The 55,898-nt window shown below is 68.9% G+C and carries 55 protein-coding genes (1 of these 55 running past the window's edge); 42 read left to right on the top strand and 13 right to left on the bottom strand.

The annotated features are described in order from the left end of the window. The 14 genes from ABD104_RS15205 to ABD104_RS15140 form a co-directional block, all read left to right on the top strand. Positions 1–288, top strand: partial view of a PIG-L deacetylase family protein gene (locus tag ABD104_RS15205; protein ID WP_165963021.1) — the final stretch only. The gene continues 390 nt to the left of window position 1, outside the view; only the last 288 of its 678 coding nucleotides appear in the window; its start codon lies off the left edge, out of view; its stop codon occupies positions 286–288. Further along, positions 275–1,204, top strand: coding sequence for a glycosyltransferase family 2 protein (locus ABD104_RS15200; protein WP_343927763.1), 930 nt, complete (start codon positions 275–277; stop codon positions 1,202–1,204). Before ABD104_RS15205 ends, ABD104_RS15200 begins: the two co-directional genes overlap by 14 nt. A gap of 81 nt (positions 1,205–1,285) precedes the next feature. Continuing rightward, a complete protein-coding gene (locus tag ABD104_RS15195; protein ID WP_279819613.1) occupies positions 1,286–4,006 on the top strand; it encodes an ATP-binding cassette domain-containing protein in 2,721 nt (906 codons plus the stop codon). Between the two features lie 36 nt (positions 4,007–4,042). Continuing rightward, the gene (locus tag ABD104_RS15190; RefSeq protein WP_087837554.1) at positions 4,043–4,561 is read left to right on the top strand and encodes a hypothetical protein; all 519 of its coding nucleotides are present in this window, start codon (positions 4,043–4,045) and stop codon (positions 4,559–4,561) included. 146 nt (positions 4,562–4,707) lie between these two features. Further along, complete coding sequence (locus ABD104_RS15185) at positions 4,708–6,000, top strand: glycosyltransferase (RefSeq protein ID WP_087837660.1); 1,293 nt, start codon at positions 4,708–4,710, stop codon at positions 5,998–6,000. A gap of 16 nt (positions 6,001–6,016) precedes the next feature. Continuing rightward, a complete protein-coding gene (locus ABD104_RS15180) occupies positions 6,017–6,748 on the top strand; it encodes an SDR family oxidoreductase (protein ID WP_087837553.1) in 732 nt (243 codons plus the stop codon). Continuing rightward, positions 6,739–7,320, top strand: a complete 582-nt coding sequence (locus ABD104_RS15175) for a D-glycero-alpha-D-manno-heptose-1,7-bisphosphate 7-phosphatase (protein ID WP_087837552.1) — start codon at positions 6,739–6,741, stop codon at positions 7,318–7,320. Before ABD104_RS15180 ends, ABD104_RS15175 begins: the two co-directional genes overlap by 10 nt. Further along, positions 7,317–8,462 carry a glycosyltransferase family 9 protein gene (locus ABD104_RS15170; protein ID WP_087837551.1) on the top strand — a complete coding sequence of 382 codons (1,146 nt, stop codon included), beginning with the start codon at positions 7,317–7,319 and terminating at the stop codon, positions 8,460–8,462. Before ABD104_RS15175 ends, ABD104_RS15170 begins: the two co-directional genes overlap by 4 nt. A gap of 22 nt (positions 8,463–8,484) precedes the next feature. Beyond that, positions 8,485–10,224: a carbamoyltransferase family protein gene (locus tag ABD104_RS15165; protein WP_343927762.1), complete on the top strand. Its 1,740-nt coding sequence runs from the start codon at positions 8,485–8,487 to the stop codon at positions 10,222–10,224. Next, complete coding sequence (locus ABD104_RS15160; RefSeq protein ID WP_254914556.1) at positions 10,221–11,210, top strand: glycosyltransferase family 2 protein; 990 nt, start codon at positions 10,221–10,223, stop codon at positions 11,208–11,210. The genes ABD104_RS15165 and ABD104_RS15160 overlap by 4 nt, the downstream gene beginning before the upstream one ends. After that, complete coding sequence (locus ABD104_RS15155) at positions 11,207–12,292, top strand: glycosyltransferase family 9 protein (RefSeq protein WP_338617521.1); 1,086 nt, start codon at positions 11,207–11,209, stop codon at positions 12,290–12,292. The genes ABD104_RS15160 and ABD104_RS15155 overlap by 4 nt, the downstream gene beginning before the upstream one ends. Continuing rightward, on the top strand, positions 12,285–13,286 hold the full coding sequence (locus ABD104_RS15150) for a glycosyltransferase family 4 protein (RefSeq protein ID WP_343927761.1): 1,002 nt from the start codon (positions 12,285–12,287) through the stop codon (positions 13,284–13,286). The genes ABD104_RS15155 and ABD104_RS15150 overlap by 8 nt, the downstream gene beginning before the upstream one ends. Next, positions 13,283–14,299 carry a UDP-glucuronic acid decarboxylase family protein gene (locus ABD104_RS15145; protein WP_343927760.1) on the top strand — a complete coding sequence of 339 codons (1,017 nt, stop codon included), beginning with the start codon at positions 13,283–13,285 and terminating at the stop codon, positions 14,297–14,299. The genes ABD104_RS15150 and ABD104_RS15145 overlap by 4 nt, the downstream gene beginning before the upstream one ends. 82 nt (positions 14,300–14,381) lie before the next feature. Then, entirely contained in the window at positions 14,382–15,491 is a 1,110-nt protein-coding gene (locus ABD104_RS15140; protein WP_176400663.1) for a sensor histidine kinase, read from the top strand. 11 nt (positions 15,492–15,502) lie between these two features. On the opposite strand, the gene ABD104_RS15135 is transcribed toward ABD104_RS15140, so the two are convergent. The 5 genes from ABD104_RS15135 to ABD104_RS15115 form a co-directional block, all read right to left on the bottom strand. Further along, the gene (locus ABD104_RS15135; protein ID WP_087837544.1) at positions 15,503–15,847 is read right to left on the bottom strand and encodes a hypothetical protein; all 345 of its coding nucleotides are present in this window, start codon (positions 15,845–15,847) and stop codon (positions 15,503–15,505) included. 67 nt (positions 15,848–15,914) lie between these two features. Next, positions 15,915–17,006 carry a glycosyltransferase gene (locus tag ABD104_RS15130; protein ID WP_338617514.1) on the bottom strand — a complete coding sequence of 364 codons (1,092 nt, stop codon included), beginning with the start codon at positions 17,004–17,006 and terminating at the stop codon, positions 15,915–15,917. A 105-nt stretch (positions 17,007–17,111) separates the two neighbouring features. Next, positions 17,112–18,317, bottom strand: coding sequence for an MFS transporter (locus ABD104_RS15125; RefSeq protein WP_087837542.1), 1,206 nt, complete (start codon positions 18,315–18,317; stop codon positions 17,112–17,114). A 43-nt stretch (positions 18,318–18,360) separates the two neighbouring features. Further along, entirely contained in the window at positions 18,361–19,386 is a 1,026-nt protein-coding gene (locus tag ABD104_RS15120; protein WP_343927759.1) for an NAD(P)H-dependent flavin oxidoreductase, read from the bottom strand. After that, positions 19,383–20,168 (bottom strand): IclR family transcriptional regulator, encoded by a 786-nt coding sequence (locus tag ABD104_RS15115; protein WP_087837540.1) that lies wholly within the window; start codon positions 20,166–20,168, stop codon positions 19,383–19,385. Before ABD104_RS15115 ends, ABD104_RS15120 begins: the two co-directional genes overlap by 4 nt. Before the next feature lie 95 nt (positions 20,169–20,263). Between ABD104_RS15115 and ABD104_RS15110 the strand changes: the two genes are divergently transcribed. From ABD104_RS15110 to ABD104_RS15080, 7 genes are read left to right on the top strand one after another with little or no spacing between them, the layout of a single operon-like run. Further along, a complete protein-coding gene (locus ABD104_RS15110) occupies positions 20,264–21,520 on the top strand; it encodes an iron-containing alcohol dehydrogenase (protein ID WP_343927758.1) in 1,257 nt (418 codons plus the stop codon). 4 nt (positions 21,521–21,524) lie between these two features. After that, on the top strand, positions 21,525–22,991 hold the full coding sequence (locus ABD104_RS15105; RefSeq protein ID WP_343927757.1) for an aldehyde dehydrogenase family protein: 1,467 nt from the start codon (positions 21,525–21,527) through the stop codon (positions 22,989–22,991). A gap of 49 nt (positions 22,992–23,040) precedes the next feature. Further along, positions 23,041–24,003: a Bug family tripartite tricarboxylate transporter substrate binding protein gene (locus tag ABD104_RS15100; protein ID WP_279819583.1), complete on the top strand. Its 963-nt coding sequence runs from the start codon at positions 23,041–23,043 to the stop codon at positions 24,001–24,003. Between the two features lie 43 nt (positions 24,004–24,046). After that, positions 24,047–24,793 carry a 3-oxoacyl-ACP reductase FabG gene (gene fabG / locus ABD104_RS15095; protein ID WP_087837536.1) on the top strand — a complete coding sequence of 249 codons (747 nt, stop codon included), beginning with the start codon at positions 24,047–24,049 and terminating at the stop codon, positions 24,791–24,793. 7 nt (positions 24,794–24,800) lie between these two features. Further along, positions 24,801–25,286 (top strand): MaoC family dehydratase, encoded by a 486-nt coding sequence (locus ABD104_RS15090; RefSeq protein WP_338617509.1) that lies wholly within the window; start codon positions 24,801–24,803, stop codon positions 25,284–25,286. Beyond that, entirely contained in the window at positions 25,283–27,400 is a 2,118-nt protein-coding gene (locus ABD104_RS15085; protein WP_279819579.1) for an acetate--CoA ligase family protein, read from the top strand. The genes ABD104_RS15090 and ABD104_RS15085 overlap by 4 nt, the downstream gene beginning before the upstream one ends. A 14-nt stretch (positions 27,401–27,414) precedes the next feature. Then, positions 27,415–28,170: a citryl-CoA lyase gene (locus tag ABD104_RS15080; protein ID WP_338617505.1), complete on the top strand. Its 756-nt coding sequence runs from the start codon at positions 27,415–27,417 to the stop codon at positions 28,168–28,170. Positions 28,171–28,176: 6 nt separating this feature from the next. Here the strand turns inward: ABD104_RS15080 and ABD104_RS15075 are convergent, their stop codons facing one another. Together ABD104_RS15075 and ABD104_RS15070 are read right to left on the bottom strand one after the other, a co-directional pair. Continuing rightward, complete coding sequence (locus ABD104_RS15075) at positions 28,177–29,751, bottom strand: EAL domain-containing protein (RefSeq protein WP_343927756.1); 1,575 nt, start codon at positions 29,749–29,751, stop codon at positions 28,177–28,179. Between the two features lie 60 nt (positions 29,752–29,811). After that, positions 29,812–31,299, bottom strand: a complete 1,488-nt coding sequence (locus tag ABD104_RS15070; RefSeq protein ID WP_087837531.1) for an AMP nucleosidase — start codon at positions 31,297–31,299, stop codon at positions 29,812–29,814. Positions 31,300–31,399: 100 nt separating this feature from the next. On the opposite strand from ABD104_RS15070, the gene crcB reads away from it, so the two are divergent. Then, positions 31,400–31,783: a fluoride efflux transporter CrcB gene (crcB, locus tag ABD104_RS15065; protein WP_132979078.1), complete on the top strand. Its 384-nt coding sequence runs from the start codon at positions 31,400–31,402 to the stop codon at positions 31,781–31,783. A gap of 19 nt (positions 31,784–31,802) precedes the next feature. Continuing rightward, entirely contained in the window at positions 31,803–32,015 is a 213-nt protein-coding gene (locus ABD104_RS15060) for a putative PII-like signaling protein (RefSeq protein ID WP_087837529.1), read from the top strand. Positions 32,016–32,071: 56 nt separating this feature from the next. Here ABD104_RS15060 and ABD104_RS15055 read toward each other — a convergent pair whose 3' ends face one another. The 3 genes from ABD104_RS15055 to ABD104_RS15045 all read right to left on the bottom strand — a co-directional run bounded on the left by ABD104_RS15055 (position 32,072) and on the right by ABD104_RS15045 (position 34,377). Further along, complete coding sequence (locus ABD104_RS15055; RefSeq protein WP_087837528.1) at positions 32,072–32,470, bottom strand: VOC family protein; 399 nt, start codon at positions 32,468–32,470, stop codon at positions 32,072–32,074. Between the two features lie 19 nt (positions 32,471–32,489). After that, positions 32,490–33,002, bottom strand: coding sequence for a single-stranded DNA-binding protein (gene ssb, locus ABD104_RS15050; RefSeq protein ID WP_343927755.1), 513 nt, complete (start codon positions 33,000–33,002; stop codon positions 32,490–32,492). A gap of 160 nt (positions 33,003–33,162) precedes the next feature. Then, positions 33,163–34,377: an MFS transporter gene (locus tag ABD104_RS15045; protein ID WP_243724382.1), complete on the bottom strand. Its 1,215-nt coding sequence runs from the start codon at positions 34,375–34,377 to the stop codon at positions 33,163–33,165. A 385-nt stretch (positions 34,378–34,762) separates the two neighbouring features. On the opposite strand from ABD104_RS15045, the gene uvrA reads away from it, so the two are divergent. After that, positions 34,763–37,669, top strand: coding sequence for an excinuclease ABC subunit UvrA (gene uvrA, locus ABD104_RS15040; RefSeq protein ID WP_343927754.1), 2,907 nt, complete (start codon positions 34,763–34,765; stop codon positions 37,667–37,669). 37 nt (positions 37,670–37,706) lie between these two features. On the opposite strand, the gene ABD104_RS15035 is transcribed toward uvrA, so the two are convergent. Further along, positions 37,707–38,246 carry an adenine phosphoribosyltransferase gene (locus ABD104_RS15035; protein WP_343927753.1) on the bottom strand — a complete coding sequence of 180 codons (540 nt, stop codon included), beginning with the start codon at positions 38,244–38,246 and terminating at the stop codon, positions 37,707–37,709. 211 nt (positions 38,247–38,457) lie between these two features. On the opposite strand from ABD104_RS15035, the gene ABD104_RS15030 reads away from it, so the two are divergent. The 11 genes from ABD104_RS15030 to ABD104_RS14980 all read left to right on the top strand — a co-directional run bounded on the left by ABD104_RS15030 (position 38,458) and on the right by ABD104_RS14980 (position 48,461). Next, positions 38,458–39,474, top strand: coding sequence for a KpsF/GutQ family sugar-phosphate isomerase (locus tag ABD104_RS15030; protein WP_087837524.1), 1,017 nt, complete (start codon positions 38,458–38,460; stop codon positions 39,472–39,474). Positions 39,475–39,479: 5 nt separating this feature from the next. Continuing rightward, positions 39,480–40,088 (top strand): KdsC family phosphatase, encoded by a 609-nt coding sequence (locus ABD104_RS15025; RefSeq protein ID WP_087837523.1) that lies wholly within the window; start codon positions 39,480–39,482, stop codon positions 40,086–40,088. Then, entirely contained in the window at positions 40,085–40,702 is a 618-nt protein-coding gene (gene lptC, locus ABD104_RS15020; protein ID WP_087837522.1) for an LPS export ABC transporter periplasmic protein LptC, read from the top strand. Before ABD104_RS15025 ends, lptC begins: the two co-directional genes overlap by 4 nt. Before the next feature lie 7 nt (positions 40,703–40,709). Next, positions 40,710–41,318, top strand: coding sequence for a lipopolysaccharide transport periplasmic protein LptA (gene lptA, locus ABD104_RS15015; RefSeq protein WP_132979081.1), 609 nt, complete (start codon positions 40,710–40,712; stop codon positions 41,316–41,318). Continuing rightward, on the top strand, positions 41,315–42,124 hold the full coding sequence (gene lptB, locus ABD104_RS15010; protein ID WP_087837520.1) for an LPS export ABC transporter ATP-binding protein: 810 nt from the start codon (positions 41,315–41,317) through the stop codon (positions 42,122–42,124). Before lptA ends, lptB begins: the two co-directional genes overlap by 4 nt. A gap of 9 nt (positions 42,125–42,133) precedes the next feature. Beyond that, positions 42,134–43,609: an RNA polymerase factor sigma-54 gene (locus tag ABD104_RS15005; RefSeq protein ID WP_343927752.1), complete on the top strand. Its 1,476-nt coding sequence runs from the start codon at positions 42,134–42,136 to the stop codon at positions 43,607–43,609. Between the two features lie 275 nt (positions 43,610–43,884). After that, positions 43,885–44,214 carry a ribosome hibernation-promoting factor, HPF/YfiA family gene (gene hpf, locus ABD104_RS15000; RefSeq protein WP_132979082.1) on the top strand — a complete coding sequence of 110 codons (330 nt, stop codon included), beginning with the start codon at positions 43,885–43,887 and terminating at the stop codon, positions 44,212–44,214. A 421-nt stretch (positions 44,215–44,635) separates the two neighbouring features. After that, positions 44,636–45,112 (top strand): PTS IIA-like nitrogen regulatory protein PtsN, encoded by a 477-nt coding sequence (ptsN, locus tag ABD104_RS14995; protein WP_087837517.1) that lies wholly within the window; start codon positions 44,636–44,638, stop codon positions 45,110–45,112. Between the two features lie 38 nt (positions 45,113–45,150). Next, the gene (gene hprK / locus ABD104_RS14990) at positions 45,151–46,083 is read left to right on the top strand and encodes an HPr(Ser) kinase/phosphatase (protein WP_087837516.1); all 933 of its coding nucleotides are present in this window, start codon (positions 45,151–45,153) and stop codon (positions 46,081–46,083) included. 347 nt (positions 46,084–46,430) lie between these two features. Beyond that, on the top strand, positions 46,431–47,348 hold the full coding sequence (rapZ, locus tag ABD104_RS14985) for an RNase adapter RapZ (RefSeq protein ID WP_087837515.1): 918 nt from the start codon (positions 46,431–46,433) through the stop codon (positions 47,346–47,348). 126 nt (positions 47,349–47,474) lie between these two features. Further along, the gene (locus tag ABD104_RS14980) at positions 47,475–48,461 is read left to right on the top strand and encodes a septal ring lytic transglycosylase RlpA family protein (protein WP_132979162.1); all 987 of its coding nucleotides are present in this window, start codon (positions 47,475–47,477) and stop codon (positions 48,459–48,461) included. A gap of 15 nt (positions 48,462–48,476) precedes the next feature. On the opposite strand, the gene ABD104_RS14975 is transcribed toward ABD104_RS14980, so the two are convergent. Beyond that, positions 48,477–49,733, bottom strand: a complete 1,257-nt coding sequence (locus tag ABD104_RS14975; RefSeq protein WP_132979085.1) for an MFS transporter — start codon at positions 49,731–49,733, stop codon at positions 48,477–48,479. 173 nt (positions 49,734–49,906) lie between these two features. Here ABD104_RS14975 and ABD104_RS14970 point away from each other — a divergent pair, with 173 nt between their 5' ends. Together ABD104_RS14970 and ABD104_RS14965 are read left to right on the top strand one after the other, a co-directional pair. Beyond that, entirely contained in the window at positions 49,907–50,575 is a 669-nt protein-coding gene (locus tag ABD104_RS14970; protein WP_343927751.1) for a cupin domain-containing protein, read from the top strand. An 80-nt stretch (positions 50,576–50,655) separates the two neighbouring features. Beyond that, positions 50,656–51,534, top strand: coding sequence for an IclR family transcriptional regulator (locus tag ABD104_RS14965; RefSeq protein WP_165963024.1), 879 nt, complete (start codon positions 50,656–50,658; stop codon positions 51,532–51,534). A gap of 127 nt (positions 51,535–51,661) precedes the next feature. Here ABD104_RS14965 and rsmI read toward each other — a convergent pair whose 3' ends face one another. After that, positions 51,662–52,591: a 16S rRNA (cytidine(1402)-2'-O)-methyltransferase gene (gene rsmI, locus ABD104_RS14960; RefSeq protein WP_087837512.1), complete on the bottom strand. Its 930-nt coding sequence runs from the start codon at positions 52,589–52,591 to the stop codon at positions 51,662–51,664. Between the two features lie 26 nt (positions 52,592–52,617). Here rsmI and ABD104_RS14955 point away from each other — a divergent pair, with 26 nt between their 5' ends. The 5 genes from ABD104_RS14955 to ABD104_RS14935 all read left to right on the top strand — a co-directional run. Continuing rightward, positions 52,618–53,103, top strand: a complete 486-nt coding sequence (locus ABD104_RS14955) for a YraN family protein (protein WP_343927750.1) — start codon at positions 52,618–52,620, stop codon at positions 53,101–53,103. 163 nt (positions 53,104–53,266) lie between these two features. Then, the gene (locus ABD104_RS14950) at positions 53,267–53,857 is read left to right on the top strand and encodes a phosphoheptose isomerase (RefSeq protein WP_087836818.1); all 591 of its coding nucleotides are present in this window, start codon (positions 53,267–53,269) and stop codon (positions 53,855–53,857) included. Further along, positions 53,857–54,531 (top strand): BON domain-containing protein, encoded by a 675-nt coding sequence (locus ABD104_RS14945; RefSeq protein ID WP_087836817.1) that lies wholly within the window; start codon positions 53,857–53,859, stop codon positions 54,529–54,531. The genes ABD104_RS14950 and ABD104_RS14945 overlap by 1 nt, the downstream gene beginning before the upstream one ends. A gap of 113 nt (positions 54,532–54,644) precedes the next feature. Beyond that, positions 54,645–55,184: a TlpA disulfide reductase family protein gene (locus tag ABD104_RS14940; protein WP_087836816.1), complete on the top strand. Its 540-nt coding sequence runs from the start codon at positions 54,645–54,647 to the stop codon at positions 55,182–55,184. A gap of 4 nt (positions 55,185–55,188) precedes the next feature. After that, positions 55,189–55,898 (top strand): Kdo hydroxylase family protein (locus ABD104_RS14935; RefSeq protein ID WP_343927749.1); only part of this gene is annotated, 710 nt, incomplete at its 3' end.

Raw genomic sequence — 55,898 nt, 5'->3', positions numbered from 1 at the left:
CATGAGGCGTGCCTGCGCCTGCATGCGGGGCATCCGGAACTCGAGTGGCTGTGCTACGAGGACGCCTTGTACCGCCGACTGCCGGGCCTGCTGCAGGACCGCCTGGCCTCGCTGCTGCGATCGGGATGGCGGCTCACGCCGGTCATCGCGCCAACCTCCGCGTCAGGCGCCAAGGCGCGCGCCGTAAGGGCCTATGCGAGCCAGTTGCGCGCCTTCGGCGAAGGCGGCTACGAGGATACGGACCTGCCTGAACGACTCTGGAGGCTGGAGCGCCATGACATCGGCTGAACCCCGCGTCACCGTCGTGGTACTGACTCATGACAGGTGCGACGAAGTGCTGCGCACGGTCGGCGGACTGAGCGCACTGCCCGACAGGGTACGGCGGTGCGTGGTGGACAACGGCAGCCGGGACGGAAGCGCGGACGCGCTGCGCGCGGCCTTTCCCGGCGTGCACGTCATCGAGGCCGGCGGCAACCTGGGCGCCGCCGGGCGCAACCTGGGCGTACGGCGGGCCCGCACGCCCTACGTCGCGTTCTGCGACGACGACACCTGCTGGCAGCCTCATTCGCTGGACCTGGCCGCCGACATCCTGGACCGCCATCCGGACATCGCCGTGCTTTGCGCACAGGTACAGGTGGGTGACGACGGACGGCCCGATCCCGCATGCGAGCGCATGGCGCGCAGTCCGCTGCCGTCGCGCGGGATGCCGGGCAAGGCCCTGCTCGGCTTCCTGGCCGGTGCCGCCGTCATGCGGACCTGCGCCTTCCTCGAGACCGGGGGCTATCATCCCGCCTTCTTCATCGGGGCCGAGGAAGCGTTGATGGCCCTGGACTTCGCGGCGGCAGGCTGGCGCATGGTCTATTGCCCGCGCATCTTCACACGCCACTACCCATCTGCCCGGCGCGACGCTCCGCTGCGGCGGCAACTGCTGGCCCGCAACGAGATCTGGACGGCGTGGCTGCGCCTGCCCCTGGCCGAGGCAGGCCGTGAAACCCTGCGTATCCTGCGCGGCCTGCGGGGAACCGCCCGCCTTGGCGTTGCCTGGTCGGCGTTGCGGGGACTGCTGTGGATTCCCGGCCAGCGCCGGGTCGTTCCGCCGCAAGTCCTGGCCATGCGGCGGACGCTGGCGCACGATGCGCAGGCCGGCGCGGGCCCCGTGCCGCTGCCGGGCCGGCGCTCGGCCCCATCCTCGCGCGAACGCTGACGCTACCCGGATTCCCCGGGTATGCATATTGCTGTGGGCCGCGTTCCGGCGCGACCGCGCCGCCACGGGAGTCCGTCGTCCATGGCCCAGGACCCGAGCGCCAAGCCCCTCGTTCAACAACTCGCCCGCACGCTGGGGCCGCCCATATGGGCGGCGCGACGGCGGGTGCTCACGGCGCTTGCCCTGCTCATCCTGGCCAAGCTGGTCATGGTCGCGGTTCCCATGGTGCTCAAGAGCGTCGTGGACGAATTGAGCCAGCCCACCCATCCCCTGGTGCTGCCCGTCTTCCTGCTGCTGGCCTATGCGCTGCTGCGCTTCCTGGGCACCCTGTTCAACGAACTGCGAGACGTGGTGTTTTCGCCGGTGCTGCACCAGGTGGTGGCCGAGTTCAACGAGCGCACGTTCGCGCATCTGCACCGCCTGGGGCCGCGCTTCCACATCGCACGCCAGACAGGATCGCTGGCGCGCGACGTGGACCGCGGCTCGGCGGGAATCACGTTCCTGCTCGGCACCACGCTGTTCACCGTCGTGCCGACCCTGTTCGAGATCGGCGTGGTCGCGGTCGTCCTGTCCATCGGCTACGACATCTGGTTCACCGTCATCGTGGTGCTGGCGTTGCTGGGCTACGGCATCTTCACCTTCGCGCTGACCGAACGCCGGGCCGCGCTGCAGCGGGAGATGAACGTTGCGGATTCGGCCACCAGCGGACGCCTGGTCGATACCCTGCTGAACTACGAAACCGTCAAGTTCTACACCAACGAACGCTACGAGCTGGTGCGTTTTCGCAAGCTGCTGGAACGATGGCGCCAGGCGGGCGTGGCCAACCAGCACGCCCTGTCCGTGCTGCACGTCGGCCAGAGCGCCATCATCGCGATGGGCGTGGCCTCGGTCATGCTGCTGGCCGGCCGCGAGGTGGTCCTGGACCACATGACCGTGGGCAGCCTGGTTCTGGTGAATGCCTACATCATCCAGATCAGCCTGCCGCTCAATACGCTGGGCATGGTGTTCCGCCAGTCCAAGGACGCCATCATCAACGCGGAACGCCTGTTCGCGCTGCTGGACACGCCGCCCGAAGCGGACGAGGCGCGCCAGTTGCCGCCGCTGGATTTCAAGCGGGGCGAGGTACGGTTCGAATCGGTCGATTTCAGCTACGAGCCCGGCCGGCAGATACTCTGGAACGTGGACTTCCGGATCCCGCCCGGCGCGACGGTGGCCGTGGTGGGCGGCAGCGGCTCGGGGAAATCGACGCTGGCGCGACTGCTGTTCCGCTTCTACGAACCCGACACCGGCCGGATCACCATCGACGATCAGGACCTGGCCGGCGTCGACCAGAAGAGCCTGCGCGCCCATATCGGCATGGTGCCGCAGGACACCGCGCTGTTCAACGAGACCGTGGCCTACAACATCGCCTACGGACGGCCCGGCGCCTCGATGGCGGAAATCATCGAGGCGGCGCGGGCCGCGCGCATCCACGAGTTCATCAATGCCCTGCCCGCCCAGTACGACACGATGGTGGGCGAACGCGGCGTGAAGCTGTCCGGCGGCGAGCGCCAGCGCATCGCGATCGCCCGCGCGATCCTAAAGAATCCTCCCATTCTCATCTTCGACGAGGCGACCTCGGCGCTGGACACCATGGCCGAACGCGCCATCCAGACCGAGCTCGCGCAGCTCTCGCGCGACCGGACCACGCTCATCATCGCCCACCGGCTGTCCACCGTGGTCGATGCCGACGAGATCCTGGTGCTGGACCAGGGCCGCATCGTCGAGCGGGGTACGCACGAAGCCTTGCTGGCCGGCCAGGGCATGTATGCCCAGATGTGGAACCTGCAACTCAAACAGAGCGAGCTGGAACGCACCAGCCGCCAGCTCAGCAGGCAGCCCGTCAACATGGTGGCGCTGGTCGCCAGCGTGCTGGACGGCCTGCGTCCGCTGATCGAGGAACGCGCCATCGAGCTCTACACCTTCATGGGATCCCATCCCTATCGGGTCACCGGCGACCCCAGCACCTTGCAGCAAGTCGTGTCCGAGCTTTGCATGAACGCCATCGCCGTCAGCCCCCCTGGCGGCCGCATGGAACTGCGGCTGGATACGACGGACGGCAACGCGCAGTTGTCCATCACCGACGGGCGCGATGACGAGGCCATCGTCGCACTGGAGCACGGCGCCGCGCCGCCGCCCTTGCCGCCGGACGGCTCGGCGGTCTTCGACCCCATGCACATCCGGGCGGTGGTCGAGGGCCAGGGCGGCAAGCTCACGACGCACGCCGTCCGCACCGGCCGGGGCGAGACGCGGGTGCTCAGCCTGCCCCTGCGCGCAGTCGCCGAGGAAACGCCCCCCGCGCACGGCAAGGCGGGCGAGGTCTTGCTGGACGGCATCACAGTGATGGCGGTCGATGACCAGGCCGAGGTGCTGGAGCAGATCGGCGCCGTGCTGGAGACCTACCGCGCGAAGGTCCTGCCCATGGACTCCGGCCGCGCCGCCCTGTCGTACCTGGAACGCACCCCTTCGGAACAATGGCCGGACGTACTGTTGTGCGACCTGTCGCTGGGCGACGAGGACGGCCACCAGGTCCTGCAGGAGATCCGGGCCCTCGAATCCCGGCGCTCGATCTCGCTGCCGGACCTCATGCCGGCCGTCGCGCTGACCGGGCGCACCCAGCCCATGGACCGCATGCGCGCGCTGCTGGCGGGATTCCAGGTTCACCTGGCCAAGCCCGTGAACCCCGACGAACTGGCCGCCACGGTCGCCACGCTGGCGCGCGACCACGCCCGGCCCGCTCCCCCGCCCGGCCCGGCCGCCTGAGCTTGTCCGACATTCCCACGACAGAGGAGTATCCCCATGAACGGCAATCCCTTCCTGGCCTCGGCCCCCACGGTGTCCGCGCCGAGCTTCTACGCGGACAGGCAGGCCGCGGCGCAGGCCGTCCGCATGGCGATGCCGATGATCGAAGCCGCGATGCGCGATCCCCACGTCGGCGACAGCGGCTTTCTTTATCTCGTCATCATGGACCCGGCCAGTTGTCCCGATCGCGACCAGTTCGAAGAAGCCATCCTCTACGAGCACGCGGTGGGCGACCCGGAGCAGTGGGACGCCGACTATGCCGCCTTCGCGCGCGGCAAGGCCCGGATCAGCTGGCGCACGGGACTCGAAAGCCATCTCGTGCAGACCGCCTATCCGCACCTGTTGCAGAAGAACGACTCCACGCTGTGGGGCACCGCGTGCCTGGACGGCTACGTGGTCGCGTCCAGCGGCGTCAACCCTTGGTACGACGAAGCCTTCGCGATGACGGTCGCGGCCTGCCTGCGGGCGATCGTCAAGGGCCGCGCGCTGTCGGAGTCCCGAGGACTGGTCCTGTAGGCAAACCCGGCAAGAAGTTCACGCTTGTGTAGACCTTACTGGTGAAGCCGGGAGCCCCATGGGCACTGGAGCCGCTTCTCGGGCCGGGAACGGAAGATGCCATGGCTGCCCCTGTAGTTGTGCTGATCAACGAAAGGGACATCACCATGCGCACCATCGCCCTCGTCAGTGAACATGCTTCCCCGCTGGCTCCTCCCGGCAGCGTGGACAGCGGCGGCCAGAACATCTATGTCGCCCACCTGGCGCGCGAACTCGCGGCCCAGGGCAACCGGGTCGACGTATTCACCCGCCAGGACGATCCCTCGCTCCCCCGCACGCTGGCCTGGCAGCCCGGCGTGCGGGTCATCCATGTTCCCGCCGGACCGGCGCGCCCGATCCCCAAGGAAGCGCTGCTGCCATACATGGGGCACTTCTCGGAGTTCCTGCTTCACTACTTCCGCAACAACTGGCCAATCTACGACGTCGTCCACGCCAATTTCTTCATGTCCGGGCTGGCGGCCCTGCCGGTCACGCGGGAATTCGGCGTGCCGCTGGTCATGACCTTCCATGCGCTGGACCGCGTGCGCCGCAAGCATCAGGGCAGTGCCGACCAGTTTCCCGCGGAACGCTATGCCATCGAGCTCGAGCTCGTGCGCCGGGCCGAGAAGCTGATCGCCGAATGCCCGCAGGACCTGGAAGACCTGGTCGAGCACTATGCCGCCGACCCGGCGAAGATAGACATCATTCCCTGCGGCTTCGACGCCACCGAGCTCGCCCCCATGGACCGGACCGCCGCGCGCATGGCCCTGGGATGGGAGCCGGGACGGTTCACGCTGCTCCAGCTCGGCCGCATGGTGCCGCGCAAGGGCGTGGACAACGTCATCCGCGCACTTGCCATCCTGCGCCGCCGCCATGGCGTGGACGCCGTCCTGCGCGTGGTGGGAGGCGACGCGGTGCGGCCCGACGACCTGGCCACGCCCGAACTGGGACGGCTGCGCGGCATCGCGGACGAGGAAGGCGTGAGCGAGGCGGTGCACTTCTGCGGAAGGTGCGACCGCGACCGCCTGTCGATGTTCTACGGAGCCTGCGACGTGTTCGTCACCACGCCCTGGTACGAGCCCTTCGGCATCACGCCGGTCGAGGCCATGGCCTGCGCGCGGCCGGTGGTGGGCGCCGCGGTGGGCGGCATACGGTCGACCGTCATCGATGGCAAGACCGGCTATCTCGTCCCGCCCCGCGACCCCGAGGCGCTGGCCGAACGCCTGGCCTTTCTGGCGCGGCACGAACAGACCGCCAGGCGATTGGGGCGCAATGGCCTGCGGCGCGCACAGAAGATGTTCACCTGGACCTTCGTTGCCCGCGACATGCTGCGCGCCTACGCCGGCCTGACCCAGGCGCCGACCGCGTCCCGCCGCATGCGGCGGGAACCCATGGCCGAGCCCGCGCTGGCCGCCAAATGACTTCAAGGAGAAATGCATGACATCCCGGACACCTACGAACATGGCGGGCAGGACGGTACTGGTGACAGGCGGCGGCCAGGGGCTGGGCGCGGCGATATGCCAGGAACTCGCCGCCGACGGAGCCCATGTGCTGATCGGCGACATCGACGAGGGCAAGGCCCATGCGATGGCCCGGCGCATCGGCGCGCACACCGACGCGATCGGTTTCGACGTGGGCAACGAAAGCGACGTGCGGGCGGCCATCGATCGCGCGATTTCGCGCTTCGGCCACCTGGATGCCGTGGTCAACAATGCCGCGATCGACCTGACCGTCCCCATAGACGAGCTGGGATTGGCGGACTGGGAGCGCATCCTGCGCACCAACCTGACCGGCCCCTTCCTGGTGTCCCGGCACGCGTGCGCCCACATGAAGGAACGCGGGCATGGCCATATCGTCAATATCGCCTCGACGGCGTCCAAGCGCGCCTGGCCCAACGCCGCCGTGTACCACGCCACCAAATGGGGCCTGCTGGGCCTGTCGCATGCGCTGCACGCCGAGCTTCGCCCCCAGGGCATCAAGGTCTCGGCGGTGGTCGCCGGCGGCATGCGCACGCCTTTCCTGCTGGACCGCTTTCCCGACATCGACGCGGGCACGCTCCAGGATCCGGCCAACGTGGCGCGCACCGTGCGCTTCGTCCTGCTGCAACCCGATGAAACCGTCATACCGGAGGTGATGGTACTGCCGATGCGAGAAACGTCATGGCCTTGAAACCGGCGGTATTCCTGGACAAGGACGGCACGCTGCTGGTGAACGACGCCTACAACGTCGATCCCGCGCGGATGCGGCTGGATGAAGGCGTGGAAGCGGGGCTGCGCCGCCTGGGTAGCACGGGCGCCCCGATGGTCGTCATCACGAACCAGCCGGGCGTCGCGCTGGGACTGTTCGAGGAAGAGGCGCTGATCGGCGTGCATCTCCAGCTCGCCCGCATGTTCGAGAACGCCCATGCGAGGCTGCACGGATTCTATTACTGCCCCCACCTGGCACGCGGGGTGCGCCGCCCCTACGCCCTGCCCTGCACCTGCCGCAAGCCCCAGCCCGGACTGCTGCGCCAGGCCGCGCGCGACCTGGACCTGGACCTGGAACGCTCCTGGTTCATCGGCGACATCCTGGACGACGTGGAGGCCGGCCGGCGCGCCGGCTGCCGCACCGTGTTGCTGAACAACGGCCACGAGACCGAATGGGTGCGCGGCCCGTTCCGCGAGCCCGACTACATCGTGGACGGATTCGAACAGGCCGCGGCCATCGTGGCGGTGGCGCTGCGCGCCAGGGAGGTGGCATGAACGCGGCCATTCATGGCGACGACGTCGCGCAGCGCCTGGACGAGGACACGGCCCGCGCGGATTGGGACCGGGCGGCGAACGTCCTGTGTGTCCGGCTGGACAACCTGGGCGACGTGCTGATGACCACACCGGCGGTACGTGCCCTGAAGGGCGCCACGGCCGGCCGGCGTATCACGCTGCTGTGCTCGCCGGCGGGCGCGCGCCTGGCCCCCTACCTGCCCAGCGTGGATGCGGCGATCGCCTACGACGCGCCCTGGGTGAAGAACCTGCGCACCGCCAACCCCGCCCCCGACCTGGCGATGATCGAACGATTGCGCGCCGGGAACTTCGATGCGGCGGTGATCTTCACGGTCTATAGCCAGAGCGCGCTGCCCGCGGCCCTGATGTGCAGGCTGGCCGGCATCCCTCGCATCCTGGCCCACGCGCGCGAGAACCCCTACCGGCTGGTCACGCAGTGGGTCAAGGACGACGCCCCCATGGACGGCGGGCGCCATGAAACCCGCCGGCAACTCGATCTGGTGGCATCGATCGGCGTGCGCCCGGCCGCCGAAGGACTGGAGTTCGCCGTGCGGCCGGCCGACCGCGAGACCATGCGGGGAAAGCTTGCCGCGCGCGGCATCGCCGACGTGGCCTCGTGCATCGTGGTCCATCCGGGCGCCAGCGCGCCCTCGCGGCGCTATCCGCCCGAGTTGTTCGCGCAGGTCGTCCGCGAATTGTCCGCCGCCGCTCCCGTCGTCTTGACCGGGGATGCCGGCGAACGGCCGCTGGCCGGGCACGTCAACGTCCTGGCGGGCGGACGCGCGACCGACATGTCGGGCGAGCTGGGCCTGGGGGAACTGGGCGCGCTATTGGCCGACGCGGCGGTACTGGTATCGAACAACAGCGGACCCGTGCACCTGGCCGCGGCCGTCGGCACGCCGGTGGCCGACCTGTATGCGCTGACCAATCCCCAGCACGCGCCCTGGGGGGTCGAGCATCGGCTGCTGAATCGCGACGTGCCGTGCAAGTACTGCTACCGCAGCGTCTGCCCGGAAGGCCATCACGCCTGCCTGACGGGCGTCGACCCCGCGGCCGTCGTCCAGGCAGCGCACGAACTGCTGGCGTGGCGGCGTCACTCCCCCGCCGCCACACAGGCCGCCTGAACACCTTTCAAGGAGTCCGTCCATGTACACACTGGGAATCAACGCGGTCTACCACGACTGTTCCGCCACGCTGGTCCGCGACGGCGTGGTGCTGGCGGCGGCGGAAGAGGAGCGGTTCTCCCGCGTCAAGCATGGCAAGCGCCCGCTGCCGTTCACGACATGGCAACTGCCCTTCCACGCCATCGACTACTGCCTGGCGCAGGCGGGCATCGACATCCACCAGGTCGACCACTTCGCCTACTCGTACGACCCGTCCCTGCTGCTGCAGGAGCAGGCCGCGGACGGCCACATCACCCTGCCGCTGGAGCCCTCGCGCAGCGGCAGCCCCACGGCCACGAGTTCTCCTTGGGACCCCCTGTTCCTGTCCTACGTGGTCAACGCGCCGCGGCAACTGGCCGACGGCGCCCCGCATCACCTGCAGGAACGCTTTCGCGGAGCCACGTCCGGCGACATCCAGCGCCGCTGGCACTTCGTCGAGCACCACCTGGCGCACGAGGCCAGCGCCTTCCTGGCCGCTCCCTTCGACGATACCGCGGTCCTGACGATGGACGGCCGGGGCGAGCGCGCAACCACCAGCTACGGGCACTACGTCGACGGCAGCTACCGCCGGATCAAGCAGATCGATCTTCCCCACTCGCTGGGCCTGCTCTACGAGGAAGTCACCCGCCATCTCGGATTCCTGCATTCTTCCGACGAATACAAGGTGATGGCGCTGGCTTCCTTCGGCCAACCGCGCCATGCGGATTTCTTCGAGGAGGTCATGCGCGTGGGCGACGATGGCGGCTATACGGTATCGCCGCTGTCGCTGGCGCAGCGCTTCGGTCCGGCGCGACTGCGCGGCGGCCCCCTGGAGCAGCACCACTACGATCTGGCCCGGTCGCTGCAGTTCGCGCTGGAACAGACGGTCGAGCGCATGGCACGGTGGCTGCATCGCGAGACGGGCTCGCCCAATCTCTGCATGGCCGGCGGCGTGGCGCTGAACTGCGTCATGAACGCGCGCCTGCGCGAACGCGGCCCCTTTCGCGAGGTCTGGGTGCAACCCGCCGCGGGTGATTCCGGCACGTCCCTGGGCGCCGCGCTATGGGTGGACAGCCAGCAGCGCCCGGGACAAGGCCGCAGCTGGACCATGGATCATGCCTTCCTCGGGCCGGCGTTCGACGATGACGAGATCGAGGCGTTCCTGCAACGCTCGAAGCTGCGCTACCGCAAGCCGGCGGACATCGCCGAGGCCACCGCGGAGCTGCTGGCCCAGGACAAGATCATAGGGTGGTTCCAGGGCCGCATGGAATTCGGTCCCCGGGCCCTGGGCGCCCGGTCCATCCTGGCCTCGCCCATCTCCCCGGACATGCAATCCCGGCTCAACGAGATCAAGGACCGCGAGGATTTCCGCCCGGTGGCGCCGGTCGTCATGGAAGAACGCGCGCGAGAATGGTTCGCCACGTCCCGCCCGGGCCCCATCGTCGCGCCCTTCATGCTGTTCGTCTTCGACGTGCTGGCGGACAAGGCCGACCGCATCCCGGCCGTGCGCCACACCGACGGAACCGCCCGGGTGCAGACGGTGCGGCGCGAACAGCATCCCGCGTACTACGACCTGATCGCGGCGTTCGAGCGGCGCACGGGGGTGCCCGTGCTGGTGAACACCTCCTTCAATACCCGCGGGGAACCGGTCGTGTGCTCGCCGCGCGATGCGATCGAATGCTTCTGGACTTCCCCGCTCGATGCCCTGGCCATCGGCTCCTTCCTGCTGGAGAAAACGGCATGAACGGCATTTCGGACTTGTTGGTGTCGGTGGTCGTGCCGACATATCGCCGGCCCGACATGCTGCAACGCTGCCTGCGGGCGCTGACGTGGCAGGACATCGATCCCCGCCGCTTCGAGATACTGGTGGTCGACGATGGGCCCGATCGCCACACCCGGCGCGTGGTGGAGACGCTCGCGCGGGAACACGCCCCACGTGGACTGACCGTGCGCTATCTCGAGGCGGAAGGCACGCAGGGGCCGTCGGGGGCGCGCAACCGGGGCTGGGAACAGGCGCGCGCGGCGGTCGTCGCCTTCACCGACGACGACACGATTCCCACCCCGTCCTGGCTGCGCCATGGCCTGGACGCGATGACGGACGGGGTCGATGCCGTGGTGGGCCGGATACGCGTACCGCTGCCGGACAGGCCGCGCGATCACGAACGGGATACGGGAGGACTGGAACGGGCGGAATTCGCCACGGCCAACTGCCTGGTGCGCAAGCGCGCGCTCGTCGCCGTCGGCGGCTTCGACGAACGGTTCACGCTGGCCTGGCGGGAGGACTCCGACCTGCAATTCATGTTGCTGGCGCGCGGGCATCGCATCGCCAGGGCCGAGGACGCCATCGTCCTGCATCCCGTCAGGCCCGCTCCCATCGGCATCAGCGTGGGCCAGCAGCGCAAGGTGTTCTTCGATGCCCTTCTCTACAAGAAACATCCGTCGCTCTACCGCTCCCGCATACGTCGCCGGCCGCCCTGGAATTACTTCGCCATCGTCGCCGGCGCACTGGCCACCGTCACGGGCGCGGCGGCCGGTCTCGCCTGGCTCGCGTGGGGCGGACTGGCGATCTGGTCGGCCCTGACGCTGCATTTCTGCATCGCGCGGCTGCGCGGCGCGTCGCTCGCGCCGTCGCACGTGATCGAGATGCTGGTCACGTCGGTGCTCATTCCCCCGCTTTCGCTATTCTGGAGATTGCGCGGGGCCTGGCATTTCAAGGCGAGGTTCCTATGACGGGCGTACCCGGCTCCCATCCGCTGTGGCAGCCCGAACCCGGCCGCATCGCCGTGTTCCGCGCGCTGCAACTGGGCGACATGCTGTGCACCGTGCCGGCGTTGCGGGCCTTGCGCGCGCGCTTTCCCCGGGCCCGCATCACCCTGATCGGCCTGGCCGGCGCAAAGGCGTTCCAGCAACGCTTCGCCAACTATGTCGATGAACTGGCCCCCTTTCCGGGAATGGAAGGAATGCCGGAACAGCCGTTCCGCGAGGAGGCGTTGCCTGCCTTCTTCGACTGGGCCCGGGCGCAGCGCTTCGACGTCGCCCTGCAATTGCACGGCAGCGGCCGCCTGACCAACGACATCGTTCGCCGCCTGGGAGCGGCGCGCATCGCCGGCTTCCAGCCCGGACAGGCGCGCGATTCCGAACGCGACGCCTGGTGGCTGGCCTGGCCCGACCACCTGCCCGAAGTCGAACGCTATCTGGCGCTGATGCGGTTCCTGGACATTCCCTGCCCCGACGCCACGCTGGAGTTCCCGTTGACGGACGAAGACCGCGATTCGGCCGCCATGCTGGCCGGGCAGGAAGGACTCAGGCCGGGCCGCACGGTGCTCGTCCACCCCGGCGCCCGCCTGTCGTCGCGCCGTTGGCCGGCCGAACGCTATGCCGCCGTGGCCTCCGCGATCGCCCGGACAGGCTTCGACGTGGCGTTGACGGGAACCGACGAAGAACGCCCCCTGACGCGCCAGGTGGCCCGGCTGGCCAGCGAGCCGTTGCGCGACCTGACCGGCCGCACGGGCCTGGGCACGCTGGCGGCGATGCTCGAACGCAGCCGCCTGCTGGTCTGCAACGATACCGGCGTCTCCCATGTGGCGGCGGCGATGCGCACCCCCAGCGTGGTGATCGCCAGCGGCAGCGACGTACATCGCTGGGCGCCGGCCGACCGCTCGCGGCACGTGGTGCTCTGGCACCACGTCGCCTGCCGGCCCTGCGCCTTCCCCGACTGTCCGATCGGCCACCCGTGCGCGCTCGGAGTCAAGGCCTCGGACGTGATCCTCCAGGCCGAACGCATGCTTTGCAAGGAGCCCACTCATGCCTGAAACCCTCGCGCGGCCACTGCGCATCCTGACCTGGCACGTACACGGCAACTATCTTTACTACCTGACACAGGTGCCGCACGAATTCCATGTCGTCATCCGCCCCGAGGGCGGCCCCGGCTACGCGCCGCTGGGCCCCGGACTGCCCTGGGGCCGCAACGTCCACGAGATTTCCGCGGACAAGGTGCGCGACATGCGCTTCGACTGCGTGCTCTACCAGTCCAAGCAGGCCTACCTGGAGGACAGGGAGCAACTGCTGTCGGCCGCGCAGCGCCAGTTGCCCCAGATCTATCTGGAGCACGACCCGCCGCAGCTGCATCCGACCAACACGGTGCACTGGTTCCAGGAGCCGCGCGGAACCCTGGTGCACGTCACGCCGTTCAATGCCCTGATGTGGGATAGCGGCTGCACTCCCATGCGGGTGGTCGAGCATGGCGTGCGGCTTCCGCCCGACGTCGAGTACCAGGGCACGACGCCGCGCGGGATCGTCGTCGTGAACCACCTGAAACGGCGCGGCCGTCGCCTGGGGGCCGATGTCTTCGATGCCCTGCGTGCGCGCGTTCCGCTGGACCTGGCCGGCATGGATGCGCAGTCGCTGGGCGGCCTGGGCGAAGTGCCCAACCTGGAGCTGCCGGCGCTCATGGCCCGCTATCGGTTCTTCTTCAATCCCATACGCTATACCAGCCTGGGCCTGGCGGTGGTGGAAGCCATGATGGCCGGCGTTCCCGTCGTCGGCCTGGCCACCACGGAGATGAGCACGGTGATCGAGAACGGCGTCAACGGCTACGTGGACACGCGCCTGGACTGCCTGGCCGATGTCATGCACGAGCTGCTGGCCGATCCCGAACTGGCGCGCGCCTGGGGCCAGGAGGCGCGCCTGCGCGCCTTGCAGCGCTTCGGCATCGACCGCTTCGTGCGCGACTGGATGGACGTCTTCGCACAAGCGACCCACACGGCCGCCGAGCACGTCGACCAACCCGAGGAGATGTCATCATGAACCCGCGCCTGCCACGCCGCGTCGTCGTCACCGGAGGCGCCGGCTTCCTGGGATCGCACCTGTGCACCCGCCTGATCGAGGCCGGGCACGAAGTCCTGTGCGTCGACAATTTCTATACCGGCACCAAGGCCAACATCGCGCACCTGATCGGCCACCCCTCGTTCGAGCTGCTGCGCCACGACATCACCTTCCCGCTCTACATCGAGGCCGACGAGATCTACAACCTCGCCTGCCCGGCCTCGCCGGTGCACTACCAGCACGACCCCGTGCAGACCACCAAGACTTGCGTGCACGGCTCCATCAACATGCTGGGCCTGGCCCGGAGGCTGAACGCCCGTATCCTGCAGGCGTCGACCAGCGAGGTGTACGGCGACCCCGACCGCCATCCCCAGCGCGAGGACTATTGGGGCCACGTCAACCCCAACGGGATACGCGCCTGCTACGACGAAGGCAAGCGATGCGCGGAGACACTGTTCGCCGATTACCAGCGCCAGTATGGACTGCAGGTCAAGATCGCCCGCATCTTCAATACCTACGGTCCCCGCATGCGGCCCGACGATGGACGCGTGGTATCCAATCTCATCATGCAGGCGCTTGCAGGCGAGCCCATGACCGTCTATGGCGACGGCGGGCAGACACGGTCATTCTGCTACGTGGACGACCTGATCGACGGCCTGGTGCGCCTGATGAACAGCCCCGATGATTTCCACGGGCCGGTCAATCTGGGCAACACCCACGAAACCACGGTGCTCGATATCGCGCGCACGATCCGCGGCCTGGCCGGCTCGGCTTCGGACATCGAACTGCGGCCGCTGCCCCAGGACGATCCGGTCAGGCGCTGCCCCGACATCGATCTCGCCCGCCGCATGCTGGGATGGGAGCCGGCTACGCCCCTGGAAGAAGGACTGCGCCGCACCCTGGCCTATTTCCGGGAGCATTTCTTCCAGCACGGCGCCATTCCCGCCGCCGACGTTGTAACCAGCCTTGCTCATGCAGCCGCCAGCCCGCCCTAGGATTTACAATCCGCCGGCAGGCATGCCGGCGCCCTGCCGTGCAGTGCCATCCCACGCGTGGCCATATATGCCGGGAGGGGCTATGAGACTGGCCGACTTCATCGACGCGAACCTGGACCTGCTTCTAAGCGACTGGCGCGCGTTCGCCCGGCAACTGGACCTGCGGCGAACGGCCGTATCCGAGCACGCCTTGCAGACCTCGGCCCGGTCGCTGCTGCGGCAGCTTGCCGCGGACCTGCGGGCCCAGCCCCACGAGCCCTCCGCCGGACACCGGCCGTCCGGCGCCACCCGCCTGGCGCACGTCCATGCCCGCAACCGGCTGCGGGCCGGCTTTACCCTGACCGAGATGGTGTCGGAGTTCTGCGCGTTGCGTGCCAACATCCTGGAACGATGGGCGCGCGAAAACGGTGAAATGGACGCCCAAGCCCACGACGACCTGGTTCGCTTCAACCAGGCGCTGGACCAGGCGCTGAAGGAATCGATCTCCCGCTATTCAGCGGGCCTCGAGCGGGCGCGCGATCTGTTCGTCGGCATTCTCGCCCACGACTTGCGGACGCCGCTGGGCGCCATCGCCATGTCCGCGCAGGCGCTCATGCTCGCCGACGAACTGCCCGGCCGGTGCCGGGAAGCCGCCACGCGCATCGGACACAGCGGCTCGCGCATGCAGCGCATGATCGACGACCTGCTGGACTTTACCCGTACCCGCCTGGGCAGTCCGCTGCCGCTGGCGCTCTCGAACGCCAACCTGGAAGACATCTGCACGCGCGCCCTGGACGAGATCCGGGCCATCCATCCCGAGCAGACTTTTCTGCTGGAATGCCACGGACGGCTTGCCGGCCGCTGGGACGCCAATCGCCTCGCCCAGCTGCTGGCCAACCTGCTGGGCAACGCGGTCCAGCATGGCTACGCCGGCCGCCCGGTCGCGCTGCGGGTGCGCCGCGACGAGGGCTGCGTGATCGCCGAAGTCCATAACGAGGGAGCGCCGATCCCGCCTCACATGCGGCACCAGATCTTCGACCCGCTGATGCGAGGACAGCGTCCCGGCACCGAGCGACGCCGTACGGGGCTGGGGCTCGGCCTGTACATCGCCCGGCAGATCGCGGTGGCACACCGGGGCACGCTGACCGTCGCCTCGTCCGAATCGGGCACCACCTTCACCTTATGGCTGCCCGACGATCCGTCCCCGGACTGACACGGCGTTGCTCAGCTCCGGTTGTCCGTCTCCGGGGCGTCTGGCGTCTGGTTTCCCGGGTCGGCGGCGGTCTCCCGATCGACGCCCACCGGCAGTCCGATGCGCGAGGGCATGCTGTTCGGATCCACGGGATGATTGCCGATGGTGCGTTCGCGCCCGGCTTGCCCATCCCGCTCGCGCGGCGGGGTGCCGGCCTGTTCCTGCTGTTCGTGATCCGGCAGTTCGGTCAATTCGGCACCCGGATCTTCATTGCCGGTCTCGTCCACCGCGGCTTCGGGCAGGTTGGCGGGGGCGGAGGGGCCGCCGGGGCGATGCGCGGACGATGGGGGCTGGCCGCGCCTGGAGTCGATGGGCATGGTGGTCTCCTTGGAATCACTGCATCGATCAGCAATGCGCGTGCCCGCCGCCCGGACGCCCGCTGCGTCAGGCGGCTTGCCCCAGTATCTCGCCGTAGCATGCGGCATGTCGCGCAACCATCGCCTCGTCGGTGAACCGCTCCACGTAGCGCCGGCGGGCGGCGCCGCCCCAGGCCCGGACCTGCCCGGGCTCCAGCCAGAATCGATCCAGCGCGGCTCCCAGTGCACGGGCATCGCCAGGAGGGACGACCAGGCCGGTTTCCTCGTTCAGGTTGATGTAGCTCGTGCCCGTTCCGACTTCGCAGGAGATCATGGGCAACCCATGGACAGATGCCTCGACCAGCGCCAGCCCGTAGGCTTCGTCGCGGCGACAGGACGGCAGGACGAAGCCGTATGCCGCGGCCAGCAGATCGTGCTTGTCCTCGTCGTCCAGCGGTCCCAGGAAACGTATGTTGCGCAGCCCTGCCGCCCGGGCATGGGCGTCGAGCGAGGACCGCTCGGGCCCGTCTCCGGCGACGGCCAGGGGGTAATCGCGCCCTTCCATGGCGTCCAGCAGGTGATGCAGGCCCTTGTAGTCGCGCAAGCCCCCCAGGAACACGAAGAAGCGCTGGCCGATGCGTTGCCGCCAGCGCCACACGGCCTCGGGATCGCGCGCAGGAACATCCTCGACGCCCGTGGGCACCACTTCCGTCCGCTGCTGCAGCCCGCGCAGGACCGCACTGCCCGCCAGGTAATTCGGCGAAGTCACGATGATGCGCCGCATGCGGTGCAGGAAACCGTCTCGCGCGGACCGGGCCAGGAATCCGCCGCCCGCCGCATCGGCATGGACCGTCGCCAGGGCCGGCACCGCCACGCGGCCCAGCAGGTAGGCCCATTGGGCGCATGGCCATGGAAAGTGGAAGTGCAGCAGGTCGGCCCACGCAGCCTCGCCGCGGAACCTGGCGATGAAAGAGGGAGAAACGCCACTGCGCCATGCGGGATAGCGCTTGATGCGATATCCGGACAGATCGGCCTCGTCGCAGCCCCCACGCGCCGACACGGTCAACACGCGGCTGTCGATCCCGTGGGCGCCGCCCTTGGAAGCGATGCCGTGGACGGAACGCTCGGCAACGCCGCATCCATCGGGAAAATAGACTCTGCAAATATGGAGCACGCGCATGGAGAAAAACGAACCTTGCTCGAAGCGCAGTCCATTCTACCGGCCATGGCGGGCGGGAGTCGATGCTCCAGCGTGCGAATCCTCCCTCTGATCGGCGCTTTCCCTTCAGGTCTTGCGCCAGTACAGCAGCGTCAAGAAACCGATGCACGCAGCCAGTACCACGGCCATGGTGCCGAACGCCCCGGTCACCGTGAAGGCCTCCGAGAACGACCCCACGAGCAGATAGCCGAAAGGCATGGTGCCGTTGTAGGCCATGCCGTAGAGGCCGACCAGGGCGCCGCGGACGGACTCCGGGCAGCGCCGCTGGATGGTCGCGTTGGTGGAGGTGGCCGAGAAGCTCAGGCAGAAGCCCAGCAGCACGAAGGCGGCTCCACTGACGACGCTGCTCCAGCTCGTGGACAACAGGGCCAGCGCCGCGCACGCGATCCAGGGGGCGAACCGCAGCAGACTGGCGGTGCGCGACGCGATGGACGAGGACAGGACGACCGCGGCGGCCAGCGCCCCCATGCCCGCGCAGGCGAAGAACACGCCGGTGTAGCGGGCGGCGTCGTGGAAGACCCGGTCCGCCAGCAGCGGCACGAGCGTCTGGTAGCTGCCTGCCAGCAGGCCCATGCAGGCCAGGATGGACAGGTACTTGGCGGTGAAGCGGTCGTCCAGCACGTAGACCAGTGCATTGCGCAGCCCTCCCCGGTCGTGCGAGGGCGATGCCGCCGCCGTCGCGCGGCGCGGCATCGATCGCACGCACCAGGCCATGAACACCAGCGCGGCGGCATAGGTCAGGAAGGCCGCCGCCTGGCCGAACGTGGGATAGATGATGGCGGCCATGCTCGGCCCGACCATGCGCCCCACGTTGTAGACCATGGTGTTCATGGCGATGGCGTTGGGCAGCAGCGCCGGATCCTCCAGGCCGGTCAGCAGCAGGACCTGGCGCGATGGGGTCTCGATCGCGTTCAGCACGCCGGCGCACAGTGCCAGGGCCAGGATGATGGGCAAGGTCAGCCAGTGCAGCATCGACAGCACCGCGAGGACGCAGGCGACGGTCATCGAGGAATAGAGCACGCTCAGCGTAGACCGGCGCGCGTTGCCCGCGTTGACCCGCGCCCCCGCCAGCGGCGCGATCACCAGCTGCGGTCCGTACAGCAGGAAATTGAGCAGGGCGAGCACGGCGGCCGAGCCCGACAGATGGTAGACGACCAGGTTGAGCGTCACGTTCTGGGTCCAGCTGCCCAGCACCGACACCCCCTGCCCCATCAGGTAGCGCCGCATCGTGGGTTCGGACAATGCGGGAAATACGCGTTCGAGCTGCAGCATGGGAGGGGCGGCGTGAGTGGGCGGGACGTCCCAGGATGTTAGCTCACGGCGCTTCGCCCCCGCCCGCCAGCCTGCCGGCGCCCAGCAGGGCTTCCCGGCACTGCAGCATGAGCGCCTGCAGCGTCTGCGCGAAGGGCTCGACCGCCCGCGAGAAGCCGGCGGCCGGCCCCAGCGACAGCATGCCTTCCTCGTGCAGGCCCTGGGCATAGGCGTAGTCACGTGCGCGATGGCCGCGTATCCATTCGCCGAAGGCTTCGTAGCTGCGGGCCCCTTCGTTTTCCAACCGCGCCACGCGGCGCGCGTTTTCGTTGTCCAGGACGCGCCAGGTATCGCCCAACGTGGACAGCACGGTGCGCGAGCAGTGTTCGTCCGCCTCGACCACGCGCTGCTTGTAGGCCGGATGCGCCGGTGTCTCTGCCGCCGTGGTGAAGCGGCTGCCCATGACCACGCCCGCCGCCCCCATGGCCAGCGCGGCGGCGATCTGCCTGCCGTGGCCGATGCCTCCTCCCAGCGCGAGCGGGATCGACAGGCGGTCCAGCGCGAAGGCGCCGTTGACGAAGGTCGGCAACGGGTTGGAGCCGGGATGCCCGCCTTCTTCCATGCCAACCAGGGTGACCGCGTCGACCCCCATGCGTTCGGCCGCGACGGCGTGGCGGATGTGGGCGCATTTGTGCACGACCACGGCGCCCGCCTCGCGCAGCGCGGGCAGCAGCGGGGAAGGCGGCAGGCCGGCGGTCTCGAAATGGCGCACGCCTTCGTCCAGGGCGACGCGCAGCATGTCGGACACGATGTCGTTGGCGCCCTGGCGCCGCGACAGCGTGAGATTCACGCCATAGGCCTTGCCCGCCGTCAGCGCGCGGCATTTCTGGAGTTGTTCCCGGAAGGCGCCGACGTCGGCCGAGGAGCGGGACGTGATGAAGCCCATGGCTCCCGCATTGACGGCCGCGGCCACCAGCGAGGCGTCCGACAGCCACATCATCCCGCCCAGCAGCACGGGATAGCGGATGCCGAAGAGGCGAGTGATGGGCGTATCGATGGCCGGAGCCTGGGCAGCGGATGCGGAGTTCATGCGTAGCGCCTGCCGAGCAGGAAGATGGGTTGCAGTTCGGCCGCGAGCTTGACCAGCGCGGGCCCGATTTCGTCCAGGATGGCTTCCACCGGCAGGGCCGACGCCGGGCCGCCGCAACTGATGGCATAGCGGTCGTTGCCCTGTACCACGATGGCGGTGGCGACGGTGTTGACGTGATGCTGCGGCCGGCAATGGATGACGAAACCGCGCTCGTCGTACAGGTCCACGGCGTCCTGGAACGCCTGCAGGGCCTCGGGCCCGGGCGCGCCCGCCTCGGCCAGCGCCAGGTCTCGTTCGCCGCCGGCTCCCGAGGCCAGGTAGGCCCAGCCGATCGCGCTGCGGTACAGGGGGATGCGCGACCCCACCCGCAGGTTCATCAGCAGCGGCGAGTCGCCCTGGCAGCGCGCCAGGTACACGATGCTGTCGCCGTCCCGCCGCCCCAGCGCGACGGCCGCCTGGTAGCGATCGGCCAATTCCTGCATGCGCGGCCGCGCGATGTCCAGCGACTCCTGGCCTGCCAGCGCGGCGCCCCCCAGCGCCACGGCCGCGGGCCCCAGGCGCAGCTTGTCCGCGCCGGACTCCATGACCAGGTAGCCGAGTTTCTGCAAGGTATGGGCGAGCCGCCACACCGTGGGTTGGGGCAACCCGGTGCGGGCGGCGATCTCGGTCGTGCCGAGCTGGCGGTGTTCCGCGTCGAAGCAGCGCAGGATCTCCAGCCCGCGTGCCAGCGCCACGACGAACTGGCGGTCTTCGGGTTCGGAGCGAGCGGGAGCGTCGGCCATGCAGCCTCCAGGGATTGACGGACGGAAAGCTTGGACGTTAATCTGAATCCGTTTAGCGAATTACTAATTCGCTGTGCAAATTATAAAGGAGACGCATGTCAAACGCAAGTGCGCCCGCCATTGGCGATGCCGCCGTGCTTGCCGATCTGGAGCGAGTCGTCCTGTGGCCCGGGCATTGCGGCCATGGCCAGGCGGCGTGGCCCTTCGCGGCCCAGGTCCTGCGCCGCGCGCGGCGCGTGGCGGTCATCGCCGACCCGCGGGTCTGGCCGCTGGCATCACCGGCGCTGCAACGCGCGGCGGACCGGGCCGGCTGCCGCATCGCCGCCGTGTACGACGGCGTGCGCCCCAATCCGTCGCTGGACGAGGTCCGCGCCGCGGCGGCCGCGATCCGCGCGGACCGGTGCGACGCGCTGGTAGCGATCGGCGGCGGCAGCGCGATCGACACCGCCAAGGTGGCCTACGCCACCGTGTTCGGCGGCCAGGCCGACCCCGCCGACCTGCTGGCCCCCGGCAATGCCTGGATGGCTGGCGCCCCGCAGGCCGACGACCCGCTCTTCCTGGCCGTGCCCACCACCGCCGGCACCGGCAGCGAAAGCAGCACCGCCGCGCTCGTCAAGGACGAGCGCGGCCGCAAACTGATGTTCCGCAGCGCGCGCAGCCGTCCGGGAGCCGTGGTCCTGGCCCCGGAACTGACGCTGGGGCTGCCGCGCGCGGCCACGGCCGCCGGCGGCTTCGACGCGCTGCTGCATGCCATGGGGGCCCTGGTCAACGACTGCGACGCTCCGGTGGGCGCGGCCCTGGCCGCCGAATCCCTGGTCCGGGCGCTTCATGCCTATCCGCGCGTCCTGGCCACGCCCGACGATGCCGACGCGCGTGCCGCCATGCTGATGGCCAGCTACCTGGCCGGCGTCGCGATAGGAATGAAGCGCGTGGATGCCGTGCATGGATTGTGCACGCCGCTCGAAGGCCGGGTGGACATGGCCCATGCCGAAGTCCTGGCCGCCATCTTCGATCCCATCGCGGACCACACCGCCCGGAAAGCCGCCGCCAGCTACGCCCGTGCGGCGCGCCGTTGCGGCCTGGCCGGCCCCGATGAAGACGACGCGCAGGCCGCCGGCCGCCTGCTGGACGCGATACGCCGCATGCGCGCCCTGGGCGGGCTGCCCGACCGCCTGCCGCCGCTGGCGCTGACACGCGACGACGCCCTGGCGCTGGCCGACCAGGCCCTGCTCAGCCCATCGACCCGGCTCAACCCGCGCGCCCTCGACCGCGACGACATCGCCGGCCTCTACCTGGACATCGCCGCGCGCAGCCAAGCCGCCCCATCCACCGTCATCCTTCCCGCCCCGTAGCGACATGAACCCCATCGACGACCAACCCTATCGCATGCTGATCGACGGCCGCTGGCAGGCCGGCGGCGAAGGCGCCCTGTTCCCCACCTACGATCCCGCCACGGGCGACGTCCTGGCACAGGTCCACGCCGCCACCGCGCGCGACGTGGACACGGCGGTCCGCGCGGCACGCCGCGCCTACGACGAACACTGGCGCGATACGACGCCGCGCGAACGGGCCCGGCTGCTGCGCCGGCTCGCGGCGCTGTTCGAGCGCGAAGTGGAGAAGCTCGCCTGGATCGAGACTCGCAACGTCGGCAAGCCCATCACCCATTCGCGCGAATCGCTGTCCGCCATGCCGGCCTCGCTGGACTATTTCGCCGGCATCATCCCGGCGGTACGAGGCGACACCATTCCCATGCTCAACCACGCCAGCGTGTTGAATTTCACGCTGCGCGAGCCGCTGGGCGTGTGCGCGCTGGTCATGCCATGGAACTACCCCATGACGCTGACGCTGCACAAGCTGGCGCCGGCGCTGGCGGCGGGCAACACGGTGGTGATCAAGCCCTCGGAGATCACGCCGCTCTCCACCCTGGCGCTGGCGGCGCTGTTCGCCGAGGCAGGCTTTCCGGATGGCGTGGTGAACGTCGTCAACGGCTCCGGCGCCAGCGTGGGCGAAGCGCTGGTGCGGCATCCGGGCGTCGCGCGCGTCTCGTTCACCGGAGGCACCGCCACCGGCGCCGCGATCCAGGCCGCGGCCGCCGCCGACGTCAAGCGCGTCACGCTGGAGCTGGGCGGCAAGTCGCCGCTGATCGTGTTCGACGACGCCGCGCTGGATGCGGCGGTGGACGTGGCGGTGGGCGACATCGTCAAGAATTCGGGCCAGGTCTGCATCGCCTGCACGCGGCTGCTGGTGCAGGACGGCATCCGCGAAGCCTTTCAGGCAAGACTGGAAACCCGCCTGGCCGCGATCCGGATGGGCGATCCGTCCGACCCGCAGACCCAGATGGGGCCGCTGGTCAGCCGCGCCCAGGCCGAACGCGTGCGTGCCTACCTCGACATCGCCCGGCAGGAAGGCGCCACGCCACGGTCCTACCCGGATCCGGCCAGCCGCCCGGAGACGGCGCGCGGCTTCTACGTCCCGCCCACGCTGCTGACCACGGCCGACAACGGCATGAGAACGTCGCAGGAAGAGATCTTCGGTCCCGTCCAGTCGCTGATCGGCTTCAAGGACGAGGCGCAGGCGCTGCGCATCGCCAACGACACGCGCTATGGACTGGCCGCGGTCGTGTTCACCCGCGACGGTGGGCGCGCCCTGCGCATGGCCCGGCGCCTGGAATCCGGCAGCGTGGCCGTCAATACCGGCGTGAGGACGTCGGTGGACGCGCCCTTCGGCGGCTACAAGCACTCGGGCATCGGCAAGGAGCGGGGGCTGGAGGCCATCCTGGAGAACACCCAGCTCAAGAACGTGAAATACGACACCTCGCTATGAGGGCTGCCCGCGGCGCCCCACCCTTTCACCCCAGTACAAGGAGACAGGCATGACCACTTTCCACCGGACCCTGCTGCTCGGCGCCGCACTGGCCGCCGCCGCGCCCGCCATGGCCGACTATCCCGCCAAGCCCGTGCGGGTCGTGATCGGCTTCGCCCCCGGCGGCGCCTCGGACATCGCGTTCCGCATGGTGCAGGACGAACTGTCCAAGCGGCTCGGCCAGCCCGTGGTGCCGGAATACAAGCCCGGCGCGAACGGCAATATCGCCAACGACACGGTGGCCGCCGCCGCGCCCGACGGCTACACCGTGCTGTGGGCCAACGTCGGCCCGCTGGCGGTCAACCAGTACCTGTACGCCGGCAACAAGCTCGATCCGGCCAAGGCCTTCGCGCCGGTAACTCAGCTGACCGATTCGCCGCTGGTGGTGGTGGTTCCCAAGGACTCGCCCTACAAGACCATGGGCGACCTGATCGCCGCGGCCAGGAAAGGAACGCCGCTGGCCTACGGGTCCGCGGGCAACGGCAGCTCCATGCACATCGCCGGCGCCTCGCTCGCCCTCGCGCTGGGCGGATCCATGACTCACGTACCTTACAAGGGCAGCGGCCCCGCCATCCAGGACCTGTTGGCCGGCCGGCTGGATTTCATGGCCGACAGTCGCTCGACCACCAATCCGCACATCAAGAGCGGCACGCTGCGCGCGCTTGCCCTGACCGGTCCCAAGCGCGTGGAAGACCTGCCGGACGTGCCCACCGTGGCCGAGGCCGGCGTGCCGGGCTTCTCCGTCACCACCTGGCAGGCGGTGGTCGTTCCGGCCGGAACGCCGCGCCCCGTCATCGACAAGCTGGCCTCCGCCTTGCGCGACACGCTCAAGGACCCGGTCGTGCGCGAACGCTTCGCCTCCATCAATACGCCGCTGGTCGGCAGCACTCCCGACGAGTTCGCCGTGTTCCTGGACAAGGAACGCAAGGCCGCCAAGGAATTGATCGAACGGGCCAGGATCCGTATCGACTGAACCTGCCCGACCCCGACTCTTTACAACACTTGCGACAGGAATCATGGATCTAGGAATCAAGGACCGCACCGCATTCATCACCGGCGGCGCCGGCACGCTGGGGCTGGCGGTGGCTCAGCGCCTCGCCCGGGAACAGGCCCGGATCGTCATCTGCGACGCCAACGAAGAAGCCATTGCCCGTGCCGTGGGCATCCTGGAGGGCGAAGGCGCCCATGTGCTGGGGTGCCGTGCCGATGTCACCTCGCGCGACGAGGTCGGCGCGGCCGTGGCCCGGGCGCAGGAACGCTTCGGCGGCGTGGACATCCTGGTCAACAACGCCGGCTTCGCCCGCGATGCCTACCTGACCCGGATGAAGGAAGAAGACTGGCAGGCCGTGCTGGACGTCACGCTGCAAGGCGCCTTCCACTGTTCGCGCGCCGTGCTGCCCGGCATGATGCAGAACAGGTTCGGGCGCATCGTCAACATCGCCTCCCGCGCGCATCGCGGCAACCCGGGCCAGACCAATTACTCGGCGGCCAAGGCCGGCCTGATCGGCTTCACCCGTTCTCTGGCCCTGGAGTCGGGCAAGTTCGGGATCACGGCCAACGCCGTGGCCCCCGGCGTGATCTCCACGCCCCGGATGCGCCAGCGCGCCGACTACGAGACGCTGACCGAACGGGCCAGGCAGAACACGCCGGTCGCGCGCCTGGGCGACCCGGAGGACGTGGCGGCCACCGTCGCCTTCCTGGCCTCGACGCTGGCGGGCTTCATCACCGGCGAGACGGTGCACGTCACCGGCGGCCGTTCCTGAGGCCGGCATGGACATCGAACGCTACCTGCAAGAGGCGCTCTACTACGACGACCTCGAACCCGGCGCGCAATGGCTCAGCCCGCGCCGCACGGTCACCGAGGCGGACGTGGTCAATTTCGCCGGCCTGTCCGGCGACTACAACGCGCTGCACACCGACGCCGTCCACGCGGCGCAGCACCCCTTCGGCCAACGTGCCGCGCACGGCCTGCTGACGCTGGCGATTGCCTCGGGCCTGACGACACGCATGCCGGTCTACCGGCTGATGGACCCATCGCGGCTGGCGCTGACCGAACTGTCGTGCCGCTGGCGCAAGCCGGTGTTCATCGGCGACACGATCCAGGTCGCCCTGTCGGTGGGCGAGAAGCGGTTGTCCGGCAGGCGTCCCGGCACGGGCAAGGTCACGCTCGAGCGCACCGTGCTGAACCAGCATGGGGAGGTCGTCATGGAAAGCGCCTGGATCACCCTGATGAAACTTCGCGAGGCGCAGGCATGACGGCATCCGCAACGACGACGGCCGGCATTTCCTTCGCCGACCTCGACCGGCTCATGAAGCCGCGCTCGATCATGATCGTCGGCGCCTCGTCCACGCCCGGTTCCCTGGGCCACACGACGGTGGAGAATGTGCTGGAGCACTCCGACTTCCAGGGCGACGTCCATCTGGTCAACCCCCGCGGCGGCGAGCTCAAGGGACATGTGCTCCATCCCGACATCGACAGCGTCCCCGCCGGCCCCATCGACGTGGCGCTGCTGCTGGTGCCCGCCGAGGCCGTCCTGGACGCGCTGCGCCGCTGCGCCGCGCGCGGCGTGGGCACGGCCGTGGTCTTTACCGGCGGCTTCGGCGAGGTCGGCGACGACGGCAAGGCGGCCGAACGGGCCATGCGCGACCTGGCGCGCGACACGGGCATGCGCATCTACGGCCCCAACTGCGCGGGTCTGACCTCGCTGGCACCGCGCCTGGGCCTGACGTTCTCGACCGAGTTCCGCAACGACGGCCACGGCGGCCCGCTGGCGCTGGTCACGCAGGGCGGCGGGCTGGGACGATCGCTGATGCAGGGCAGCGACCGCGGCGTGCGCTTCGGCCGCTGGTTCTCCACCGGCAACGAAGTGGACCTGGACAGCGCCGACTTCATCGCGTGGCTGGCGCGGCAGGACGACGTGCGGGCGATCTGCGTGGTCATGGAGGGCATCAAGGACGGCGTCCGCTTCCTGGCCGCCATCCAGGCCGCCCACCGGGCGGGCAAGCCGGTCGCGGTGCTCAAGGTCGGCCGGTCGAGCTTCGGCGCCCAGGCCGCGCAATCGCACACGGCGTCACTGGCGGGCGAGGACGCGGTCAACGAGGCCGTGTTCGCCCAGTACGGCGTCATCCGCGTCGACGACCTGGATGAGATGCTGGACGTCGCCAGCCTGCTGGCACGAGCGGGCGGGCGCCCGTTCCGGCGCATCTGCGTGTACTCGTCGTCGGGCGGCGCGGGCGTGCTGGCGGCCGACATGATCAGCGCCGCGGGCCTGGAGATGGCGGAACTGTCTGCCGCCACGATCCAGGAGATGGCGCGCCATGCTCCGTCCTATGCCGCGCTGGCCAATCCCGTCGACCTGACCACCAAGGCCCTGACCGATACCGCGCTGGCCCGCCGCTGCCTGGTGCCGTTGTTCGCCGATCCCGGCATCGACGCGGTCATCTATCCGATCACGTCCAACTACGCCGCCACCACCGAAACCTCGGTGCGCAACCTGATGGACATCGCCCGCGAAGCGCCCATCCCGTTCGTCCCGGTCTGGATGAGCAGCCGGCGCGGCCCGGCCCACGACCTGCTCATCGAACAAGGTTTCGCGCCGCTCTACAGCCTGCGCAACGCCACGCGGGCCATGGCCCGATGCGACGCCTACGTGCGCGCGCCACGGGAGCGGCTGGCCGGCCTGCCGCTGGCCGCTCCCGCCACGCCGGCGGCGGCCGGACCGTGGAACGAGGCGCAGGCCAAGGCCCTTTTCGCCCGGCACGGCATTCGCGTTCCCCGGGAGGCCACGGCGGCCACCGCGCGCGAGGCGGCGCAGGCGGCTACCCGGATAGGCTTTCCGGTGGCGCTCAAGCTGGTCGCCGACGGTGTGCAGCACAAAAGCGATGTCGGCGGCGTCGTGCTGGGCGTGCGGGACGAGGCCGCCGCCGAACGCGCCTTCGCCTCCATCATGGACGCGGCGGCACGGCACGGCGTGGCCGCGTCCGCGATACGCGGCGTCATCGTCGCGGAGATGGTGCGCGGTGGCATCGAAACCCTGGTCGGCGTGCATCGCGACGCGGTGTTCGGCCCCATGCTGTCCTTCGGCGCGGGCGGCGTGGCGGTGGAAATCGTGGCCGACGTGGCACGGTGCCGCCTGCCCGCCGACCGCCCGGCCATCGAAGCCATGGTGGACCAGACCCGGGTGGCGCGGCTGCTGCCGGCCCACCGCGGCCGGCCCGCCTACGACCGGAATGCCCTGGTCGACGCGATAGAAAGAACCGCGGCGCTCTTCCTGTCGCTGGGCGACGGCGTGGAAGCGCTGGAGATCAACCCCCTGCTCGTGCTCGAACAGGGCCAGGGCGCCGTCGCATTGGACGGCGTCATTCACTGATGATGGAATCCCGGATGATACGCAGCGAAATCGGCGGCGGCGACGCCCACCGCATCACCGTGCGAGGCCATGACCTCGTGCACGACCTGTTCGACAAACGCGACTTCATCGACGTGATGTCGCTGGAGCTGCTCGGCAGGTTTCCCGACGACAGGCTCAAGCGCATGCTCAACCTGTTCCTGGTCAGCGCCACCGATCATGGCCTGACCCCCAGCGCCCTGTCGGCGCGCCTGACGCTGCATGGCGCGCCCGAGGCCATGCAGGGCGCGCTGGCCGCCGGCCTGCTGGGCGCCGGCAGCCGTTTCCTGGGCGTGATCGAATACAGCGCGCGCTTCCTGCGCGATGCGCTGCCCCGGCAGGAAAGCTGGACCGACGAACAATTGCGCGAAGCCGCCGAGCGCTGCGTGCGCGAGACGCGCGCGGCCAAGCGCAAGATACCCGGCGTGGGCCACCCCGTCCATGTGGACGGCGACCCGCGCTGCGAGAAGATGTTCGAGATCGCGCGCGACTGCGGCTACTACGGCGCCTACTGCCGCTTCGCGGTGGAACTGGCGGCCGCCGCCAGCCGGGCCACTGGCCGCAAGATTCCGCTCAACGCCACGGGCGCCAAGGGCGCGATCACGCTGGACATGGGGCTGACGCCGGAGCAGGGCAAGGCGCTGACGTTGATCGGCCGCACGGCGGGCCTGATGGCGCACATTCTGGAGGAACAGCGCACCCCCCTGGGCCAGCAGGTGTGGGACATGGCGGCGGACAAGCTGCAGGCCTGACCGCCTTCAGGGCTCCGCCGGCATCGGCCCGCCGCGGAGCTCATCCACCCAGGCGCGCAGGGCCTCGATGGGCATGGGCCGCGCATACAGGAAGCCTTGCGCGTAGTGCACGCCCTGGGCGGCAAGATAGTCGCGCTGCCCGTGCGTCTCCACGCCCTCGGCCGTCAGCTCCACCCCCAGCCGCGCGGCCAGCCCGATGATCATCTCCAGCACCGAGGCATTGACCGCGTCCGTGCCGATGGCCGCCACGAAGCCGCGGTCGATCTTCAGGTAATCGACCGGGAACCGCTCCAGGTAGGCCAGCGAGCTGTGGCCCGTGCCGAAATCGTCGATGGCCAGCTTCACGCCGCTGGCGCTGAGCACGCCCATGTTCCGGTAGACCTGCTCGATGGGAGGCAAGGGCTCGCGCTCGGTGATCTCCAGCACGAAATCCGCCGCCCCCGACCCGACCACCTTGCGCAGGCGGGCAACGTCGTCGACGATGCTCAGCTCCACCAGATGGCTGGCGGTGATGTTCAGGCCCACGCGGAATAGCGGCCCCATCGGACAGCGGCGCAGGTCGCGCCCCACCAGCTTGAACAGGTGCCGCGTCAGCGGAATCGCCAGGCCGCTGGACTCGGCCACGGCGAAGAACAGGTCCGGCCGCACCGCGCCCAGGCCCGGGCGGAACCAGCGCATCAGCGCCTCGGCACCCGCGCAGGACCCATCGCGCAGGTCGATGACCGGCTGGTAGTGGACCTCGAACTCGCCCCGCCGCATGCCGCGCCTGATGGCGGCCACCAGCGAGAACCGGTACTTCAGGAAGTGGTGGCACAGATAGCCCAGCAGCAGGGCAAGCAGCACGACGAAAGGCGCGTAGCTGCCCGCCAGCCGCTTCCGGTATTCGGCCAGCAGCGCGGCATCCGCCAGGGACCGCACCCGGAACGGATAGATCGTCGACACCACCTCCTGCACGGACGATGCGCCGGGCGGCGGGACGCCCGCGCGCCGGCCCGCCAGGCCTTGCCGGCCATCCAGCGACTCGATGCCGATCCGGTAGCGGCCGCTGCCGCCCACCGCGTCCAGGAGGTCCCGCAGATAGCGGCCGTCCACCGTGACGATGACGCCGTCCCCGGCCGCGTCCAGCCGGACCGCCATTACCGCGGGCCGGTCCGGGACCATGGGCGTGCCGGGAACGAAATGAAAGGACCGCCCCGGCGGCACTGCGCTGTCCGGCAGCAGTTGCGCCAGCGGCAGCGTGAAGGCGTCCGTGATCGAGGAACAATAGAGCACGCGGTGCCGCACCAGGACGATGGCGCGGAAGTAGGGCTGGAAGGCCGCATCGTGCAGGGTGGAGTCGGCCTCGGCGCAGGACTTGCCGGCCTGCGGCGCCATCTCCGCCGCCAGCCTGTCGGCCTCGGCGAAAATGGCATCGGCCTGGCGCATCACCACTTCGGCCGCGCCACGCGCGTCGTGGCGCGCCAGCAGGCCGGCCTGCATGTAGACGAAGGGCACCGCCACCGCGAGCGGCAAGGCGGCGGCGGCCGCCACCAGCAGCCACCTCAGCCACCACCGCTTGTCCTGCCGTTCCCCGGTCGTCACGCGCCCCCCTTGCACGTACCGATCATGGATCGCATCCTACCGTGCGGGCGGCACACCCCGCTACTGGAACGCGGTCTCCAGGAAGCTGCGCAACTTGCGCGAATGCAGCCGCTCGGGCGGCATCTTGCTCAGGATCTCCAGCGCCCGCAGCCCGATGTCCAGGTGCTGGCCCACCTGCCGGCGGTAGAACGCGCTGGCCATCCCCGGCAGCTTCAGCTCGCCGTGCAGGGGCTTGTCCGACACGCACAGCAAGGTGCCGTAGGGCACGCGGAAGCGAAAGCCATTGGCCGCGATGGTGGCCGACTCCATGTCCAGCGCGATGGCGCGCGACTGCGAGAAACGCTGCACCGGCTCCAGGTGCTCGCGCAGTTCCCAGTTGCGATTGTCTATGGTCGCCACCGTGCCGGTGCGCATGATGCGCTTGAGCTCCCAGCCCGACAGCCCGGCCACCTCTTCCACCGCCTGCTCCAGCGCCACCTGCACCTCGGCCAGCGGGGGAATCGGCACCCAGGTCGGCAGATCCGCGTCCAGCACGTGGTCGTCGCGCACGTAGCCGTGTGCCAGCACGTAGTCGCCCAGCCGCTGCGAGGCCCGCAGCCCGGCGCAATGCCCCAGCATCAGCCAGGCATGCGGACGCAGCACGGCGATGTGGTCGGTGATGGTCTTGGCGTTGGACGGCCCCACGCCGATGTTGACCAGGGTGATGCCCGAATGCCCCTCGCGCACCAGGTGATAGGCGGGCATCTGCGGCAGCCGCGACATCGGCGCCGCCGGGTCCGGCAGCGGGTCGCCCGCGCGGGTGACGCGATTGCCCGGCTCGACCAGCGCGTCGTAGTGCCCCTGTGCCACCAGCGTGCGCGCGCGCAGGCAGAACTCGTCCACGTAGAACTGATAGTTGGTGAACAGCACGAAATTCTGGAAGTGCGAAGGCGCGGTGGCGGTGTAGTGCTGCAGGCGATGCAGCGAGTAGTCGATGCGCGGCGCCGTGAACGGGGCCAGCGGCTGCGGCCCGTCCGGCGGATGGCGGTGGGTGCCGTTGACGATGGCGTCGTCGGTGACCGCGAGGTCGGGCGTGTCGAACAGGTCTCGCAGGGGCCGCTTGAGCGCCTCGATGTCCTCGCCCTCGACATAGATGCCGTCGGGAAACGCGAAGTGCAGGGCGATGGGCACGTCGGATTCGCCGATCTCGACCGCGACGCCATGGTTCGCCATCAATTGCCGCAGCTGCTCGGTCAGGTAGGAGCGGAACAGCCTGGGTTTGGTGACGGTGGTCTGGTAGACGCCGGGCTCGGCCACGTGCCCATACGACAGGCGCGAATCCACCTCGTCGTAGGTGTCCACGCTGATCCGGATGAACGGATAGCAGGCGCGGAACCGCCCGGGCGAGGATGCCTGCGTGGCGACCACCTCGCGGAAGCTGTCGCACAGGAAGGCGGTATTGCGCGCGTAGATGTCGATCAGGCGCTGGACGGCGGCGTCGGGATCGCGGAAGGACTCGGTGGGCCAGGGGGCGGGATGGCGAAGGAGGACACTGGCGGGCGGGGTCATGATCGGAGTTGGAGAAGGTCCTGATATAGCTTAGCCTACCGCGGCCTGGCCGGTCCCGCGGCCTCGTACTACACTAGCCCGCCTTCGCAAGGAGTCCGTCATGCTGCTCGCGGTAATCGCGATCGCCGTCGGCGCCGCCGTCGGGGCGCTGCTGCGCTGGGTCCTGGGGCTGGGCCTGAACGCCCTGCTGCCCGCCATGCCGCCTGGCACCCTGGCCGCCAACCTCATCGGCGCCTACATCATCGGCCTGGCCGTGGCCTATTTCGCCGGCAACCCGGCCCTGCCGCCGCATTGGCGGCTGCTGATCATCACCGGCTTCTGCGGCGGCCTGACCACCTTTTCCACCTTCTCGGCCGAACTGGTCGCCCTGATCCAGCAGCAGCGGCTGGGCTGGGTGGCCGCGACCATCCTGGTCCACGTGGGCGGTTCCGTCGCGATGACCTTGCTCGGCATCGCCACCTACGCCGGGTTGCGGCAGTCCTGACCCTGCAAGGAGACGCATCGTGAACGGTTTCCAACTGACTTTCTTCACCCGGCAGGACCGGCGCCACGGCGGCCAGCCCCTGGCCCACTGGCTGCTGGCCTTCGCCCAGGCCCAGGGCGCCCTGGGCGGCACCCTGCTGGACGCCCTGGCGAAAGAACCCATCGACCTGTTCTACGTGAAGCAGCCGGTGGAGTTCGGGCGGGTGGGCGCTCGGGCGCCGGCGGCGGGCTGAAACGCCAGGATCGGTTGCAACAAAAAACCCCGCCGGGTCGGGCGGGGTTCGGCTCGTCAGGCCGCCGTGCTGATGACGGCCTCGATGCGGTTGCCTTCCGGATCGATCACGAACGCCGCGTAGTAATCCGGGCCGTAGCGAGGCCGCAGCCCCGGAGCGCCATTGTCGACGGCCCCATGGCGCAGGGCCGCCTCGTGGAAACGGTCGACGGCATCCCGGCTTGGCGCGGAAAAAGCGAGGTGAAAGCCGGGCCCGGGTACGGCCCCGCCTTTCGGGCATTGCTTGAGCGCGAACTTGTCGCCCCCTCCGGGCAGGCCGTATCCGACGGCCTGCCTGTCGGGCTCGCCGTCGAAATCCGTCCAGACACGCTCGTACCCCAGAGGCCTGAGCACCGCATCATAAAAATCGGCGGCGGCACGCAGGTCGGCCACGCCGAAAGAAAGGTGATGGAGCATCGACGGGATGGCGCGCCCGTCAGAACGGGATGTCGTCGTCCATGTCGGCGAAGTTCGGCGCCGAGCTCGACTGCGAGGCCGAACGCTGGCCGCCGCCACCGCTGGCCGGACGGTTGGACGGGCGCTGGGCCGGCGCGGAGTCGCCATAGCCGCCGCCACCGCCGTAGCCGCCTTCGCCACCGCCGCCACCGCCTTCGCGGCCGCCCAGCATCTGCATCTGGTCGGCGACGATCTCGGTCGTGTACTTGTCGGCGCCGGTGTCCTTGTCCTGCCACTTGCGGGTCTTCAGGCGGCCTTCGACATACACCGAACGGCCCTTCTTCAGGTATTCGCCGGCGATCTCGGCCAGGCGGTTGTAGAACACCACGCGGTGCCACTCGGTTTCCTCGCGGCGTTCGCCCGAGTTCTTGTCCTTCCATTGGGACGTGGTGGCGATGGACACGTTGCAGATCGCTGCGCCGTCGGGCGTGTAGCGAACTTCGGGGTCGCGGCCCAGGTTGCCGACCAGGATGACTTTGTTGACGGATGCCATTACCACACTCCTATTGACTGTATTCACCGGCCGGCGGCGAGGCGGGTGGATTGTAGCCACCCCCGCCCGGCGCGGCCACGGGCCACAAGAAAAAAAACATCATTGGTTGAAAATGCGCCGACCGCAATACGGTCTCGTGCGTAAATGGGACAGGAAGGGCTCAGGACGCGGGATGGGACACCCGCTCCGGCCGAGCGGTCCGCCTGGCGGGCAGGGGCTTCATCCCCCAGGCCGCCAGCAGCCATATTACCGCCAGCCCCGCCGCCGCCTGGAATACCGCCGCGGCCCCCAGGTGGGAGACCAGCCAGCCGCCCAGCGCCCCGCCGGCGAAGAGCCCGATGGCCTGGCTCGTATTATAGAAACCCAGGGCCAGCCCCTTCAGCGACGGCGGCGCCACGCGGGATACCAGCGAAGGCTGCATGGCCTCGAGGATGTTGAAGACGGAGAAGAAGGCGATCATGGCGCCCACCAGCCATCCATAGTGGTCCTGGGCCCACGGCAGGAACATGCACACCAGCACCAGCCCGGCGATCGCGCCCAGCAGGGTCTTGCGGTGGGTGGCGTAGCGTTCGGTGACGCCGATCACCGGCACCATGACGACGAACGAGGCCAGCACCACCGGCAGGTAGACCTTCCACAGGGTGGCCGTGTCCAGGCCGCCGGTGTGCACCAGCGCGGCGGGTACCACCACGAACAGGGCGACCTGGATCAGGTGCAGGGTGAAGACGCCCAGGTTCAGCCGCAGCAGGTCGGGGTGCGACAGCACGCTGGACATGGATGCGGGTTCGCCCCGCGGCGCGGGCGGCGCGGCCGGAACCACCCAGGCGGCCACGCCCAGCGCGGCCACGCCCAGCGCGGCGATGGTCCAGAACAGGCCGGTCAGCCCGCCCCAGCCCACCAGCACGGGAGCCAGCACCAGCGACACCGCGAAGGTCAGGCCGATCGAGGCGCCTATCATGGCCATGGCCTTGGTCCGCACCTCATCGCGCGTGGCATCGGCCAGCCACGCCGTCACCGCCGCCGAAATCGCGCCCGAGCCCTGGATGGCCCGCCCGATCGTGATCCAGAACAGGTCGTCGGTCGTGGCGCAGACCACGCTGCCGGCGACGAACAGCACCAGTCCCATCACCACCACCGGCCGCCGGCCCCAGCGGTCCGAGGCCAGCCCGAACGGGATCTGCATGAACGCCTGGGTCAGCCCATACATGCCCAGCGCCAATCCCACCCGCGCCGGATCATTCCCCCCCGGCAAGGCCTTCGCCGCCACCGCGAACACCGGCAGCAGCAGGAACAACCCCAGCATCCGGCACATGAACAGCGCCGCCAGCGACAAGCTGGCGCGGCGCTCGAAAGGGGTCATCCGAAATGAAGTCATTGGGCCCCCCCGTACGCGCTGACGCGCGCCCCCCAGGGGGCGATGCCTGCGGACTGGCGGAGCCAGATCCGCGGCATCCTGAGTCGTGTAACCGTGTTTCGCAACGCGGGCCTTTGCCCGAAGGACAGTGACCGGCCGGCGGAACCGAACCCGCAATCCTCTGAATCCAATACGAGTCTCTTTGTCATGTCACCCATCGCCAACGCCGGCAGCCAGCGACAGCACCAGCGCCACATCCCAAGAAAGCCCCACTAGACCAGGGCACGGGGGATCCGGCTCCGCCGGTCCCCCCGCCGCCCGCCCCCTGGGGGGCGCGCGTCAGCGCGTACGGGGGGGTTATATTACCAAGTTGGCTTTCGCCACCGCTCGCGTAAAGGTTTGCTTGATGGATGTCATCCGCATCAGGGGTGCGCGCACCCATAATCTGAAGAACGTCTCGCTGGAGTTGCCCCGCCACCAGCTTGTCGTGATCACTGGGCTATCCGGTTCGGGCAAATCCTCCCTGGCGTTCGATACCCTGTACGCGGAAGGCCAGCGGCGCTACGTGGAAAGCCTGTCCGCCTACGCCCGCCAGTTCCTGCAGTTGATGGACAAGCCCGAGGTCGACCTGATCGAGGGCCTGTCGCCGGCCATTTCCATCGAGCAGAAAGCCGCCAGCCACAACCCGCGCTCGACCGTGGGCACGGTCACGGAAATCCACGACTACCTGCGCCTGCTGTTCGCGCGGGTGGGCACGCCCTACTGCCCCGACCACCAATTGCCGCTGCAGGCGCAAAGCATCAGCCAGATGGTGGACATCACCCTGGCGCTGCCGGCCGAAAGCCGGTTGGCGATCCTGGCGCCGCTGGTACGCGACCGCAAGGGCAGCTTCGAGGACGAACTGGCCAGCCTGCAGGCCCAGGGCTTCGTGCGGGTGCGCGTGGACGGCCAGGTGCTGGACATCGACAGCGTCCCCCCGCTGAAGAAGACCGAGAAGCACAGCATCGACGTGGTGATCGACCGCCTGCGCGTGCGGCCCGAGGCCCAGCAGCGGCTGGCCGAGAGCTTCGAGACGGCCATCGACCTGGCCGAGGGGCGGGCCATCGTGCTGGAGATGGACGCCGATGCCGATGGCCACGAACGCGAGCATCTGTTCTCCAGCCGCTATGCCTGTCCGGTATGCGGGCACAGCCTGCCGGAGCTCGAGCCCCGGCTGTTCAGCTTCAACAATCCCATCGGCGCCTGCCCCAGCTGCGACGGCATCGGCCACGTAGGCTTCTTCGATCCGAAACGGGTGGTGGCATTTCCCGAACTGAGCCTGGCCGGCGGCGCCATTCGCGGCTGGGACCGGCGCAACCCGTTCTACCATCAGTTGCTGACCAGCCTGGCGGCCTTCTACGACTTCGACGTGGACACGCCGTTCGAGGAACTGTCCGAGGACACCCAGCAGCGGGTGCTGTACGGCTCGGGCGACCAGGAAATCGCCTTCACCTACGTGAACGAGAAGGGACGCACGACCGTGCGCTCGCACCCTTTCGAGGGGGTGATTCCCAACCTCGAGCGCCGCTGGAAGGAAACCGACTCGGCCACGGTGCGCGAGGAACTGGGCAAGTACAGGAACGTGCGGACCTGCCCCGATTGCGGCGGCTCGCGGCTGCGCGCCGAGGCCCGCAACGTCCGCGTGGGCGAGGATGACCAGGGACGCGCGATCTACCAGCTGGAAGCCCTGCCGCTGTCCGACTGCCTGCACTGGTTCGAGGAACTGGCGCTGACCGGCGCCAAGCGCGAGATCGCCGACCGCATCGTGCGCGAGATTTCCGCCCGCCTGACCTTCCTGAACAACGTGGGGCTGAGCTACCTGTCGCTGGACCGCAGCGCCGATACCATCTCGGGCGGCGAGGCCCAGCGCATCCGCCTGGCCAGCCAGATCGGCTCGGGCCTGACCGGCGTGATGTACGTGCTGGACGAACCCTCCATCGGCCTGCACCAGCGCGACAACGACCGGCTGATCAGCACCCTGCGGCACCTGCGCAACCTCGGCAACAGCGTGATCGTGGTCGAGCACGACGAGGACATGATCCGCGAGGCCGACTGGGTCGTGGACATGGGCCCCGGCGCGGGCGAACACGGCGGGAAAGTCGTGGCGCAGGGATCGCCGGCCGACATCGTGGCCGACCCGCAGTCCCTGACCGGCCAATACCTCAGCGGCCAGAAGTCCATCGCCATCCCGCCCCGCCGGCCGGTGGCGGGCCAGGACGAACTGCCGTGGCTGGAGCTCAGGGGCTGTTCGGGCAACAACCTGAAAGGCGTGGACCTGCGCATCCCGGCGGGCCGCCTGGTCTGCATCACCGGGGTCTCGGGCTCGGGCAAGTCGACCCTGATCAACGACACGCTCGTCAACGTGGTCTCGCGCCACCTGTACAACAGCCAGACCGAGCCCGCGCCCTACGAGTCCATCGAGGGGCTGGAGCATTTCGACAAGATCATCAGCGTCGACCAGAGCCCGATCGGCCGCACGCCGCGCAGCAACCCGGCCACCTACACCGGCCTGTTCACCCCGATACGGGAGCTGTTCGCGGGCGTGCCGGAAGCCCGCGCCCGCGGCTACGATCCCGGCCGCTTCAGCTTCAACGTCAAGGGCGGCCGCTGCGAGGCCTGCCAGGGCGACGGCGTGGTCAAGGTGGAGATGCACTTCCTGCCCGACATCTACGTCCCCTGCGACGTCTGCCATGGCAGCCGCTACAACCGCGAAACGCTGGAAATCCGCTACCGCGGCCGCAACATCAGCGAGGTGCTGGACCTGACCGTCGAGCAGGCCCTGGAGTATTTCGAGGCCGTGCCGGCCATCGCCCGGCGGCTGCAGACGCTGATCGACGTGGGGCTGGGCTACATCCGCCTGGGACAAAGCGCCACCACCCTGTCGGGCGGCGAGGCGCAGCGGGTCAAGCTGTCACAGGAACTGTCCAAGCGCGGCACCGGCCGCACCCTTTACATCCTGGACGAACCCACCACCGGCCTGCATTTCCACGACATCTCGCTGCTGCTGGAAGTGATCGGGCACCTGGTGGACGCCGGCAACACCGTGGTCGTGATCGAGCACAACCTGGACGTCATCAAGACCGCGGACTGGATCATCGACATGGGTCCGGAAGGCGGCGACGGCGGCGGCAGCATCGTGGCCCAGGGCACGCCCGAGGAGATCGCGCAGGCGCCCGGCAGCCATACCGGCAGCTATCTGAAGAAATTCCTGGCCGCCGGCGCCCCTTCCGCGCCGGCCAGGGCGGCGCGCGCGCCCCGGCGCAAGGCCGGCTGACGCGCCAGGCCCGGCCGGCCCCCGAAGGCCGGGCCGCTTACTCGTCGAATTCGCAGACGGTGTAGAGGTTCAGTCCCGAATCGCGTATCGCCTTCGATCCGCGCAACCGCGGCAGGTCGATGACGGCGGCCGCCTCGACCACGTTGGCCCCCAGCCGCTGCAGCAGCTTCATGCCGGCCAGCATGGTGCCGCCGGTGGCGACCAGGTCGTCCACCAGCACGACCCGTTGCCCGGGGCGCACGGCGTCGGCATGCATCTCCACCGTCGAACTGCCGTATTCCAGGGCATATTGCTCGGCGATGGTGTCGTAGGGAAGCTTGCCCTTCTTGCGCACGGGCACGAAACCGAGGTTCAGCTCGTGCGCGATCACGCTGCCCACGATGAATCCCCGCGCATCGATGCCCGCCACCAGGTCCAGGCGCTGGTTCATGTAGCGGTAGACGAACAGCTCGATCAGCACGCGGAAGCTGCGCGGGTCCTGCAGCAGCGGCGTGATGTCCCGGAACTGCACGCCGGGCTCGGGCCAGTCGGGCACCGTGCGTATGCGGTCTCGGATGTAGTTCGGGTCCAGGAACATGGCGGGCTCGGACAGGAAGGAATCGGAGGAAACCGGGATGGGAGGCCCCGGCGACACAGGACGCCACTGTAACGCAAAGAGCGTGAAGCAAGGATCGTGCCCTTGCTACTATACTGGTAGATCGTCGCAATTGAATGACCGTTGCCGCGCAAGGCGACACGAGGCGCGTTTTTCGCTGCCCGCCCTTCCACGGTACCGGCTCAGACCCATCATGAACACCTCAGACAACGGCACGTCCAACGTATACGTTCCCGGCGCTTCCGGCCCCGTCGACATCATCGATTCGGCCCGCAGCACCCTGGCGGTGGAAATCGAGGCGCTCAAGGCCCTGTCCAGCCGCCTGGACCGCACGTTCGTGCGCGCGGTCGACATCCTGCTGGCCTGCCCCGGACGCGTGGTGGTCAGCGGCATCGGCAAGTCCGGGCACATCGCCCGCAAGGTCGCCGCCACGTTCGCCTCGACCGGCACGCCGGCCTTCTTCGTCCACGCGGCCGAGGCCGTCCACGGCGACCTGGGCATGATCACCGCCAACGACGTGCTGGTCACGATATCGTATTCGGGCACGACGGCCGAACTGCTGACCATCGTGCCCGTCGTCAAGCGCCTGGGATCGCCGCTGATCGCGATCACCGGCAACCCGGATTCCGAACTGGCCCAGCTCGCCGACGTGCACCTGGACGCCAGCGTGCCCCAGGAAGCCTGCCCGCTGAACCTCGCCCCCACCGCCAGCACCACGACCGCGCTGGCGCTGGGCGACGCGCTGGCGGTGGCCTGCCTCGAGGCGCGCGGCTTCGGCCCCGAGGATTTCGCCCGGTCCCACCCGGGCGGCGCCCTGGGCCGCCGCCTGCTGACCCATGTCAGCGACGTCATGCGCACCGGCAAGGACCTGCCCATCGTGCCGGTCACGGCCTCGGTCACCGAAGCCCTGGTGGAAATCACCCGCAAGAGCATGGGCATGACCGCAGTCCTCGACGGCGACCGGGTGGTCGGCATCTTCACCGATGGCGACCTGCGCCGCCTGATCGAGCGCGAAGGCGACATCCGCAACCTGACCGTGGTCGCCGGCATGACGCGCAACCCCCTTCACATCGGTCCTGACGCGCTCGCCACCGAGGCAGCCGCGCTGATGGACGACAACCGCAAGAACCAGTTGCTGGTGCTCGACGCCACCGGCAGGCTGGTCGGCGCCCTCCATACCCACGACCTGATGGCAGCAAAGGTGCTCTGAGTTCCATGGCGATCCCCCTCACTCCCCATCCGGCCGAAGCCCTGATCCTGGCCCGCGTGCCGCAAGACGTGCGCGAACGCGTCTCCCGGCTGCGACTGATGATCTTCGACGTCGACGGCGTCCTGACCGACGGCCGCCTCTACTACGGCGAGCACGGCGAGACCGTGAAGCGCTTCCATGCGCTGGACGGCTTCGGGCTGCGCATGCTGCACGAAAGCGGCATCGAGGTCGTGTTCATGACCGGGCGCGACTCGCCCACCGTATCGCGGCGCGCCGCCGAGCTGGGCATCTCCGAGGTCCAGCAGGGCGTGCGCGACAAGAGCGCGGCCGTGACCGCGCTGGCGCAGCGCTGCAACGTCGAGCTGGACGCGGTCGGCTTTATGGGCGACGACATCATCGACCTGGCCGCCATGCAGCGCGTGGGCTTCGCCGCCAGCGTGGCGGAAGCGCCGGTCTACGTCGCCCAGGCCGCCCACTGGGTGGCCACCCGCCCCGCCGGAGATGGCGCGGCACGCGAGTGCTGCGACCTGATCCTGGCCGCGCAGGGCCGGCTGGGCGGCTACATCACCAGCCGCACCCGCACGACCATCACCGCCGGATCCTCTCCCCAATGAAAGACCGACTCGCCTCCGGGGTATCGATCGCGCTGCTGGCCGCCCTGGTGGCCGGCACGTGGTGGGCGGCCGACTATGCCAAGCGGGCGGTCAAGGAAGATCCTCCGCGCCGGCTGACCCACGAGATCGACTCCTTCGTCGAGCAGTTCGTCATGGTCCGCAGCGACGAGCACGGCATGCCGATGACGCGCATGGAAGGCGACCGGCTGGAGCACTACCCGGACGACGACTCCTCGGAAGTCACGCAGTTCCGCGCGGTCAGCCAGCGCACCGAGCGGCCGACCATGACGGCGACCTCGCAGCACGCCAGGATGGACCAGGACGGCGCGCGCGTGGTCATGCGCGGCGACGTCCAGTTGCGGAGGCTGGCCGGGCAGGGACGTCCCGAGCTCGACATACGCAGCGAGGAAGTCACCCTGCTGCCCGACGAGGATGTCGCCTACACGGACCTGCCCGCCACCGTGGTCAACGGCACCACGCGCATACAGGGACGCGGCATGCGCTACGACAACGTCTCGCGCGAACTGAAGGTCAACGAGCAGACGCGGGTGCAGATCGTGCCGGGCAGCACGCGGCCGGCCGCTCCCTCGGCCCGACAGCCATCCAAAGGATAGAAACACCGTGCCACATCACCGATTTTCCCGATACGCCGCCCAGGCCATGCTCGCCCTGGCGGCCCTCGCCTGCGGCGCCCAGGCGCTCGCGGCCGCCGCCGACCGCAACCAGCCGACGACGGTGGATGCCGACGCGCTGCGCTACGACGACCTGAAGCAGACCAGCATCTTCACCGGCAACGTCGTGCTGACCAAGGGCTCGCTGATCCTGCGCGCCGACCGCCTCGAGCTGCGCGAGGACGCCGAGGGCTACCAGTTCGGCGTCGCCACCGCCAACGGCGGCAAGCTGGTCAACGTGCGCCAGCGGCGCGAAGGCACGGACGAATACGTCGAGGGCGTGGCCGAACGCGTCGAGTACGACGGACGCGGCGAGCTGATCCATTTCATCTCGAAGGCGGTCGTCAAGCGCCTGGCCTGCGAACAGATGGTCGACGAAGTGCGCGGCCAGCGCGTGACCTACAACCAGCGCACCGATACCTACACCGCCACCGGCGGGCCGCAAGCCCCGACGTCCAACCAGCGCGTGCGCACCATCATCCAGCCGCGCGGCCAGACGGCCGCCGGCGCGCCGGCGGCGGGCTGCGGCGCCCCGACCTCGGGCAAGGCGGCACAATGAACGCGCCGCTCGTCGAGGCCGGAACGCCGGCCGGGGCGCCGCGCGCCGAAGAGTCCGCCCGGGGCGACGGCCGCCTGCGGGCCGAAGGCCTGCGCAAGTCCTATCAAGGACGCACGGTGGTCAAGAACGTGTCGCTGCACGTGGACGGCGGCGAGGTGGTGGGACTGCTGGGCCCCAACGGCGCGGGCAAGACCACCTGCTTCTACATGATCGTCGGACTGGTGCCCGCCGACGCCGGCAGCATAGATATCGATCGCGTCTCGGTCACCAGCCTGCCCATCCACAAGCGCGCGCGGCTGGGGCTTTCCTACCTGCCCCAGGACGCCTCGGTCTTCCGCCGGCTCAACGTCGAACAGAACATCCGCGCGGTGCTCGAGCTGCAGCGCAACGAACAGGGCGCGCCGCTGGACGCGAAACAGGTGAACGAAAGCCTGGAATCGCTGCTGGACGAATTGCAGATCGGACACATCCGCAGCAACGCCGCAATCTCGCTGTCCGGCGGCGAACGCCGCCGCGTCGAGATCGCGCGCGCGCTCGCCACCAATCCGCGCTTCATCCTGCTGGACGAACCCTTCGCCGGCGTGGACCCCATCGCCGTCATCGAGATCCAGCGCATCGTGCGCTTCCTCAAGGGACGCGGCATAGGCGTGCTCATCACCGATCACAACGTGCGCGAGACCCTGGGCATCTGCGACCGCGCCTACATCATCAGCGACGGCACGGTACTGGCCAGCGGACACCCCGAGGAGATCGTCGGCGATCCGGCCGTGCGGCGGGTCTACCTCGGAGAACACTTCCGCATGTAAGCGGTGCCCATGCTCAAACCCGGACTCCAACTTCGCACCTCCCAGCACCTGGCGCTGACGCCGGCGCTGCAGCAGTCGATCAAGCTGCTGCAGCTGTCGACCCTCGAACTCGAGCACGAGATCGAGCAGATCCTGCAAGAGAACCCGCTGCTCGAACGCGAGGACGATCCCGTGGCGGCTACGCTGCGGGTCGACGCCGACGGCAGCATGCACACGACCGCGCCCGCCGCGCCGGAAGCCGACGGGGAACCCGGCGGCGAGACCGTGGAAGCCCCGACGCCGGCCGACGCCGGCGACGGACCGGACCCGCCCGACATGCCGGAGCTGCACCGCCCCGGCGGCGAACACGACGACGACACCGCGCCGCAACTGGCCGCGCCCGACGCGTCGCTGCGCGAGCACCTGCTGGGCCAGCTCGCGCTCACGCAGGCCACGCCGCGCGATGCGGCGCTGGTGACGGCGCTGGTCGACGAGCTGGACGACAACGGCTATCTGGACGTGTCGCTGGAAGAGCTCGCCGCGCTGTTCCCGCCCGAGCTGGAAATCGACGCCGACGAACTGCGCTCCGCGCTGGGGCTGCTCCAGTCCTTCGACCCTGCCGGCGTGGGCGCCCGCAACATTTCCGAATGCCTCTGCCTGCAATTGCGCACGCCGGACCTCGACTGCCTGCCCGAGGCCCGCGATGCCGAGGTGCTGGCGCTGGCCCGCCAGATCGCGGCCCAGCACCTGCCCCTGCTGGGTGCGCGTGACTACGCCAAGCTGCGCAAGGCGCTGGGCTGCAACGACGACCAGTTGCGCGCGGCCCAGAGCCTGATCCGCCGGCTCGACCCCCGGCCCGGTTCGCGCTATTCGTCGCCCGCGGCGGACTACGTCGTGCCCGACGTGATCGTGCGCAAGGTCGGCAACCAGTGGCGCGCGACGCTCAACGGCGAAGCCATGCCGCGGCTGCGCATCAACCAGATGTACGCGCAGATCCTGAAATCGGAACGCAGCTCGGCCCATCCCGGGCTGTCCTCGCAGCTGCAGGAGGCGCGCTGGCTGATACGCAATGTCCAGCAACGCTTCGACACCATCCTGCGCGTGGCCCAGGCCATCGTCGACCGGCAGCAGGGTTTCCTCAACCATGGCGAAGTCGCCATGCGGCCTCTTGTATTACGCGAAATAGCAGATACACTAGGCTTGCATGAGTCGACGATCTCACGCGTCACTACGCAGAAATACATGCTTACCCCCCTGGGGACTTTCGAGCTCAAGTATTTCTTCGGCAGCCACGTCGCCACGGAGACCGGAGGAGCGGCATCGTCCACGGCGATCCGTGCGCTGATCAAGCAACTCATTGGTGCGGAGGATCCTACCCAGCCACTATCCGACAGCCAACTTGCGCAGACGCTGGGGGAGCAGGGTATCGTCGTGGCCCGCCGCACGGTGGCCAAATACCGCGAAGCGCTCAAGATTCCGCCGGTTTCGCTGCGTAAGAGCATCTAGTACGGATCGCGCCCGCGCGGCATCGCATGCCGCGTATCCATCACCCAATCGCGATGCTAGGGTTAGACCGTACTTGAAAGCCCCGGATAAAGGCTCATCTTTATAGCAACCGCTGAAAACGCATGTGCCAGCCACTTCGATTGCGTGGCGACATCCGGAACATCGGAGCGACGCAAGCAAAGTGGCACGCTCGTGCCACAAGCGCCCATGCCCTGCGGACATGGGCGCGGGCTCCGGGGAAGTCTCCCGGTACATTGCTTCAAGGAGGGCTTTACATGAATCTGAGCATCAGCGGACATCACCTCATCGTGACCCCTGCCATACGTGAGTACGTCCTGAACAAGCTCACGCGGGTGCTGAGGCATTTCGATCACGTCATCGATATCCAGGTGCTGCTTTCCGTGGAAAAACTGCGCCACAGCGCGGAAATCACCATGCATCTCCGAGGCAAGGACGTCCATTGCGAGGCCCAAGAAGAAAATCTATACGCGGCCATCGATGCCCTTGTCGATAAAGTCGACCGCCAGGTCATCAAGTACAAGGACAAGGTCCAGCGACCTCGGGTCGAGGAAGCAATAAAAAGAATTCCCCCCCCTACGCCCTGAAAGGAAGCCCACCCCCTACGCGCTTCGCGCGCCCCCTCAAGGGGGCGGCACTGGCGGACCGGCAAAGCCGGATCCGCTGTGCCCTGGGGGTAAACATCGGTCGGCGGGGAAAGGAGGCTTTTCCCGCCGTTGTAACGTTTAAGGGATGGGTTTGCGTCCAGTTAGCCGTGATCGGGATCGAGAAATGCCGCGCTGCGCCATGGTTTTCGAGGGACGGGGTAGGGTCCCGGGTGGGCGCTTCCTTCGTGGGACGAGGGCATGTGATGCAGGGTCGGGATACGGACGGGTTGTTTGCGGGGCACAAAAGTGCCGCTTTCCGTGACAGAACCGGGCCGGTGGCTATAATCGACGTCCATCTCCAAAAGATGTCGCCTGGTCCATCTATTGTGCGAATTTGTATCGCCCGACCGGCGCATACGTTATGAATCTGATCTCGCGGATACTCCCCCCTTCGAACGTGCTGCTTGATCTGGAAGTCACCAGCAAGAAGCGCGTTTTCGAACAAGTCGGCCTTTTGTTCGAGAACAATCACGGCATCGCCCGCTCGGTGGTGTTCGACAGCCTGTTCGCGCGCGAACGGCTCGGCTCGACCGGCCTGGGGCAAGGCGTTGCCGTGCCGCACGGCCGCATCAAGGGACTGACAGATGCCGTGGCCGCCTTCGTGCGCCTGGCCCAGCCCATCAATTTCGACGCCCCCGATGGCAAGCCGGTGCAGATGCTGGTGTTCCTGCTGGTGCCCGAGCAGGCTACGCAGGTACACCTGGAAATCCTGTCCGAGCTGGCGCAGATGCTGTCCAACCGCGCGCTGCGCGAGGCCCTGGCCACCGAACCGTCGGCCAGCGCGATCCATTCGCTGCTGACCCACTGGGAGCCGGCCCAGTCCGACGCCGCGGTCTGACCCGGCGGGCCCGGCCGGCCGCCTTCTCCGTGTGCCCCATGCTTACTATCGAAAAACTGGTCGACGAGAACACCGACAAGATTTCCTTGAGCTGGCTGGCCGGGCGCTCGAACGCGAATCGCTCGCCGCTGCCCGACACCTGCCTGGCCGCCGCTGACCTGGTCGGCCACCTGAACCTCATCCACCCGTCGCGCATCCAGGTCTTCGGCCACGAGGAACTGGCGTTCTATGCCCGGCTGGAAGCGCGCCGACGCGCCCACCACCTGGACGAGCTGCTGGCCAGCGGCGTGCCGGCCATCATCATGGCCGACGGCCTGGCCGCGCCGGCCGACCTGCTGGAGCACTGCGAACAGCGCGGCGTGCCGCTGCTGGCATCGCCCCGCTCGGCGGCTCAGGTCATCGACCTCCTGCGCATCTACCTGGGCAAGAAGCTCGCCCCCGTCACCACCGTCCACGGCGTATTCATGGACGTGCTCGGCATGGGCGTGCTGATCTCCGGCGAATCCGGCCTGGGCAAGAGCGAGCTTGCGCTCGAACTGATCTCCCGCGGCCACGGCCTGGTGGCCGACGACGCGGTGGAGTTCTCCCGCATCGCGCCCAACATCATCGAAGGCCGCTGCCCCCCGCTGCTGCAGAACATGCTGGAAGTGCGGGGCCTGGGCCTGCTGGACATCCGCGCGATCTTCGGCGAGACCTCGGTGCGCCGGAAGATGAAGCTCAAGATCATCGTCCACCTGGTCCGCACCACCTCGCCCGAAGCCAATTTCGAACGCCTCCCCCTCCAGGCCCTGACGCAGGACGTGCTGGCCCTGCCCATACGCAAGGTCGTCCTGCCGGTGGCCGCCGGCCGCAACCTGGCCGTACTGGTCGAAGCCGCGGTGCGCAACGCCATCCTGCAACTGCGCGGCATCGACACCATGACCGAATTCATGGAACGGCAGATGGACGCGATCCAGAACGGCGAGCCGTAGAGGCCCCCCCCTACGCCCTTCGGGCGCAAGGGAAGCCCACCCCCTACCCGCTTGCGCGGGCCCCCTCAAGGGGGCGATGCGGGTGGACCGGCGGAGCCGGATCCACCGCATCCTGGGTCTGGTGCCGCTATCTTGGTTTGTGGCACCGTTGCTTCGCTGGCTGCCAGCGGTAGCAACAGTGCTTCGATCCAAGATAGTTTCCCTAGACCCAGGAAACCGCGGATCCGGCTTTGCCGGTCCGCCGGTTTCGCCCCCTGGGGGGCGCGCGAAGCGCGTAGGGGGGGGCGACGAATGTGCGTTATTGTTCAGGCTTCGATGAATGAACCTCCTACGAGGCAAAGCCTGCTGTGTTACGTGTCGTTTTCATCACCGGTATCTCGGGCTCGGGCAAGTCCGTGGCTCTTCGTACCCTGGAGGATGCCGGCTACAACTGCGTCGATAATCTTCCGGTCCGCTTTCTTCACGATTTCATCGCGGCCGCGCACGATGAAGGGCTGCAGCGTGTCGGGGTATCCATCGATGCGCGTTCCAGCGGGGCCATCGCCAGCCTGCCCGGCACCATCAATGCGCTGCGCGCGCTGGGCACCGAGATCCGCGTAGTGTTCCTGGACGCCGATACCGGCACGCTGGTGCAGCGCTATTCGGAATCGCGCCGCCGCCATCCGCTGACCGACAAGCTGTTCCACGAAGGCGTGGCGCCCTCGGTCGAAGCCTGTATCGCGCACGAGCGGGAGTTGCTGGGGCCGCTGCGCGAACTGGGGCACGTCATCGACACCACGGGGCTGACGCCCTCGCAACTGCGGTCCTGGGTGCGCAACGTGGTGCAGGCCGATACCGTGCCGCTGGTCCTGACCTTCGAATCGTTCGCGTTCAAGGAAAGCGTGCCGCTGGACGCGGACCTGATGTTCGACGTGCGCTGCCTGCCCAACCCCCACTACGATCCGGTCCTGCGGCCGTTGACGGGGCGGGACGCCCCGGTGGCGAACTTTTTGGCAGCCATTCCCAGCGTGGGACGCATGATCGACGACATCGCCGCCTTCATCCGCACCTGGTTGCCGGAGTACATGCAGGACACGCGCAGCTACCTGACGGTGGCCATAGGCTGTACGGGCGGAACGCACCGGTCGGTCTACGTGGTGGAGCAACTGGCCGCCATGTTCGCAGGCCAGGGACAGGTGCTGGTGCGCCACCGTGCACAAAAGCAGTTCGACCTTTATGATCCGGGCGGTGGCCCCACCGAGGCGCCGCCGCTTGCCAGACCTTAGCATTCAGGACCCTAGACGATGAAGCAGACCGACCGGCTTCCCTTGCCTGGCGCGCGCCCCACCACCAGCCGCCCACCGCGCGGAAGGACCGAAGGCCCCCTGCTCCTGGCGGCGGTCTGCGCAGCGATGCTGCTGGCCGCTTGCGGCACCACGCCCAAGGGGTCCTCGGGTTCTCGCGGCGGCGGCTACTACAAGGACGACGGTCCGCCGTCCAACCCGCCCGCCAACCTGGATCTCGTGCCCGACCCGCTGCCGGCCGTCGAGCCGCTGGCCAGCGGCGCCAACAAGCCCTATGTGATCTTCGGCAAGCGCTACGTGCCCGACACGTCCATGCAGCCCTACAAGGTGCGCGGGATCGCGTCGTGGTACGGGCGCAAGTTCCATGGCGCGCGCACGTCGAACGGCGAGATCTACGACATGTACGCGATGACCGCGGCCCACACCACGCTGCCCATCCCCAGCTACGCCCGCGTCACGCGGGTCGGGACGGGCAAGTCGGTGATCGTGCGCGTGAACGACCGCGGCCCCTTCCACAGCGACCGCATCATCGACCTTTCCTACACGGCCGCCTACAAGCTGGGCCTGCTCTCGCAGGGCAGCGGAGAGGTCGAGGTCGAGTGGCTGGGACCGGAGGAAATCGCCAGGATCCGCAGCGAGCGAGGCAGCGCCCCCATGCTGGCCGCCGCCCCCGCGCCGGCGGCCGAAGCCGAGGTGGTCGCCATTCCGGTGGCCACGCAGGCGCCGGCCAGCCAGATACGGGAACTGCCGCCGCTGGCGTCCGCCTCGCCGGACGGCACCGCCATGCAGGCAGTCCCTCGTCCCATGGCGAGCGGCGTGCAGGTCCCCTTGGCCGCCACCACGCCGGTGGTCTCGGCGCCGCAATCGGGCATCTTCCTGCAAGTAGGCGCCTTCAGCGGCCAGCGCAACGCCGAAGACCTGGCGGCCCGGATCCGGTCCCAGCTGGGGGAGCAGGCCGAACCGCTGCGCATCGTGAACACCGACAGCCTGCACCGCGTGCACCTGGGCCCCTACCCCTCGCGCGAGAGCGCGCTGGCGGCCGCGCAGCGCGTGCAGGCGCGGCTGGACATCGCCCCGGTCATCGTCGTGCGCTGACCGGGCGCACGATCGCTATTCCAGTTCGCCGCCCTTGGTCTCGGGCAGGAAGAAATACACGATGACCGCGGCCAGCGCGAAGAACCCGGCAGTGGCGCCCAGGGCGCTCGCCACGCCGTGGGTGGCCGAGAAGAACCCCACGGCGGCCGGCGCCAGCGCGCTGGTGGCCCGGCCGGTGTTGTAGATGAAGCCCTGGGCGGTCGCGCGGATACTGGTCGGGAACAGTTCGGCGAAGGTGGGCGCGAAACCGCTGTAGAAGCCCGTGCCCACGAACGCGACCAGCGGCCCGAACGCCAGCAGCACCAGGCTGGACTCGATCTGCACGTACAGCGGCACGCACACGGCCGACAGCAGGAAGAACAGGATGAAGGCCATGCGGCGGCCGATCCGGTCGGCGATGTAGCCGAAGCAGACGAAACCCAGCGCCGCGCCCACCTGCATGATGACGATCCAGGTCGTGGACTTGGTCAGGTCCAGGCCGGCGCCCCCTGCGCTGACGGGCGTCGCGAGATAGGTGGGAATCCAGGTAAACAAGCCCCAGTAGCCGCACATGGCGGCGGCCGTGAACGCCAGGCCGACCACCGTGCTGCGCAGATGCTGCCCGAACAGCAGCTTCAGGGTCGCCCCGACGCCCAGGCGCTCTTTCTGGCCCGCCCAGATTTCAGGCTCGGACGCATGGCGGCGCACCCAGAACGCGAACAGCGCGGGCGCCAGTCCGACGGCGAACACCCAGCGCCAGCCCAGCGTGGGCAATACCAGCGCCGCGACGATGGCGGCCAGCGCGTAGCCCGCCGCGAAGGCGCTCTGCACCCAGGCCATCACCTTGCCGCGGTGCTTGGCCGGCCACGTCTCGGTGACCAGGGCCGCGCCCGCCGACCATTCCCCGCCCACCCCCAGTCCCAGCAGGAAGCGGAAGATCAGCAGCTGCGTGACGTTCTGCGAGAAGCCGCACAGGGCCGTGCCGATGGAATAGCACGCGATGCTGAGCACCAGCGATCGGGTCCGGCCCAGCCGGTCGGCCAGGAAACCGAAGATCAGACCGCCGAAGGCCGTGGCCAGCAGCGTCATCGAGGCGATGACCCCGGCCGCGCCGCTGTCGAAATTCAATTCGGCCCGCATGTGCGTGATCACCATGGCAAACAGCATCAGATCCATGATGTCCAGCATCCAGCCTATGTAGGCCGAACCGAACGCGCGCCATTGTTCCTTGGTACGCCCTACGTACCATTTTTCCTGGGCCACGCCGGATAGCGAGGTCGCGGAGGATGCCATGCTTCGTCTCCTTGTTGTATCGATCAACGATACAAACGTATCGTTAAATATTCTATCCGAATATTCCCAAGCCATGCATTCATGGTTTACGATAGATGATACGAACGTATTGTTTATCGATACAAGTGGTCCGTTGCCCGGCATGGGGCCGGCCATATCTTCAGGAGTCATCCATGCGCAGTTTCATCATCAGGCTTTACGAAGACCGCATCCCCGCCGGCCACGCGCCGGTCTACCTGCCGCGGATGCCGCGGTCGGTCTACGTGGTGCAGGGCGGGATCACGGTGGAGTTCTCGGACGGCACCCAGCACCAGCGCCAGGAATCGGCCTGGGTCGGGCAGGACCCGATCGCGCTGGTGGCGGGCGAGGAAGACGCCGTGCTGTGGCGCTGGGAACTGGTGGCGCCCGATGCTCCCGCGGGCACGCTGCGCAGCGCCCCGGGCGCCACGTCCACCCTCAAGCTGCAACAGGAAATCGAGCTGGACAGCCAGTTCGACTGGCTGATGCGCTGCGACCGCGTCGACTTCCCGCCCGGCGGCGTGGCGCTGACGCACGTGCACCAGGGCCCCGGCATACGCTGTTGCCTGAAGGGCGAGATCACCATCGAGACCCAGGGCAAGACCACGGTGCATCCGGCAGGCTCGGCGTGGTTCGAGCTCGGCCACGCCCCGGTCCTGGCGCCCACCACCGAGGCCACGGACACCAGCTTCATCCGCTGCTTCATCCTGCCCCAGGGATGCCGCCTGCGCAGTTCCCTGCGCTATGTTCTGCCGGAAGACGCCGGCAAGCCCAAGCGTCAGCATTATCATGTGTACGGCGAGCGCATGCTGACCCTGCCCTGACGGGCGCTTCCCGGCCCAGGCACGGGGCGGGCATGCGTCCATCGAGAATCCACCGGCCTTGCCAAGACACGCTTCGATCCATGCATCCCCCCGCCCCGGACCTTCTTCCCTCCGACGCCACCGCACCCGCCGCGGACGACGCCCAGACCGGCCATGCGCTGCCGACCTCGGGCGACGAGGCCGCGATCTCGTCGACCTCGGTCATCTCCCTGCGCATCCTGGAATTGATGGCGGCCCAGGGCACCGAATGCGGGGTCACGGAACTGGCCGAACTGCTCGGAATGCCCAAGGCGCGCGTGCATCGCCACCTGTCCGCCCTGCGCCAGCAGGGCTACGTCACGCAGAACAAGCGCACCAGCCGCTACCGCGTGGGCTGGCGCCTGTTCTTGCTGGGACGCAAGCTGGTGCAGCAGTTCGACGTCGTATCGCTGGCCAAGCCCATCATGGAAGACCTGCGCAACCGCGTCGGGCAGACCATCGTCATCACCACCTTCGATCCCAACAAGGTCGTCGTGCTGGACGTCGTGCGCGGCCGCAGCGCGCTGGAAATCCTGCTCAGTCCCGGCACGCAGTTCCCCGGCTTCCACACCGTGGCGCAGGGCAAGGTCGTGCTGGCCTTCGGTCCGCCGTCGCTGCGCGACGCGGTGCTGTCCCAGCCCCTGGCGGCCAGCACGCCCAAGACCATCACCGACCCCGACCGCCTGCGCGCCGAGATCCAGCTCGTGCGCCAGCGCGGCTGGGCCGAGGCGCCCGAGGAAATCTTCACCGGCATCAACGCCCTGGCGGCGCCGATCTTCCAGGCCGACGGCTCGCTGTTCGGCGCGCTGGCCATCGTCGCCTCGATCCACTATCTGCCGGCGCGGGCCCATCCGGATACCGTGCGAGAGCTGATGCAGGCGGCCGCCGCGGTGTCCGCCGTGCTGGGCGCGGGCCAGGCGGGCGCGGCCGCGCCGGGCTGAGACCGGGACACGCCTGTCCTACCGGCGCGCCGGCGCCCGTCCGATTGAGGCATGCTGGGCGACTCGCATCCCGGGTCGCCATGCCATGTCCCTTCCCTATCCGCCCCGCCGTGGCTTTCCCTTGCCGCTACGCTTCCTTCAGCGCCAGCGCACGGGCATACAAGGCATCGCGCGGCGCGCCGGTGATGCGGGCCGCGACCTTGGCGCTATCGCGCACGCTCAGCACATCCAGCAAGGCCCGCAGCACCTCGTCCGTCCGGGCATCCAGCGCCCCGGCGGCTTCCTCGGGCGCCGCCTCCACGATCAGCACGAACTCTCCCTGCGCCCGCTGGGGATGGGCGGCCAGCCAGGCCTGCGCCTCGGCCAGCGGCATGGCGGCGATCTCCTCGAAACGCTTGGTCAGCTCCCGCGCCACGGTCAGTCGCCGCGCGGCGCCGCACACCGCCAGCAGGTCGGCCATGGTCGCGGCCATCCGGTGCGGCGACTCGTACATGACCACCGGCGCCGGCAGCGCGCACCACTGGGCCAGCCAGCGCTGGCGGGCGGCCGCCTTGGGAGGCGGGAAACCGGCGAAGACGAACGCCGGATTCTCGTCCGAGGTTGCGCCGCTGGCCATCAGGGCGGCGATCACGGCGCTGGCGCCGGGCACCGGCACCACTGGGTAGCCGGCCGCGCGCACCTCGCGCACGATGCGCGAACCGGGATCGCTGACGCCGGGCGCGCCGGCGTCCGAAACCAGGGCCACCCGCTCGCCCGCGGCCAGCCGGCCGACGATGGCCTGGGCCGCCTGCGCCTCGTTGTGCCGGTGGGCCGCCATCAAGGGCGTGGAAATACCCCAGGCGTCCAGCAGGGGGCGCGTCATGCGCGTGTCTTCGGCGGCGATCACGTCGGCCCGCTGCAGGCAGGCCTGGGCCCTCAGGCTCAGGTCGCCCAGGTTGCCGATGGGGGTGGCCACGACATACAGCGCGGGGGCGGGCCAGTGCTGCGCCGCGACCTTTCCAGCCAGCCGTTCCCAGGCGCCGGTGGCGGGCCCGGAAGATTCGAATTCGTTGTCCATGGCGCGAGGATACCGCGAGGGCGCGCATGACGGCTGCCGACACGCAGGCCTACGCCCTGGCCCATGCGGCGCAGCGGCGGGCGGCGCGCCGCCGCCCCCGGCCGGGCCGCCGGCAGGAAGCGGAGTCGCCGCCCCGCCGCTCGCCCACGCAGCAGGCCGGCGACCGGGCCGAACACGCGGCACTGGCCCACCTGCGCGCCGCGGGGCTGGTCCTGGTGGCCCGCAACGTGGCGTGCCGCGCCGGCGAAATCGACCTGGTCATGCGCGAAGGCCCCGTCCTGGTCTTCGTCGAGGTCCGCGCGCGCGCCCTGGGACGCTACGGCGGCGCGGCCGCCAGCGTGGGCCCGGCCAAGCGGGTGCGCCTGGCGCGGGCCGCCGCCCATTTCCTGCGCACCCGCTGGAAGGGACCGCTGCCGCCCTGCCGCTTCGACGTCCTGACCTTCGAGGCCGACGCGCCACCCCGCTGGATACGCCACGCCTTTTCGCTCGAGACACTGCCTGGTTTCCGATAGCGGGGCGGATTCCCATCGGCGAGCCAGGGAAACTATCATTGCCGAAGCCGCTCCAAGTCTTGGCCGCCGCCCCGCAACCGAAGCGTCACGGCCGGTTACAGCGGACACACTTGCCGGCCAGGCCGGCGAGCCGGCCGTTTCCCCTGCATGAGATAATCCCGGCATGGACCTTATCGCCCGCATATCCGCCCATTTCCGCGACGCCGTCGCGCTGTTCGAACACTGCCAGGACACCCTCGCGGCGCCCACCGCGGCCGCCGTGGACGCGCTGGTGTTCAGTCTTTCCAACAACGGCAAGATCCTGGCCTGCGGCAATGGGGGCTCCGCCGCCGATGCGCAGCACTTCGCCGCCGAGCTGGTCGGCCGCTTCGAACGCGAACGGCTGCCGCTGGGCGCCATCGCGCTCAATACCGACACCTCCATCCTGACCGCGGTCGGCAACGACTTCGGCTACGACCGGGTGTTCTCCCAGCAGGTCAATGCGCTGGGCCAGCCGGGCGACGTGCTGGTGGCCATCTCCACCAGCGGCAACTCGGCCAACGTGATCGAGGCCATCGAGGCCGCCCATTCCCGCGAGCTGCGCGTCATCGCGCTGACGGGAAAGGGCGGCGGCCGCATCGGCCAGATGCTGACGGAAGACGACGTGCACCTGTGCGTGCCGCACGATCGCACCCTGCGCATCCAGGAAGTCCACATCCTGCTGCTGCACGCCATGTGCGACGGCATCGACGCTCAACTGCTGGGAGATCTCTGATGTTTCGCAAACCGGCCGCTGCGGTACGCCCCCTGGTCCTGGCCCTCGTGGTCGCAAGCTCGGCATGGGCGGTGTCCGCCTGCGCGCCCATCGTCCTGGGCGGCGCCTACGTCGGCACGATGGCCGCCACCGACCGCCGTACCGTGGGCATCCAGGTCGAAGACAAGAACATCGAGCTCAAGGCCTCCAGCCGCCTGTCGGGCCGCTATGGCGACAAGGGCCACATCAACGCCAATGCCTACAACCGCAAGCTGCTGCTGACCGGCGAAGTCCCGGACGAAGCCGCCAAGCGCGATGCCGAGGAACAAGCGCGCGGCGTCGAGAACGTCCGCGCCATCGTGAACGAACTCCAGATCGGCATCCCGACCTCGCTGGCCACCCGCTCGAACGACGTATTCATCGAGGGCAAGATCAAGGCTTCGCTGGTGGATGCCAAGGATCTCTTCGCCAACTCCTTCCGTATCACGGTCGAGAACGGCGTGGCCTACCTGATGGGCCGCGTCACCGAACGCGAAGGCAAGCGCGGCGCCGAGATCGCCGCCGGCGTGAGCGGCGTCAAGAAGGTGGTCAAGGTGTTCGACTACATCACCGAAGAAGAATTGCAGGACCTGTCCAAGGTGAAGGCCGAGCAGGACCAGTCGCAAGCCGCCACCGGTTCGTCCGGCAACCGCTGACCGGCGTCCCCGCCCGGCGCAAGGCGGGCGGGTCGCGCATCCCGGCCTATAATGGGTCGCATCGCGGGCGCGGACTTGCGCCGCCCTGCCCGCCACGCAACGGATCGCCCCCTATGTCGATTTCAGCCCCCGTCAACGGATCCGCCCGCGCCCAGCGCGGCGCCGCCAAGCTGGCCGCCATCCTCGTGGTCGCGCTGCTGGCCGCCGCCGGCGCCTGGTTCGCGCTGGCCCCCGCCGCCAAGGCCCCCGACACCACCTTCACCTCCATCCACGGCGACAAGTTCACCACCGAAAGCCTGCGCGGCAAGGTGGTGCTGGTCAACTTCTGGGCCACCAGTTGCGTGACCTGCGTGAAGGAAATGCCGATGATGGTCGAGACCTACAAGAAGTACGCGCCCCAGGGCTACGAGATGGTCGCGGTGGCCATGAGCTACGACCCGGCCAACTACGTGCTCAATTTCGCGCAGTCGCGCGAGCTGCCCTTCAAGGTCGCGCTCGACCCGATGGGCGAGATCGCGCGCAGCTTCCAGGACGTCAAGCTCACGCCCACCTCGTTCCTGATCGACAAGCAGGGCCGCATCATCAAGCGCTACCTGGGCGAGCCCAACGTGGCCGAGTTCCACGCCACGATCGAGAAGGCGCTGGCCAGCTGACGCCATGAGCGCGCCCTCCCGCATCGTCCACATCGACCACCGCTCCTGGGACGACGCGCCCGGCCAGGCCGGCGCGTCCACGCCCGTGGTCGAACTGGAAGAAGGCAAGGTCCTGTACTTCCCCGAATTGCGGTTCGAATTGAGCCAGGCCGAAACCGGCCTGCTCGACCCCGCGCTGGTCGATCCGAAGCGCAAGAACATCAGCCTGAACGCCACCACCGGCAAGCTGACCGGCGTGGCCGTGGAAGACGAGCGCCAGGCCGCCATCGGCGCGCTGGTGCGCCGCTACTACGAAACCACGCGCCGCTTCCTGGACCGCCTGCTGCCCGAGTACGCCTCGCACCTGCACGCGCCCACCACCAGCCTGCGCCTGCACCGCATCGGCACCTGGAAGATGTCCTGGCGCAAGGACGACACCCGCCTGCACGTGGATGCCTTCCCTTCGCGGCCGGTGGGCGAGCAGCGCATCCTGCGCGTCTTCAACAACATCAACCCGCACGGCGATACCCGCCTGTGGCGGGTGGGCGAAGCCTTCGACACGCTGTCGGCGCGCTACCTGCCGCAGATGCCGGCCTATCGGCCCGGCGTGGCCTGGCTGCTGCACAAGCTGCACATCATGAATCGCACCGGGGATCGCGGAGGCTTTTTGGTTAAAGTAAAACAGGTTCCACAGTCGGCGCTGCAAGTTGCCGATAGTATCGCGCTTCGGCCTCA

The sequence above is a fragment of the Pigmentiphaga daeguensis genome, assembly GCF_039523035.1.
Taxonomy (GTDB): domain Bacteria; phylum Pseudomonadota; class Gammaproteobacteria; order Burkholderiales; family Burkholderiaceae_B; genus Pigmentiphaga; species Pigmentiphaga daeguensis.
This window is presented reverse-complemented; position numbering and strand designations above follow the sequence as displayed.

What these genes read in the sequence shown, in the direction of transcription:
- ABD104_RS15200 (WP_343927763.1), top strand. Translation starts at nt 275, where the DNA reads ATGACATCGGCTGAACCCCGCGTCACCGTCGTGGTACTGACTCATGAC.
- ABD104_RS15195 (WP_279819613.1), top strand. Translation starts at nt 1,286, where the DNA reads ATGGCCCAGGACCCGAGCGCCAAGCCCCTCGTTCAACAACTCGCCCGC.
- ABD104_RS15190 (WP_087837554.1), top strand. Translation starts at nt 4,043, where the DNA reads ATGAACGGCAATCCCTTCCTGGCCTCGGCCCCCACGGTGTCCGCGCCG.
- ABD104_RS15185 (WP_087837660.1), top strand. Translation starts at nt 4,708, where the DNA reads ATGCGCACCATCGCCCTCGTCAGTGAACATGCTTCCCCGCTGGCTCCT.
- ABD104_RS15180 (WP_087837553.1), top strand. Translation starts at nt 6,017, where the DNA reads ATGACATCCCGGACACCTACGAACATGGCGGGCAGGACGGTACTGGTG.
- ABD104_RS15175 (WP_087837552.1), top strand. Translation starts at nt 6,739, where the DNA reads ATGGCCTTGAAACCGGCGGTATTCCTGGACAAGGACGGCACGCTGCTG.
- ABD104_RS15170 (WP_087837551.1), top strand. Translation starts at nt 7,317, where the DNA reads ATGAACGCGGCCATTCATGGCGACGACGTCGCGCAGCGCCTGGACGAG.
- ABD104_RS15165 (WP_343927762.1), top strand. Translation starts at nt 8,485, where the DNA reads ATGTACACACTGGGAATCAACGCGGTCTACCACGACTGTTCCGCCACG.
- ABD104_RS15160 (WP_254914556.1), top strand. Translation starts at nt 10,221, where the DNA reads ATGAACGGCATTTCGGACTTGTTGGTGTCGGTGGTCGTGCCGACATAT.
- ABD104_RS15155 (WP_338617521.1), top strand. Translation starts at nt 11,207, where the DNA reads ATGACGGGCGTACCCGGCTCCCATCCGCTGTGGCAGCCCGAACCCGGC.
- ABD104_RS15150 (WP_343927761.1), top strand. Translation starts at nt 12,285, where the DNA reads ATGCCTGAAACCCTCGCGCGGCCACTGCGCATCCTGACCTGGCACGTA.
- ABD104_RS15145 (WP_343927760.1), top strand. Translation starts at nt 13,283, where the DNA reads ATGAACCCGCGCCTGCCACGCCGCGTCGTCGTCACCGGAGGCGCCGGC.
- ABD104_RS15140 (WP_176400663.1), top strand. Translation starts at nt 14,382, where the DNA reads ATGAGACTGGCCGACTTCATCGACGCGAACCTGGACCTGCTTCTAAGC.
- ABD104_RS15135 (WP_087837544.1), bottom strand. Translation starts at nt 15,847, where the DNA reads ATGCCCATCGACTCCAGGCGCGGCCAGCCCCCATCGTCCGCGCATCGC.
- ABD104_RS15130 (WP_338617514.1), bottom strand. Translation starts at nt 17,006, where the DNA reads ATGCGCGTGCTCCATATTTGCAGAGTCTATTTTCCCGATGGATGCGGC.
- ABD104_RS15125 (WP_087837542.1), bottom strand. Translation starts at nt 18,317, where the DNA reads ATGCTGCAGCTCGAACGCGTATTTCCCGCATTGTCCGAACCCACGATG.
- ABD104_RS15120 (WP_343927759.1), bottom strand. Translation starts at nt 19,386, where the DNA reads ATGAACTCCGCATCCGCTGCCCAGGCTCCGGCCATCGATACGCCCATC.
- ABD104_RS15115 (WP_087837540.1), bottom strand. Translation starts at nt 20,168, where the DNA reads ATGGCCGACGCTCCCGCTCGCTCCGAACCCGAAGACCGCCAGTTCGTC.
- ABD104_RS15110 (WP_343927758.1), top strand. Translation starts at nt 20,264, where the DNA reads ATGTCAAACGCAAGTGCGCCCGCCATTGGCGATGCCGCCGTGCTTGCC.
- ABD104_RS15105 (WP_343927757.1), top strand. Translation starts at nt 21,525, where the DNA reads ATGAACCCCATCGACGACCAACCCTATCGCATGCTGATCGACGGCCGC.
- ABD104_RS15100 (WP_279819583.1), top strand. Translation starts at nt 23,041, where the DNA reads ATGACCACTTTCCACCGGACCCTGCTGCTCGGCGCCGCACTGGCCGCC.
- fabG (WP_087837536.1), top strand. Translation starts at nt 24,047, where the DNA reads ATGGATCTAGGAATCAAGGACCGCACCGCATTCATCACCGGCGGCGCC.
- ABD104_RS15090 (WP_338617509.1), top strand. Translation starts at nt 24,801, where the DNA reads ATGGACATCGAACGCTACCTGCAAGAGGCGCTCTACTACGACGACCTC.
- ABD104_RS15085 (WP_279819579.1), top strand. Translation starts at nt 25,283, where the DNA reads ATGACGGCATCCGCAACGACGACGGCCGGCATTTCCTTCGCCGACCTC.
- ABD104_RS15080 (WP_338617505.1), top strand. Translation starts at nt 27,415, where the DNA reads ATGATACGCAGCGAAATCGGCGGCGGCGACGCCCACCGCATCACCGTG.
- ABD104_RS15070 (WP_087837531.1), bottom strand. Translation starts at nt 31,299, where the DNA reads ATGACCCCGCCCGCCAGTGTCCTCCTTCGCCATCCCGCCCCCTGGCCC.
- crcB (WP_132979078.1), top strand. Translation starts at nt 31,400, where the DNA reads ATGCTGCTCGCGGTAATCGCGATCGCCGTCGGCGCCGCCGTCGGGGCG.
- ABD104_RS15055 (WP_087837528.1), bottom strand. Translation starts at nt 32,470, where the DNA reads ATGCTCCATCACCTTTCTTTCGGCGTGGCCGACCTGCGTGCCGCCGCC.
- ssb (WP_343927755.1), bottom strand. Translation starts at nt 33,002, where the DNA reads ATGGCATCCGTCAACAAAGTCATCCTGGTCGGCAACCTGGGCCGCGAC.
- ABD104_RS15045 (WP_243724382.1), bottom strand. Translation starts at nt 34,377, where the DNA reads ATGACTTCATTTCGGATGACCCCTTTCGAGCGCCGCGCCAGCTTGTCG.
- uvrA (WP_343927754.1), top strand. Translation starts at nt 34,763, where the DNA reads ATGGATGTCATCCGCATCAGGGGTGCGCGCACCCATAATCTGAAGAAC.
- ABD104_RS15035 (WP_343927753.1), bottom strand. Translation starts at nt 38,246, where the DNA reads ATGTTCCTGGACCCGAACTACATCCGAGACCGCATACGCACGGTGCCC.
- ABD104_RS15030 (WP_087837524.1), top strand. Translation starts at nt 38,458, where the DNA reads ATGAACACCTCAGACAACGGCACGTCCAACGTATACGTTCCCGGCGCT.
- ABD104_RS15025 (WP_087837523.1), top strand. Translation starts at nt 39,480, where the DNA reads ATGGCGATCCCCCTCACTCCCCATCCGGCCGAAGCCCTGATCCTGGCC.
- lptC (WP_087837522.1), top strand. Translation starts at nt 40,085, where the DNA reads ATGAAAGACCGACTCGCCTCCGGGGTATCGATCGCGCTGCTGGCCGCC.
- lptB (WP_087837520.1), top strand. Translation starts at nt 41,315, where the DNA reads ATGAACGCGCCGCTCGTCGAGGCCGGAACGCCGGCCGGGGCGCCGCGC.
- ABD104_RS15005 (WP_343927752.1), top strand. Translation starts at nt 42,134, where the DNA reads ATGCTCAAACCCGGACTCCAACTTCGCACCTCCCAGCACCTGGCGCTG.
- hpf (WP_132979082.1), top strand. Translation starts at nt 43,885, where the DNA reads ATGAATCTGAGCATCAGCGGACATCACCTCATCGTGACCCCTGCCATA.
- ptsN (WP_087837517.1), top strand. Translation starts at nt 44,636, where the DNA reads ATGAATCTGATCTCGCGGATACTCCCCCCTTCGAACGTGCTGCTTGAT.
- hprK (WP_087837516.1), top strand. Translation starts at nt 45,151, where the DNA reads ATGCTTACTATCGAAAAACTGGTCGACGAGAACACCGACAAGATTTCC.
- ABD104_RS14980 (WP_132979162.1), top strand. Translation starts at nt 47,475, where the DNA reads ATGCTGCTGGCCGCTTGCGGCACCACGCCCAAGGGGTCCTCGGGTTCT.
- ABD104_RS14975 (WP_132979085.1), bottom strand. Translation starts at nt 49,733, where the DNA reads ATGGCATCCTCCGCGACCTCGCTATCCGGCGTGGCCCAGGAAAAATGG.
- ABD104_RS14970 (WP_343927751.1), top strand. Translation starts at nt 49,907, where the DNA reads ATGCGCAGTTTCATCATCAGGCTTTACGAAGACCGCATCCCCGCCGGC.
- ABD104_RS14965 (WP_165963024.1), top strand. Translation starts at nt 50,656, where the DNA reads ATGCATCCCCCCGCCCCGGACCTTCTTCCCTCCGACGCCACCGCACCC.
- rsmI (WP_087837512.1), bottom strand. Translation starts at nt 52,591, where the DNA reads ATGGACAACGAATTCGAATCTTCCGGGCCCGCCACCGGCGCCTGGGAA.
- ABD104_RS14955 (WP_343927750.1), top strand. Translation starts at nt 52,618, where the DNA reads ATGACGGCTGCCGACACGCAGGCCTACGCCCTGGCCCATGCGGCGCAG.
- ABD104_RS14950 (WP_087836818.1), top strand. Translation starts at nt 53,267, where the DNA reads ATGGACCTTATCGCCCGCATATCCGCCCATTTCCGCGACGCCGTCGCG.
- ABD104_RS14945 (WP_087836817.1), top strand. Translation starts at nt 53,857, where the DNA reads ATGTTTCGCAAACCGGCCGCTGCGGTACGCCCCCTGGTCCTGGCCCTC.
- ABD104_RS14940 (WP_087836816.1), top strand. Translation starts at nt 54,645, where the DNA reads ATGTCGATTTCAGCCCCCGTCAACGGATCCGCCCGCGCCCAGCGCGGC.